Annotated in this window: 53 protein-coding genes, 2 tRNA genes and 1 riboswitch (1 of these 56 only partly in view); of the genes, 30 read left to right on the forward strand and 25 right to left on the reverse strand. The window is 70.0% G+C overall.

The features are described 5' to 3' along the window. The 3 genes from AOK03_RS03675 to AOK03_RS03685 all read left to right on the forward strand — a co-directional run. Window positions 1-789, forward strand: a 789-nt coding sequence (locus AOK03_RS03675; protein WP_208609492.1) for an AIM24 family protein, incomplete at its 5' end; no start/stop codon positions are given. 11 nt (window positions 790-800) lie between these two features. Then, window positions 801-1481: an AIM24 family protein gene (locus AOK03_RS03680; protein WP_055563679.1), complete on the forward strand. Its 681-nt coding sequence runs from the start codon at window positions 801-803 to the stop codon at window positions 1479-1481. A 16-nt stretch (window positions 1482-1497) separates the two neighbouring features. After that, window positions 1498-2253: an AIM24 family protein gene (locus AOK03_RS03685; protein ID WP_055563680.1), complete on the forward strand. Its 756-nt coding sequence runs from the start codon at window positions 1498-1500 to the stop codon at window positions 2251-2253. A 106-nt stretch (window positions 2254-2359) separates the two neighbouring features. Here AOK03_RS03685 and AOK03_RS03690 read toward each other — a convergent pair whose 3' ends face one another. After that, window positions 2360-2884 (reverse strand): NUDIX hydrolase, encoded by a 525-nt coding sequence (locus tag AOK03_RS03690; RefSeq protein WP_055563681.1) that lies wholly within the window; start codon window positions 2882-2884, stop codon window positions 2360-2362. Then, a complete protein-coding gene (locus AOK03_RS03695) occupies window positions 2881-4338 on the reverse strand; it encodes a zinc-dependent metalloprotease (protein ID WP_055563682.1) in 1458 nt (485 codons plus the stop codon). The genes AOK03_RS03690 and AOK03_RS03695 overlap by 4 nt, the downstream gene beginning before the upstream one ends. 191 nt (window positions 4339-4529) lie before the next feature. Between AOK03_RS03695 and AOK03_RS03700 the strand changes: the two genes are divergently transcribed. The 4 genes from AOK03_RS03700 (at window position 4530) to AOK03_RS03710 (ending at window position 7733) form a co-directional block, all read left to right on the forward strand. Continuing rightward, complete coding sequence (locus AOK03_RS03700) at window positions 4530-5642, forward strand: SDR family oxidoreductase (protein WP_055563683.1); 1113 nt, start codon at window positions 4530-4532, stop codon at window positions 5640-5642. 142 nt (window positions 5643-5784) lie between these two features. Then, window positions 5785-6249, forward strand: coding sequence for a molybdenum cofactor biosynthesis protein MoaE (locus tag AOK03_RS03705; RefSeq protein WP_208609493.1), 465 nt, complete (start codon window positions 5785-5787; stop codon window positions 6247-6249). A 140-nt stretch (window positions 6250-6389) separates the two neighbouring features. Continuing rightward, window positions 6390-6560 carry a hypothetical protein gene (locus tag AOK03_RS43050; RefSeq protein WP_167355570.1) on the forward strand — a complete coding sequence of 57 codons (171 nt, stop codon included), beginning with the start codon at window positions 6390-6392 and terminating at the stop codon, window positions 6558-6560. 81 nt (window positions 6561-6641) lie between these two features. Then, window positions 6642-7733 (forward strand): YlbL family protein, encoded by a 1092-nt coding sequence (locus AOK03_RS03710; protein WP_055563684.1) that lies wholly within the window; start codon window positions 6642-6644, stop codon window positions 7731-7733. A 102-nt stretch (window positions 7734-7835) separates the two neighbouring features. Here the strand turns inward: AOK03_RS03710 and AOK03_RS03715 are convergent, their stop codons facing one another. Next, window positions 7836-8375 (reverse strand): PPA1309 family protein, encoded by a 540-nt coding sequence (locus tag AOK03_RS03715; protein ID WP_055563685.1) that lies wholly within the window; start codon window positions 8373-8375, stop codon window positions 7836-7838. 149 nt (window positions 8376-8524) lie between these two features. Between AOK03_RS03715 and AOK03_RS03720 the strand changes: the two genes are divergently transcribed. The 4 genes from AOK03_RS03720 (at window position 8525) to AOK03_RS03735 (ending at window position 13854) form a co-directional block, all read left to right on the forward strand. Then, window positions 8525-11500 (forward strand): UPF0182 family membrane protein, encoded by a 2976-nt coding sequence (locus tag AOK03_RS03720; protein WP_079074452.1) that lies wholly within the window; start codon window positions 8525-8527, stop codon window positions 11498-11500. Between the two features lie 50 nt (window positions 11501-11550). After that, window positions 11551-11624: transfer RNA gene (locus AOK03_RS03725), tRNA-Met, on the forward strand. A 226-nt stretch (window positions 11625-11850) separates the two neighbouring features. Further along, window positions 11851-13689 (forward strand): tetratricopeptide repeat protein, encoded by a 1839-nt coding sequence (locus tag AOK03_RS03730; RefSeq protein ID WP_055563687.1) that lies wholly within the window; start codon window positions 11851-11853, stop codon window positions 13687-13689. A 91-nt stretch (window positions 13690-13780) separates the two neighbouring features. Further along, window positions 13781-13854, forward strand: a tRNA-Met gene (locus tag AOK03_RS03735). A 44-nt stretch (window positions 13855-13898) separates the two neighbouring features. On the opposite strand, the gene AOK03_RS03740 is transcribed toward AOK03_RS03735, so the two are convergent. The 4 genes from AOK03_RS03740 to AOK03_RS03755 all read right to left on the reverse strand — a co-directional run bounded on the left by AOK03_RS03740 (window position 13899) and on the right by AOK03_RS03755 (window position 17383). After that, window positions 13899-15068 (reverse strand): ABC transporter substrate-binding protein, encoded by a 1170-nt coding sequence (locus tag AOK03_RS03740; RefSeq protein ID WP_055563688.1) that lies wholly within the window; start codon window positions 15066-15068, stop codon window positions 13899-13901. A 23-nt stretch (window positions 15069-15091) separates the two neighbouring features. After that, window positions 15092-16006, reverse strand: a complete 915-nt coding sequence (locus AOK03_RS03745; RefSeq protein WP_079074453.1) for an ABC transporter permease — start codon at window positions 16004-16006, stop codon at window positions 15092-15094. After that, window positions 16003-16797, reverse strand: a complete 795-nt coding sequence (locus tag AOK03_RS03750; RefSeq protein WP_055563689.1) for an ABC transporter ATP-binding protein — start codon at window positions 16795-16797, stop codon at window positions 16003-16005. Before AOK03_RS03750 ends, AOK03_RS03745 begins: the two co-directional genes overlap by 4 nt. Before the next feature lie 169 nt (window positions 16798-16966). Next, on the reverse strand, window positions 16967-17383 hold the full coding sequence (locus AOK03_RS03755) for a Fur family transcriptional regulator (protein ID WP_079074454.1): 417 nt from the start codon (window positions 17381-17383) through the stop codon (window positions 16967-16969). Between the two features lie 125 nt (window positions 17384-17508). On the opposite strand from AOK03_RS03755, the gene AOK03_RS03760 reads away from it, so the two are divergent. Next, window positions 17509-18978 carry a catalase gene (locus AOK03_RS03760; RefSeq protein WP_055563691.1) on the forward strand — a complete coding sequence of 490 codons (1470 nt, stop codon included), beginning with the start codon at window positions 17509-17511 and terminating at the stop codon, window positions 18976-18978. A 65-nt stretch (window positions 18979-19043) separates the two neighbouring features. Here the strand turns inward: AOK03_RS03760 and AOK03_RS03765 are convergent, their stop codons facing one another. Together AOK03_RS03765 and hisN are read right to left on the reverse strand one after the other, a co-directional pair. Continuing rightward, window positions 19044-19448 (reverse strand): CBS domain-containing protein, encoded by a 405-nt coding sequence (locus AOK03_RS03765; RefSeq protein ID WP_055563692.1) that lies wholly within the window; start codon window positions 19446-19448, stop codon window positions 19044-19046. Window positions 19449-19669: 221 nt separating this feature from the next. Then, window positions 19670-20470, reverse strand: coding sequence for a histidinol-phosphatase (hisN, locus tag AOK03_RS03770; protein WP_055563693.1), 801 nt, complete (start codon window positions 20468-20470; stop codon window positions 19670-19672). Between the two features lie 149 nt (window positions 20471-20619). Here hisN and AOK03_RS03775 point away from each other — a divergent pair, with 149 nt between their 5' ends. After that, on the forward strand, window positions 20620-21225 hold the full coding sequence (locus tag AOK03_RS03775) for a TetR/AcrR family transcriptional regulator (protein WP_055563694.1): 606 nt from the start codon (window positions 20620-20622) through the stop codon (window positions 21223-21225). Window positions 21226-21256: 31 nt separating this feature from the next. Here AOK03_RS03775 and AOK03_RS03780 read toward each other — a convergent pair whose 3' ends face one another. From AOK03_RS03780 to AOK03_RS03795, 4 genes are all read right to left on the reverse strand, one after another. Next, a complete protein-coding gene (locus tag AOK03_RS03780; RefSeq protein WP_055563695.1) occupies window positions 21257-21580 on the reverse strand; it encodes a DMT family transporter in 324 nt (107 codons plus the stop codon). Between the two features lie 111 nt (window positions 21581-21691). Then, complete coding sequence (gene rsgA / locus AOK03_RS03785) at window positions 21692-22702, reverse strand: ribosome small subunit-dependent GTPase A (protein WP_055563696.1); 1011 nt, start codon at window positions 22700-22702, stop codon at window positions 21692-21694. 17 nt (window positions 22703-22719) lie between these two features. Then, a complete protein-coding gene (gene aroA, locus AOK03_RS03790; protein WP_055563697.1) occupies window positions 22720-24066 on the reverse strand; it encodes a 3-phosphoshikimate 1-carboxyvinyltransferase in 1347 nt (448 codons plus the stop codon). A gap of 32 nt (window positions 24067-24098) precedes the next feature. Beyond that, window positions 24099-24821, reverse strand: coding sequence for a M50 family metallopeptidase (locus AOK03_RS03795; RefSeq protein WP_055563698.1), 723 nt, complete (start codon window positions 24819-24821; stop codon window positions 24099-24101). Window positions 24822-24882: 61 nt separating this feature from the next. On the opposite strand from AOK03_RS03795, the gene AOK03_RS03800 reads away from it, so the two are divergent. From AOK03_RS03800 to AOK03_RS03845, 10 genes are all read left to right on the forward strand, one after another. Beyond that, entirely contained in the window at window positions 24883-25698 is an 816-nt protein-coding gene (locus AOK03_RS03800) for an SOS response-associated peptidase (RefSeq protein ID WP_055563699.1), read from the forward strand. Between the two features lie 12 nt (window positions 25699-25710). After that, window positions 25711-26367, forward strand: coding sequence for an alpha/beta hydrolase family protein (locus AOK03_RS03805; RefSeq protein ID WP_055563700.1), 657 nt, complete (start codon window positions 25711-25713; stop codon window positions 26365-26367). Window positions 26368-26598: 231 nt separating this feature from the next. Then, on the forward strand, window positions 26599-27282 hold the full coding sequence (locus tag AOK03_RS03810) for a sigma-70 family RNA polymerase sigma factor (protein WP_055563701.1): 684 nt from the start codon (window positions 26599-26601) through the stop codon (window positions 27280-27282). Then, window positions 27279-27590, forward strand: a complete 312-nt coding sequence (rsrA, locus tag AOK03_RS03815) for a mycothiol system anti-sigma-R factor (RefSeq protein WP_055563702.1) — start codon at window positions 27279-27281, stop codon at window positions 27588-27590. Before AOK03_RS03810 ends, rsrA begins: the two co-directional genes overlap by 4 nt. Before the next feature lie 129 nt (window positions 27591-27719). Then, the gene (locus AOK03_RS03820; RefSeq protein WP_055563703.1) at window positions 27720-29063 is read left to right on the forward strand and encodes an HD-GYP domain-containing protein; all 1344 of its coding nucleotides are present in this window, start codon (window positions 27720-27722) and stop codon (window positions 29061-29063) included. Then, the gene (locus tag AOK03_RS03825; RefSeq protein ID WP_079074456.1) at window positions 28964-30331 is read left to right on the forward strand and encodes an HD-GYP domain-containing protein; all 1368 of its coding nucleotides are present in this window, start codon (window positions 28964-28966) and stop codon (window positions 30329-30331) included. Before AOK03_RS03820 ends, AOK03_RS03825 begins: the two co-directional genes overlap by 100 nt. 148 nt (window positions 30332-30479) lie before the next feature. Then, a complete protein-coding gene (locus AOK03_RS03830; protein ID WP_055563704.1) occupies window positions 30480-31460 on the forward strand; it encodes a tetratricopeptide repeat protein in 981 nt (326 codons plus the stop codon). Window positions 31461-31523: 63 nt separating this feature from the next. Continuing rightward, window positions 31524-32174 carry a peptide deformylase gene (def, locus tag AOK03_RS03835; protein WP_055563705.1) on the forward strand — a complete coding sequence of 217 codons (651 nt, stop codon included), beginning with the start codon at window positions 31524-31526 and terminating at the stop codon, window positions 32172-32174. 302 nt (window positions 32175-32476) lie between these two features. Continuing rightward, window positions 32477-33601 (forward strand): epi-isozizaene synthase, encoded by a 1125-nt coding sequence (gene cyc1 / locus AOK03_RS03840; protein ID WP_425264351.1) that lies wholly within the window; start codon window positions 32477-32479, stop codon window positions 33599-33601. Then, on the forward strand, window positions 33598-34974 hold the full coding sequence (locus AOK03_RS03845) for a bifunctional albaflavenone monooxygenase/terpene synthase (protein ID WP_055563707.1): 1377 nt from the start codon (window positions 33598-33600) through the stop codon (window positions 34972-34974). The genes cyc1 and AOK03_RS03845 overlap by 4 nt, the downstream gene beginning before the upstream one ends. Window positions 34975-35041: 67 nt before the next feature. On the opposite strand, the gene AOK03_RS03850 is transcribed toward AOK03_RS03845, so the two are convergent. The 7 genes from AOK03_RS03850 to AOK03_RS03880 all read right to left on the reverse strand — a co-directional run bounded on the left by AOK03_RS03850 (window position 35042) and on the right by AOK03_RS03880 (window position 44083). Beyond that, the gene (locus AOK03_RS03850; RefSeq protein WP_055563708.1) at window positions 35042-36064 is read right to left on the reverse strand and encodes a ribonucleotide-diphosphate reductase subunit beta; all 1023 of its coding nucleotides are present in this window, start codon (window positions 36062-36064) and stop codon (window positions 35042-35044) included. Then, a complete protein-coding gene (locus AOK03_RS03855) occupies window positions 36064-38490 on the reverse strand; it encodes a ribonucleoside-diphosphate reductase subunit alpha (RefSeq protein ID WP_055563709.1) in 2427 nt (808 codons plus the stop codon). The genes AOK03_RS03850 and AOK03_RS03855 overlap by 1 nt, the downstream gene beginning before the upstream one ends. Before the next feature lie 131 nt (window positions 38491-38621). Then, a riboswitch (cobalamin riboswitch) is annotated at window positions 38622-38744 on the reverse strand. Window positions 38745-38881: 137 nt separating this feature from the next. After that, the gene (gene mctP, locus AOK03_RS03860; RefSeq protein WP_055563710.1) at window positions 38882-40510 is read right to left on the reverse strand and encodes a monocarboxylate uptake permease MctP; all 1629 of its coding nucleotides are present in this window, start codon (window positions 40508-40510) and stop codon (window positions 38882-38884) included. Beyond that, window positions 40507-40758 (reverse strand): DUF3311 domain-containing protein, encoded by a 252-nt coding sequence (locus AOK03_RS03865; RefSeq protein ID WP_079074457.1) that lies wholly within the window; start codon window positions 40756-40758, stop codon window positions 40507-40509. Before AOK03_RS03865 ends, mctP begins: the two co-directional genes overlap by 4 nt. Before the next feature lie 110 nt (window positions 40759-40868). After that, on the reverse strand, window positions 40869-41066 hold the full coding sequence (locus AOK03_RS03870; protein WP_055563712.1) for a CstA-like transporter-associated (seleno)protein: 198 nt from the start codon (window positions 41064-41066) through the stop codon (window positions 40869-40871). After that, the gene (locus AOK03_RS03875) at window positions 41063-43201 is read right to left on the reverse strand and encodes a carbon starvation CstA family protein (protein WP_055563713.1); all 2139 of its coding nucleotides are present in this window, start codon (window positions 43199-43201) and stop codon (window positions 41063-41065) included. Before AOK03_RS03875 ends, AOK03_RS03870 begins: the two co-directional genes overlap by 4 nt. 99 nt (window positions 43202-43300) lie before the next feature. Further along, entirely contained in the window at window positions 43301-44083 is a 783-nt protein-coding gene (locus AOK03_RS03880; RefSeq protein ID WP_055563714.1) for a GntR family transcriptional regulator, read from the reverse strand. A 286-nt stretch (window positions 44084-44369) separates the two neighbouring features. Here AOK03_RS03880 and AOK03_RS03885 point away from each other — a divergent pair, with 286 nt between their 5' ends. From AOK03_RS03885 to AOK03_RS03900, 4 genes are all read left to right on the forward strand, one after another. Next, window positions 44370-45644 (forward strand): extracellular solute-binding protein, encoded by a 1275-nt coding sequence (locus AOK03_RS03885; protein ID WP_055563715.1) that lies wholly within the window; start codon window positions 44370-44372, stop codon window positions 45642-45644. A gap of 186 nt (window positions 45645-45830) precedes the next feature. Next, window positions 45831-46820 carry a carbohydrate ABC transporter permease gene (locus AOK03_RS03890; RefSeq protein WP_055563746.1) on the forward strand — a complete coding sequence of 330 codons (990 nt, stop codon included), beginning with the start codon at window positions 45831-45833 and terminating at the stop codon, window positions 46818-46820. After that, the gene (locus AOK03_RS03895) at window positions 46817-47647 is read left to right on the forward strand and encodes a carbohydrate ABC transporter permease (protein ID WP_055563716.1); all 831 of its coding nucleotides are present in this window, start codon (window positions 46817-46819) and stop codon (window positions 47645-47647) included. Before AOK03_RS03890 ends, AOK03_RS03895 begins: the two co-directional genes overlap by 4 nt. An 8-nt stretch (window positions 47648-47655) precedes the next feature. Beyond that, window positions 47656-49161, forward strand: coding sequence for a glycoside hydrolase family 3 protein (locus AOK03_RS03900; protein WP_055563717.1), 1506 nt, complete (start codon window positions 47656-47658; stop codon window positions 49159-49161). A gap of 148 nt (window positions 49162-49309) precedes the next feature. Here AOK03_RS03900 and nagB read toward each other — a convergent pair whose 3' ends face one another. Then, a complete protein-coding gene (gene nagB, locus AOK03_RS03905; protein ID WP_055563718.1) occupies window positions 49310-50095 on the reverse strand; it encodes a glucosamine-6-phosphate deaminase in 786 nt (261 codons plus the stop codon). Between the two features lie 188 nt (window positions 50096-50283). Next, a complete protein-coding gene (locus tag AOK03_RS03910; RefSeq protein ID WP_055563719.1) occupies window positions 50284-51078 on the reverse strand; it encodes an SDR family oxidoreductase in 795 nt (264 codons plus the stop codon). Window positions 51079-51172: 94 nt separating this feature from the next. On the opposite strand from AOK03_RS03910, the gene AOK03_RS03915 reads away from it, so the two are divergent. Together AOK03_RS03915 and AOK03_RS03920 are read left to right on the forward strand one after the other, a co-directional pair. Beyond that, window positions 51173-51790, forward strand: a complete 618-nt coding sequence (locus tag AOK03_RS03915) for a TetR/AcrR family transcriptional regulator (protein ID WP_055563720.1) — start codon at window positions 51173-51175, stop codon at window positions 51788-51790. A gap of 346 nt (window positions 51791-52136) precedes the next feature. After that, window positions 52137-53603 carry a sensor histidine kinase gene (locus tag AOK03_RS03920; RefSeq protein ID WP_055563747.1) on the forward strand — a complete coding sequence of 489 codons (1467 nt, stop codon included), beginning with the start codon at window positions 52137-52139 and terminating at the stop codon, window positions 53601-53603. 191 nt (window positions 53604-53794) lie between these two features. Here AOK03_RS03920 and AOK03_RS03925 read toward each other — a convergent pair whose 3' ends face one another. Both AOK03_RS03925 and AOK03_RS03930 read right to left on the reverse strand, forming a co-directional pair. Then, complete coding sequence (locus AOK03_RS03925; RefSeq protein ID WP_016639615.1) at window positions 53795-54052, reverse strand: WhiB family transcriptional regulator; 258 nt, start codon at window positions 54050-54052, stop codon at window positions 53795-53797. A gap of 316 nt (window positions 54053-54368) precedes the next feature. After that, on the reverse strand, window positions 54369-55337 hold the full coding sequence (locus AOK03_RS03930; RefSeq protein WP_055563721.1) for a diacylglycerol/lipid kinase family protein: 969 nt from the start codon (window positions 55335-55337) through the stop codon (window positions 54369-54371). Window positions 55338-55417: 80 nt separating this feature from the next. On the opposite strand from AOK03_RS03930, the gene AOK03_RS03935 reads away from it, so the two are divergent. After that, window positions 55418-55876, forward strand: coding sequence for a hypothetical protein (locus tag AOK03_RS03935; protein ID WP_055563722.1), 459 nt, complete (start codon window positions 55418-55420; stop codon window positions 55874-55876). 61 nt (window positions 55877-55937) lie between these two features. Here the strand turns inward: AOK03_RS03935 and AOK03_RS03940 are convergent, their stop codons facing one another. Then, window position 55938, reverse strand: partial view of an RNA polymerase sigma factor SigF gene (locus AOK03_RS03940; RefSeq protein WP_079074458.1) — a 1-nt sliver only. The gene runs 1025 nt beyond the window's last position; a 1-nt sliver of its 1026-nt coding sequence is all that appears in the window; its start codon lies off the right edge, out of view; the stop codon is cut by the window's right edge — 1 of its three bases falls inside, at window position 55938.

Raw genomic sequence — 55938 nt, forward strand, 5'->3', positions numbered from 1 at the left:
CAGGCCCCGATGCCTCCCGGCTATGGTCAGCAGCCGCAGGCCCCGATGCCTCCCGGCTATGGTCAGCAGCCTCCGGGTGGTCAGTTCCCCGGACAGCCCGCCGCCCCCCAGGGCGCGGCACCCCAGGGCGCCGGTGTGGCCGCGGCCCTCCAGAAGTACCGCGAGGCCCCCACGGGCCAGCGCTGGACGCAGCAGAACGAGAAGCTCGTCCGCGTCGACCTGAGCGTCGCCGAGCAGCCGATCCTCGCCCGCCAGGGCAGCATGGTGCTCTACCAGGGCAAGGTGGAGTTCAGCTACAAGGGCGCGGGCTTCGCGGGCCGCATCGTGGGCAACGCCACCGGCCAGGAGATGCAGCTGATGCGCTGCTCCGGCCGCGGTCAGGTCTTCCTCGCCGAGGAGGCCACCCACCTGCACCCCATCGAACTCCAGGGTGACGCGATCTGTGTCTCCGCGGAGAACGTGCTCGCCTTCGACGAGTCCCTCCAGCACGAGGTGCGCAGGATCGAGGGTCACGGGATCCCCGGCGGCGCGCTGTTCGTCATGCAGTTCCAGGGCACCGGCACGGTCGTCGTGAAGACCCACGGTGTGCCCGTCGTGCTGCCCGTCACGCCGACGACGTTCGCGGACTGCCACGCCGTCGTCGCCTGGTCGGCCGCCGCTCAGGCGATCGTCTCCAGCCAGGTCCGGCTGCGCAGCAACGCGTACGCGGGCTCCACGGGGGAGAGCGTGAACCTCCAGTTCCGTGGCGCGCCCGGCAATTTCATCGTCGTCCAGCCGTACGAGGTCTGAGGGAGCCCGTCATGAATCAGCAGCTCGCGGGCTTTGCCCCCGCACCGGTCGCCGCCCGCATGGAGAACCACGGCCATCACATGGTCAAGGTGGCCATGCAGACCGGCAACGACCTCCTCGCGCGCGTGGGCTCGATGGTCGCCTACGAAGGGTTCGTGCAGTACGAGCCGAATCCGCCCGCCGTCCGTCAGGTCGCGCGCGAGTGGATGACCGGTGAGGGCGCACCCCTGATGAAGTGCTCCGGAGACGGCCTCCTCTACCTCGCCGACTACGGAGCGGACGTCGTCCTGATCAACCTGGCGGGCGACTCCCTCTCGGTGAACGGCACCAATCTGCTCGCCTTCGACGCGTCCCTCCAGTGGGGCGTGGAGCGGGTGAAGGGCATGGCCAAGTTCGCCGGACAGGGCCTGTGGAACATCAAGATCTCCGGCCAGGGCTGGGTCGCGCTGACGTCCCGCGGCACGCCGATCGTCGTCGACTGCGGCCGCGGCGACGACGAGACGTACGTCGACCCGGACGCCCTGATCGCCTGGTCCCCGAACCTCAAGGTGAAGGGCAAGCGCAGCTTCAAGGCCGGCTCCCTCATCGGGCGCGGCAGCGGCGAGGCCTACCAGATGGGCTTCTCCGGAGAGGGCATCGTCGTCGTACAGCCCAGCGAGGACAGCACCGACCGCCTCCGAGCACGGGGCTGAGGGGGAGCAACACACCATGCAGAGCCCACTTTTCGCGCACGCCGAACAGCAGACCCAGGAGCGCTACTCCGTCCAGAACCCGCAGCTGCTGCGGGTCGCCCTGGAGGGGCACGACGACGTCCTGGCCCGCAAGGGCGCGATGGTCGCCTACCAGGGTCTGATCGAGTTCGACGCCGAGTACCAGAGCCGGGGCAACCAGCGGGCCCGCGCGCACACCGGCGAGGGCCTGGACCTGATGCGCTGCCACGGCCAGGGCACGGTCTACCTCGCCAACCTCGCCCAGTACATCCACGTGGTGGATGTGGAACAGGACGGGCTGACCGTGGACAGCAGCTACGTCCTCGCGATGGACTCGTCGCTGACCCACCAGGTCATCGCCGTCGACAGCCAGTACGGCATCTCCGGCTCCGGCAAGTACCAGCTCAACATCAGCGGCCGCGGCAAGGTCGCCCTGATGACGTCGGGCCAGCCGCTGATGCTGCAGGTCACGCCGGAGCAGTACGTCAACGCGGACGCCGACGCGATCGTCGCGTGGTCCAACGGGCTGCGCGTCCAGATGCAGGCCCAGACCCACTCCTCGGGCGTCTGGCGGCGCCGCGGCAACACCGGTGAGGGCTGGGAGCTCAGCTTCATGGGCCAGGGCTACGCGCTCGTCCAGCCGAGCGAGATGCTGCCGCCGCAGAACGTGAACATCGGGCAGGGGGCCCGGGCGCAGTTCGGAATGGGCCAGCAAGGTGCCCGGGGGCAGAACCAGGGCAACGTCTGGAGCTAGGCCCTGCCCGGGCAGGAGTGACCGAGGGGCGCGGAGATTCACTGCGGGCCGTATGTGGCTGGTCGCGCAGTTCCCCGCGCCCCTTCGGGGCGCCTCGAAGCGGTCTCTACAGGCGTGACTTCGTTGCCTCGACCAGTCGTACGACCGACTCGTCGGCCACCCCCGCCACCTCGTCGTACGCGAACCAGCGCAGGTCCAGCGACTCGTCGCTGATCGCCTCGACCGCGTCGGAGGGGGCGAGCGCCGCGTACTGGACGTCGAGGTGCTGGGTGCACGGGCCCGGGATCGGGTGCCTGTCCAGGCGGACGGGGCCGCCCGCGAGGAGCGTGAGGCCCGGTACGCCGGACTCCTCGGTGGCCTCACGCAGCGCGGCCGCGGCCAGCGTCGCGTCGCCCGGCTCGCAGTGGCCGCCCATCTGGAGCCACATCCGCAGCTTCTTGTGCAGGGTCAGCAGGACGCGCCCGCGGGACGGGTCGACCACCAGGGCGCTGGCCGTCACATGGCCGTCCGTGCAGGACTTCCACATGCCGTCCTGAGGGTGGGCGGCGAGATGGTCCAGGTAGTACTGGCGCAGCTCTTCCTGGTCCTCGTAGCCCTTAAGGACGAGGACGGTGTCGTCGTACAGGCTCACTTGCCGTCGGTGTCCTTGCCCTCTTCGCCCTCGTCCTTGGTGAGGTCCGGCTTCGCGGAGCCGGAGCCCGCCGCCTCGCCGAGCATCTTGTCCAACTCGGAGAAGTCCAGCTGCTCGTGGTGCACGAAGCCGTCCGGGTCGTCCAGGTCGGAGGCCGTCGGCAGCATGTCCGGGTGCTCCCACAGGCCGTCGCGGCCGTCGACACCGCGCGCGTCCGTGAGCGAGGCCCACAGGCGCGAGGCGTCCCGCAGACGGCGCGGACGCAGCTCCAGGCCGATCAGCGTGGCGAACGTCTGCTCCGCGGGGCCACCCGTCGCACGGCGGCGGCGCAGCGTCTCACGAAGGGCGTCGGCGGACGTCAGACGCGGCTTGGCGGCGGCGTGGACCACCGCGTCCACCCAGCCCTCGACGAGCGCCAGAGCCGTCTCCAGACGGGCCAGAGCGGCCTTCTGGGCCGGGGTGTCCTCCGGCTGGAACATGCCCTGCTGGAGTGCTTCCTGCAGCTGCTCCGGGTTCTGCGGGTCGAGCTGGCCGACCACGTCCTCCAGCTTGGCCGTGTCGACCTTGATCCCGCGCGCGTACCCCTCGACGGCGCCGAACAGGTGCGAGCGCAGCCACGGGACGTGGGAGAAGAGCCGCTGGTGGGCGGCCTCGCGCAGCGCCAGATAGAGCCGCACCTCGTTCTTGTCGACGCCCAGGTCCTTGCCGAAGGCCTCGATGTTCACCGGGAGCAGCGCGGCCTTGCCGGAGGGGCCGAGCGGCAGACCGATGTCGGTGGAGCCCACGACCTCGCCCGCGAGCACGCCCACGGCGTGGCCGATCTGCTGGCCGAACATGGCACCGCCCATGGAGCGCATCATGCCGATCAGCGGGCCCGCCATGGCCTGCATCTCCTCGGGCAGCACATCGCCCATGGCGAGGCCGACGCGCTCGGCGACCGGGTCGACGAGCTCCTTCCAGACCGGCAGGGTCGCCTCGACCCACTCGGCCCGGCTCCAGGCCACGGCCGTGCCGGACCCGGACGGCAGCGACGTCGCGTCGTCCAGCCACAGGTCCGCCAGGCGCACGGCCTCCTCGACGGCGGAGCGCTCGGCCGGACCGACGCTGGCGTCCTTGGTGCCGTCCGCCGTGCCCTGGGACACGGTCTGGCGCGCGATGTCCTTGGCCATGTCCCAGTTCACCGGGCCGCCCTCGTACGAGAGCATCTGGCCCAGCTGCTGGAACGCGGCACCCAGGTCGTTCGGGTTCATCGAACCGAACATCGCGGCGAACGGGTTGTCACCGCCTCCGGGGCCGCCGGCCCCGGGGAAGCCCCCGAAACCGAACGGGTTCGCGGGCCCACCTGCGCCCTGGCCCCCGCGCTGTCCCTCTCCAGGGGATTCCTTCTTCTTGCCCTCGTCGCCGTCGTCCGGCTCCTCCGGCGGAAGGCCGAATCCGAATGGGGTGTCACTCACGGGATTCCTCGGCTCGTCAGGCCGCCGGTTTCGTTCCGACGGCGGCTGCCCTACAACACCACCCAGCGTAGACACCGTGACGGGATCGGGCCTCGGTGCTTCGCCGACTCATGGCCTGCGGCAGGATGGATGCCACCTGGTACGTACGCGTCATTCGCGTACGTACTGAAGACAACCGCTGGAGACGCCCGGTGAGTTCCCCAGATCCACAGGTTCGCGCAGCGCGAAACCCGTCAACCCCGGCGCCCGTCCGGGGGCCCGTAGTCGCCGTCACCGGCGCCGCCTCCGGTGTGGGCGCGCTGCTGACCGAGCGCCTTGCCACGTCGGAGGCGATCAAGCAGGTCATTGCCATCGACGAGCGCAGGGGCGACTGCTCGCAGGCCCAGTGGCACATCCTGGACGTGCGGGACCCGGCCATCGCGGAGAAGCTGCGCGGTGCCGACGTCGTGGTGCACCTGGCGCTCGATCTCGACCTGGAGACCGACGCCGCGGCCCGCACCGCGTACAACGTGCGCGGCACCCAGACCGTCCTGACCGCTGCCGCTGCCGCGGGCGTCCACCGCGTCGTCCTGTGCACCTCGGCGATGGTCTACGGAGCGCTGCCCGACAACGAGCTGCCCCTCTCCGAAGACGCCGAGCTGCGCGCCACGGCCGAGGCCACCGGCGTCGGCGACCTCCTGGAGGTGGAGCGGCTCGCCCGCCGGGCGCCCCGCGCGCACCCCGGACTCAACGTCACCGTCGTACGGCCCGCGACGCTGGTCGGCGGCACGGACACGGCCCTCACGCGTTACTTCGAGTCGCCCCGGCTCCTGGTCGTCGCGGGCTCGCGGCCGGCCTGGCAGTTCTGCCACGTCGACGACCTGTGCAGCGCGCTGGAGCACGCAGTCCTTGAGAAGGTCGACGGCGAGCTGGCCGTCGGCTGCGAGGGCTGGCTGGAGCAGGAGGAGGTCGAGGAGCTCAGCGGGATCCGGCGCATGGAGCTGCCCTCGGCGGTCGCGCTCGGCGCCGCCGCCCGGCTGCACCGCATCGGCCTCACCCCGTCACCGGCCGGTGACCTGGCGTACACGATGTACCCCTGGGTGGTCAGCGTCAGCAGGCTGCACGACGCCGGGTGGCGGCCGCAGTGGACCAACGAGGAAGTCCTCACGGAACTGCTGGAGGAGGTCTCCGGGCGGCGCACCGTGGCCGGTCGGCGGCTCGGCCGCAAGGACGCCACGGCCGCGGGCGCGGCGGGCGCGACGGTCGCCCTGCTGGGCGCGGCGGCGGTGGTGCGCAGGGCGCGGAAGGCCCGGCGGAGGATCTGAGGCGTGCGGCGCCCCGACCCCACCGGCGGCGGGTCCCGGCTGCGGCGTGCGGCCCGCCTGTAGGGAGCTCCAAGGGGGGACACGCGCGGGCCGGGGGAAAGGTCTATTCCGTGATGCGCGTGCCGTGCGGCACCATGGCCGCATGGCACGCACCACGATGGACCACCCCGGCGAGCAGGCCGCGCAGGACCCGATCCGCCTGCTCGCGATCCGTGACACCCCGCTCTCCCTGGACGAGGTCTTCCGGGCCGTCGGCGACGACGCCGCGGGTGGCACGGCGCTCTTCGTGGGGACCGTGCGCAACCACGACGGCGGCGCGGACGTCGACGAGCTGGGGTACTCGACCCACCCCACCGCCGAGGCCGAGATGCGCCGGGTGGCCGAGAAGGTCGTCGCCGAGTATCCGGTGCGCGCCCTGGCCGCCGTGCACCGTATCGGGGACCTCGCCGTCGGGGACCTCGCGGTGGTCGTAGCCGTCTCCTGCCCGCACCGCGCGGAGGCCTTCGAAGCCTGCCGCAAGCTGATCGACGACCTCAAGCACGAGGTGCCGATCTGGAAGCACCAGCGCTTCTCCGACGGCAAGGAGGAGTGGGTCGGGGCCTGTTGAGACGAGGCCCGCCTCCTGGGGTGCGATTGACCCGTGCGGCTCCGGTTGCGTAACCGGACCCCTGCCGTGAGCGTTGACCATGCGGATGGTTAATCTGCTGATCTGTCAGTTGAGATGGCTCATGGGGTCGGGAGGTCGACATGGCATCACTCGCGTGGTTGCTGATTCCGCTCATGGCTGCCGTCGGTGCGGGGCTGTGGGGCAGCTGGGCCGCCCGCAACCGCAAGTCCGGACGGACCGGTGACGTCACCGAACTCAACGGCTACACCGCCTTCCGCGAGGCGATGGAGAAGTCCCACACAGGGACGTGACGAGCCCGCGCGGGGACGTGACCTCCCCGTACGGCCCGGCCCCGGGGGTGCTCTCACAGGCAGGTCCCGTACTGTCGTTCCATGCCACGCCGCACCGCGACGATGCTCGCCTCCACCTTGATGCTGATCGCGCTGCTCTGCGCCGGCGTCCTCATCAAAGTGCCGTACTCGGAGATGTCTCCCGGACCCACGGTGAACACCCTCGGCGACCACGACGGTGAGCCGGTGCTGCAGATCTCCGGACGCAAGACCTATCCCACGACCGGCCACCTCAACATGACGACGGTCAGGGTCACCAGCGCCGACTACAACATGAACCTGGCGGAGGCCGTCTACGGATGGCTGGCCCACGACAACATCGTGGTGCCGCACGACACGCTCTACCCGAACGGCAAGACCGAGCAGCAGTCCTCCCAGGAGAACGCCGAGGAGTTCAGCCAGTCCCAGGAGAGCGCCAAGGTCGCGGCGCTCAGGCAGCTGGGCATCGAGGTGAAGTCCCAGGTCATCGTCTCCACCGTCTTCAAGGGGGATCCGGCGGAGGGCAAGCTGCACGCGGGCGACGTCATCAAGAAGGTGGACGGCAAGCCCGTCAAGGAGATGACGGACGTCTCGAAGCTCGTCACCCAGCGCAAGCCCGGCGAGCCCGTCACGTTCACGGTCGTCCCGGTGAAGGTCGCGGCAGCCGCCGAGAAGGCGGGCAAGGAGCCGACCGAGACCGAGGACATCAAGATCACGACGAAGGCCGCGGAGAACGACGCCGACCACGCGGTCGTCGGCATCAAGGCGGGCACCGACCACACGTTCCCGTTCACGATCGACATCAAGCTCGCCGACGTGGGCGGCCCCAGTGCCGGACTGATGTTCGCACTCGGAATCGTCGACAAGCTGACCCCGGACGACCTCACCGGCGGCAATTTCGTGGCTGGTACCGGCACCATCGAGGACGACGGCAAGGTCGGCCCGATCGGCGGCATCGAGATGAAGACCGTCGGCGCGCGCGAGAAGGGCGCCGAGTACTTCCTCACGCCGAAGGACAACTGCGCGGCAGCCTCGCGCGACGTTCCCGACGGCCTGCAGCTCGTCAAGGTGGACACCATCTCCGACGCCGTGAAGTCCCTGAAGAAGATCCGCAAGGGCGACACCGACGCCCTGCCGAAGTGCACCACGAGCTAGGACCGCTACCGGCGGACGGCCCCGAAGCGGCGGACGGCCCCGAAACAGCGGTACGCGGGTGGGGAAGCCCCACCCGCGTACTGAACGGAAGAAGACGTACCGCTAGGCGAACGTGGCCGCGAGCGCCTCGGCCAGGCCGGGCACCAGGTCGGAGCCGGTGAGGACCTCGGTCGGCGAGTCCTTCTCGCGCAGCCGCAGCGCGGACTCACGCGCACCGTCACGGAGCACCGCGACCGTCATGCGGACCTCCTGACGGTCCGGGTGCTCGGCCACCCACTTCGCGAGCTGCGCCTCCTTGAGGCCGTCCGGCACGGACGCCTCGGCGGACGGCGGCAGCATCAGGCGCTCCACGGTGAGGGCGCAGCCCGTCACCGCGTCCGGCCAGGCGATGGTGCCGAGGAATTCGTCCAGCGGCTTGTCCGCGGGAATCTCCTCCTGCTCGATGGGGGTGAAGCCGGCGTGCTCCACGCCGTCGTCGAGGCCGAGCTGGGAGGCGAGGCCGGGTTCCTGGGTGCGCAGTCGCGCCGTGTCGACCAGCGCGAAGAGGCGGGCGGGCCGGTCCCAGCCGAGGCCGGATACGTACTCGTCGATCTCGAGGACCGCCCGAGTGAGGGGGCTCGCTGCCATGGGAGTGTTGGACATGGTCACAATCCTGCCTCGTTAGTCCCGAGAAACGGGAACCGAGTAAAGCGTAGGTAAGTTGCATAGGTGTGGGTCCGCGATCTCCGGGGGCCTGACGGACCAACAGCGAATCAACAGCGAACTTCGAGGTGCGCACCTTGGCTTTCCAGATGCCGGACCGCGGCGGAGGCCCGACGGGGCCACGGATCAGAGTGGGCCGACCCTCCCGGCGGGTCCGGACCCTGCTCATGACACTGGGGGTGCTGGCCGTACTGGCCATGGCCTTCGTCATGTTCTCCGGGTTCTGGACGGACTGGCTCTGGTACCGGTCGGTCAATTACTCGTCGGTCTTCACGACGACCCTGTGGACCAAGATCGGCCTGTTCTTCGTCTTCGGCCTCCTCATGGCGGCCGCAGTCGGCGTGAACATCTGGCTGGCGCACCGGCTGCGCCCGCCGCTGAGCGCCATGTCGATGGAGCAGCAGAGCCTCGACCGGTACCGCATGGGCATCGCCCCGTACAAGAAGTGGCTGCTCATCGGGGTCACCGCCCTGGTGGGGCTGATCGCGGGCGCATCCGCCGCGGGACAGTGGCGCACCTGGCTCCTGTGGGTCAACGGCGTGTCCTTCGGCCAGAAGGACCCGCAGTTCCACATGGACGTGTCGTTCTTCGCGTTCGACCTGCCCTGGTACCGCTTCCTGCTCGGCTTCGGCTTCGCGGCCACGGTGCTCTCCCTGGTCGCCGCCGCCCTGACGCACTACCTGTACGGCGGGCTGCGGATCACCAGCCCCGGCGCGCGCGCGACCGCCGCGGCCACCGGCCACCTCTCGGTGCTGCTCGGTGTCTTCGTGTCGCTCAAGGCCGTCGCGTACTGGCTCGACCGGTACGGCCTCGCGGTGAAGTCCAGCGACTTCAAGGCGACCGGTAACTGGACGGGCCTGCGGTACGTCGACGCGAACGCGTACCTGCCGGCGAAGACGATCCTGTTCTGCATCGCCGTCATCTGCGCGATCCTCTTCTTCGCGACGCTCTGGCGGCGCACCTGGCAGCTGCCGGTGATCGGCTTCGGCCTGATGGTGCTCTCGGCGATCCTCATCGGCGGGCTCTACCCCGCGATCGTCCAGAAGTTCCAGGTCCAGCCGAACGAGCAGGCCAAGGAAGCCCCGTACATCGAGAAGAACATCGAGGCCACCCGCGACGCCTACGGCATCAACGGTGTGAAGCCCGAGGAGTACAAGGGCGCGGGCAAGGTCGACGAGGATCCGAAGAAGAAGCGCGAGAACGCGGACACGGCGGCCAACTACCGGCTGAACGACCCGAACATCGTCTCGCCGACCTTCCAGCAGCTGGAGCAGGAGCGCAGCTACTACCAGTTCCCGAAGACGCTGGACGTCGACCGCTACAACGGCCAGGACACCATCGTCGGCCTGCGCGAGATCGACGTGAACAAGCTCGACAAGCGGAACTGGATCAACGACCACTTCGCCTACACGCACGGCTATGGAATGGTCGCCGCCAAGGGCACGGAGACGAAGAAGGGCTCCAAGGGAGCCCCGGCGTTCACCGAGTCCGGCCTGCCCACCAACGGCGAACTGGGTGAGTACGAGCAGCGGATCTACTACGGCGAGAAGACCAGCCAGTACTCGATCGTGGGCGGGCCCCAGAAGGAGCTCGACTACGAGGAGAACGGCGGCGGTCAGAAGACGTACAGCTACAAGGGCGACAGCGGCGTCAACCTCTCCAACCCGATCAACCGCGCCGCGTACGCGGTGTCCTTCGGAGAGCCGCAGATCCTCTACTCCGGAGCCATCGGCGACGGGTCGCGGATCCTCTACAACCGCACCCCCAAGGAGCGCGTCGAGGCGGTCGCCCCCTGGCTGACCATCGACGGCGACGTCTATCCGACGGTGGTCGACGGCCGCATCCAGTGGGTGGTCGACGCCTACACGACGAGCAACGGCTATCCGTACGCCTCGCGGACGACGCTCGGCGACACCACGGCGGACTCCCTGTCGCAGGCCGACAGTCAGCGCACGGTGATCGCCCAGCAGAACCAGGTCAACTACATCCGGAACTCGGTGAAGGCGACCGTCGACGCGTACACCGGTGACGTCAAGCTCTACACCTGGGACGACAAGGACCCGGTCCTGAAGACCTGGAAGAAGGCGTTCCCGGGCACCGTGAAGGACAAGAGCGAGATCCCGCCGAAGCTGATGGACCACCTGCGCTATCCGCAGGACATGTTCAAGGTGCAGCGCGAACTGCTGACGAAGTACCACGTCACGGACCCCGGCCAGTTCTACAACGCGAGTGACGCCTGGCAGGTGCCGAACGACCCGACGAAGAAGGACGACAGTGCGGTCCCGCCGTACTACCTGTCCTTGAAGTCGCCGGGCCAGACGCAGCAACAGTTCTCGCTGACGACGACGTTCACCCCGAGCGAGCGGCCCAACCTACGGGCGTTCATGACGGTCGACGCCGATGCCAGAAGCAAGAACTACGGCAAGATGCAGCTGCTCAGAGTCCAGGGCGACGTCGACGGACCGGAGCAGGTGCAGAACAAGCTGAACTCCATGACGGAAGTCGGCAACTTCGTCCGTGACATGAAGGGCGCCGACTCCGACGTCCTCTACGGCAATCTGCTGACCGTGCCACTGGACGACGGCTTCCTTTACGTCGAACCCGTCTACGTACAGGGACGCAAGTCGGCGTATCCCCTTCTGAAGAAGGTCGCTGTGTCGTACGGCACGGAGACCGCCTTCGCGGACACCCTCGGGGAGGGCCTCAACCAGGTCTTCAGTACGGAGGGGACCACCAAGCCACCGGGCGACCAGGACGGCGACGAGCCGACCAAGCCGCCGAAGTCGAACGACCCGACGGTGCAGGCCGCGCTCGACGACGCCCAGAAGGCGTTCGAGGACGGCGAGAAGGCCATGAAGGAAGGCGACTGGAAGAAGTACGGCGAGGCGCAGGACCGCCTTCAGGAGGCCCTTGAGCGGGCCGAGGAGGCCTCGCAGAAGGCCGCCGCGAAGAGCGACAAGGGCGCCGACAAGAACGCCGACAAGGCCGCGGACAAGAGCGGAGACAAGGCCGCCGACAAGGACGCGGACAAGGAAGCAGGTCAGGAGGGGGACCAGACCGGCTAGCGGGCGGTCAGGCAGCCACCTCGCGCCGTGGTACGGTTTGGACACAACGGCGCGGGGTGGAGCAGCTCGGTAGCTCGCTGGGCTCATAACCCAGAGGTCGCAGGTTCAAATCCTGTCCCCGCTACTGCAAGGTGAAGGCCCGGATCCTTACGGATCCGGGCCTTCGTCGTGTGTATCGGTGCCTGTCGTGTGCAGGTGTCCTATGCCAAGAAATGCGAACGGTGTTCAAGCGGGGGAGAGTTGAGGGATCTGTGTTTGACTTATCTCTCTGTGGGCATGTCGACAAAACGCTGAAGTGACCTCACTGGCTGCGGTATACCAGATGTACCCAGGTTGCAGGTGGTGCGACGATGGACGTTATGGGGGACAAGGCAACTCTGTTGGAGACAGGGCGGTTTGTGCAGCCGGCCGACCGGGAGGATCCCGGTACGGCCGCCGAGGAGATGCGCCACCGGCTGGCCGCCGAGGCCGGCGACGTGGACGCGATGAGCGTTCTCGGGAGCCTTCTGCTGCGCCGCGGTGATCTCGACGGTGCCGAATCTCTGCTGCGCGCGGCGACCGCCGAGGGCGACCGCGCCGCCGCCAACAACCTCGGAGTCCTCCTGCACCAGCGCGGGTACGCCGACGAGGCGGCAGGCTGGTGGCGGGTCGCCGCCGTCGCCGGGTCCGCCGCCGCCGCGCACGCGCTCGGACGGCACCACCGCGAGCGCGGCGACGAGCCCGCCGCCGAGTACTGGCTGCGCCAGTCCGCCGAGCAGGGCCACACCCTCGGGGCGTACGCGCTCGCCGACCTCCTGGAGCACCGCGGCGACGTCGGCGCGGAGCGCTGGCTGCGGGCCGCCGCCGAGCGCGGCCACCGCGAGGCCGCCTACCGCCTGGCACGCGCGCTGGACCGGCGCGCCACCGCGGAGCGCACCGAACGGGCCGAGCGAGCCGGGGGCCCCGTGCGCCCGGACCGCGCCGACGACGCCGTGCGGTCGCCCGCCGACGAGGCCGAGCAGTGGTACCGCCAGGCGGCCGCCCGCGGTCACCGCAGGGCCGCGCTGCACCTCGGCGCGATCCTGGAGCGGCGCGGCGAGCTGAAGGAGGCCGGTCGCTGGTACCTCAACTCCGCCAAGGACGGGGAGTCCAGGGCGGCCTGCGCCCTCGGCTTCCTGCTCCGGGACGCGGGTGACGAGGAGAGCGCCGCCGTGTGGTGGCTCAAGGCCGCCCAGGATGGCGACGGGAACGCCGCGAACGCGCTGGGCGCGCTGCACGCCGAGCGCGGCGAGACGCAGACCGCCGAGCGCTGGTACCGCGCCGCCATGGACGCGGGCGACGTGAACGGCGCGTACAACCTCGGGCTGCTCTGCGCCGAGCAGGGCCGCACCGCGCACGCCGACCAGTGGTACCGCCGCGCCGCGTACGCCGGACACCGCGAGGCGGCCAACGCGCTCGCCGTGCTGCTGCTCCAGGGCGGCGACGCGGCCGGGGCCGAGCCGTGGTTCTCCAAGGCCGCGGAGGCGGGCAGCGTCGACGCCGCGTTCAACCTGGGAATCCTCTACGCGAGCCGGGGCGACGGGGCCGCGGCCCTGCGGTGGTACGAGCGGGCGGCGGCCGCCGGGCACACCGACGCCGCGCTCCAGGTCGGCACCGCGCGGCTGCGCGAGGGCGACGACCAGGAGGCCGAGCGGCACCTGCGGTGCGCGGCGGGCGGCGGCAGCGCCGAGGCGGCGTACCGCCTCGGGACGGTGCTCGACGCGCGGCGCCCCCCGGCGGGCCCGCCGGTCCTCGGCGAGCCCGCGGCGGAGAAGACGGAGTGCGAGGAGTGGTACGAGCGGGCGGCCGAGATGGGGCACCGCCGGGCGCAGGTCCGGGTCGGCATGCTCGCCTCGGCCCGCGGCGACGTCGTCGAGGCCGCGCGGTGGTACCGCAAGGCCGCTGAGGCGGGCAGCCGCAACGGCGCGTTCAACCTCGGGCTGCTGCTTGCCCGCGAGGGCAGCGAGCCGGAGGCCGCGCTCTGGTGGACCCGGGCCGCCGACGCTGGGCACGGGCGGGCCGCGCTCCGTCTCGCCCTGCTCTACGCCCGGCGCGGGCAGCTGGCGCAGGGGCAGCGGTGGGCGTCGCGGGCGGTCGACCTCGGTCCCGCGGAGGTCGCCGAGCGGGCGGGGCGGCTGCGCGAGGCCCTGCAGCAGGAGCTCACCGCGTAGGCGCGGGCGGACGCCTGCCGCGCGCTGTCCGGAGCCGGTGGGGAACGGATTTGCGCTGGTCGTAGCGCTGACGTAGAGTTGTGTTCACCGACGCGGGGTGGAGCAGCTCGGTAGCTCGCTGGGCTCATAACCCAGAGGTCGCAGGTTCAAATCCTGTCCCCGCTACTGACGGTCGAGAGCCGGAAGCCGATTGGCTTCCGGCCCTCGACTCATTTCCGGCCCTTCGCCGTTCCGTGGCCCCCCGCTGTTCTGTGGCCCACCGCTTCCTCGTACAGCGTGCGGTTCACGGCCTTGGACTCCGGCACCTCGTCGCCCTTCGAGACGCCCGCCGCGCGGTATGCCTCCTGCAGCCGGTCCGTCGTGCCCGCGCGTATCTCCCAGTCCATGCGGAGCGACGGCGTGGACAGCAGGACCTGTTTGTCCGTGCTGATCAGCTTGGCGAGCTCCGTCGCGAAGCCCTCGTCGGCCTTGTAGTCGCCCGCGAAGTACGTGTTCACCGTCCTGATGTACGCGCGCAGCAGTGCGACGCCCGCGTCCGGGTCCTTCTTGAGGAGGTTGGGCCCGAAGAGGAGGCCGCCGAGCGGTTCGGCCTGCGGCTGGCCGCCCAGGAACGCGAACCGCTTGTCGCCGTCGACCTTGCGCCACACCGGATCGAGCAGCCAGGCAGAGTCGGTGCCGCCGTTCTCGAGCGCGGTGAGGACGTCCGCCGAGCCGAGCTGCTGGAACTGGATCTCGTCGAGCCCGCCGCCGTGCTTCTTCAGCGCCTTGCCCATGGGGTACGCGATGACGGACCCCTTGCCGATCATCGTGCCGAGTTTGCGGCCCGCCATGGGGACGTGGTCCGCACTCTCGCCCTTCTTCAGCCGCACCCACAGGCCGCTCTTGGAACGGGGGTCGGGGGAGAAGTTGCCGGCCGTCCACTTGATGTCGAACCCGCTGGTGATGCCGTTCATCACGGCGGCCTCCGGGGCGGCCCACTGGGCGTCGATGTCGCCCTTGGCGAGGAGGGGGAGCGCATCGGGGGTGGGCAGCACCTTCAGGGCGACGTTCAGACCCTCCTTCTTGAACTCGCCCTTCTCCACGGCCATCTGGAGGGGCGCCGCGTATTCGGCGCTCAGGGTGCCGGTCGCGATCGTGAGGTCGCGCTTCTCGGGCAGCGGCCGGGGCGCCGGGGTGTCCGGGGCGCAGCGGGCCGGTGCGCGGTCGGGGTCGAGATCGGCGGGGTCGGTCCAGCTTCCCTTGCCGCAGCCCGCCACCGGGCTGACGGCGCGGGGCTTCGCGGGTTCGGCGGGCGGTGCGTCGTCCTCCTTCGCACAGCCCGCCGTCGCGAGCAGCGAGCCCGCCACGAGCAGCGCGAGGGTGGTGGTGCGGATACGCATGGGGCCTCCCGGGGGCAGGTGGGTCACGACTGGCTCCTGCCCCGGTCGCGCGGGGCCCATGGCGTGAGGAACCGGCCCGCGATCCGCACCAGTTCGGAGAAGACGACGCCGAGCACCGCGACGCACACGATGCCGACGAACATCACGTCGTTCTGGAAGAGCGCGCGCGAGTCGAAGATGAGGTGCCCGAGGCCGTCGGCCGCCGCGATCTGCTCCGAGGCGACGATCACGAGGACCGCGACCCCCGCCGCGATCCGCGCGCCGACCAGGACGGCGGGCAGGGACGCGGGCAGCAGTACGTGGCGGAACATCTGCCAGGGCGAGGCGCCGAAGACCTGGCCTGCGTCGCGGTGCCCGGAGGGTACTGCGAGGACCGCCGCCATCGTCGAGATCCAGACGAAGAAGAAGACCGTGGCGGCGACGAGCGCGATCTGCGGGCCCTCGCCGAGGCCGAACATGTTGAGGAAGACGGGGAGGAGCGCCAGCTTCGGGACGACGTACAGGGCGTCGAGCGTGGGCTCCAGGGCGGCTCGTACGACGGAGAGCGAGCCCATCAGGAGGCCGAGCGCGTAACCGGCGACCGTGCCGATCGCGTATCCGGCGAGCACGCGCTTCAGCGTGGCCCACACGTCCGGCCAGAGCTCGCCGTCGGCGGCCCGGTGCCAGCCGTCCTCCAGGATCGTCTGCGGCGCGGGATAGACGCGGTCGTCGATCCAGCCCTGGACGGCGGCCAGTTGCCACAGCAGGATCAGGGCGACGGGCACGCCCACGGCGAGCGAAAGCTCCAGGGCGCGGCGGCGGCGATGGGTGCGGACGGGGTGCAGTTCCTGCGGGCCCGGTCTTCTGACCAGCAGGTCCTCCCGGGAGGCGTCCCCCGAGGCGTCGCGATCTCCCGAGGCGCCCCGCGGGGCGGGGCTCTTGCCGGTGGTGGTGGTCATGCCGCCGCCTCCGTGCCGACCTCGGCCCGCAGCAGCTCCCACAGTTCGCTCTTCAGCGCGGTGAACTCGGGGGCCGTCCGGACCTGCCCGCTGCGGGGCCGCGGGAACGGCGGGCGGCGCTCGGCTATGAAGCGGCCGGGCCTGGCGGACATCACCAGGACGCGGTCGCCCAGGACGATCGCCTCTTCGAGGCTGTGCGTGATGAACAGGGTGGTGGTCCGGGTGGTCTGGGTGAGGGTGAGGAGCTCATCCTGGAGGATGGTGCGGAGCTGGGCGTCGAGGGCCGCGAAGGGCTCATCCATCAGGAGGATCTCGGGCTCCACCGCCAAGGCGCGGGCGATCGCGACGCGCTGGCGCATGCCGCCGGAGAGGGCGGCGGGGTAGGCCCCGGCGAACTCCGCGAGGCCCATGCGGGTCAGCCAGTCCTTGGCCCGGGCGTCGGCCTCCTTGCGGGGGACGCGCTGGATGTCCAGGCCGAACCGCACGTTGGCCTGCACGGTCTTCCAGTCGTAGATGCCGTAGTCCTGGAAGATCATCGCGACCGGCCGCCGGGCGGCCGTGCGGATGCTCAGCTCGCCGGAGCTGGGGCGCAGCAGGCCCGCGGCGATGCGCAGCAGGGTCGACTTTCCGCAGCCCGAGGGGCCGACGACGCAGGTGAACTCGCCGGGGGCGATGTCCAGGTCGACGGGGCCGAGGGCGTGCACGGCTGCCGAGGCCCGGCCGAAGGTTCTGGTCACTGCGCGGGCACGGAGTTTGGGGTGGGGCGGGTTCGGCGGGTGCGGATCTTCCACGGCTTCTCCTTGCGGAGGGCAGGCGGATGTCGGGCGCAGCAGAGAATATGACGGGCCGTCAGATCATGGAAGAGGTGTGCCGCCGCTCGCGGCATGAAGGGGCCCGGCACCGTTCTCGGTGCCGGGCCCCTTCATGCCGTACGGAAGTGATCGCGGTACGGAAAAGCGCTTACGCGGCCGCGCAGTTCGGGCATACGCCCCGGTACGTGACCTCGACGCCCTCGACCGTGAAGCCGAAGCGCTCCGAGTCGGGGAGGCTCGCCAGCGGGTTGCCGGTCGGGTGCACGTCGCGGATCGCGCCGCAGCGGGCGCAGACCAGGTGCTGGTGGGGGCGGTGCGCGTTCGGGTCGTACCGCTTGGCGCGGCGGTCGGTCGAGACTTCGAGGATCTCGCCGAGGGTCACCAGCTCGCCCAGGGTGTTGTAGACGGTCGCCCGGGAGATCTCGGGCAGCTTGTCCGCGGCGCGGGCGTGCACCTCGTCCGCCGTGAGGTGGACGTGGTCCCCGTCGAGGACCTCGGCCACGACTCGCCGCTGCGCCGTCATGCGCCAGCCACGTCCGCGCAGTCGTTCCAACAGGTCACTCATATAAGCCAGCCTAACAGGCGGGGGACCTAAGTCCCGAACGGGTGTGACTTTGGATGCTCACTTGACTTAGACAAAGTCCATCGTAGGATCGAGTACGGCAAACGCCAAGGACAGGACTTGCAGGTATGACGCAGGAGGCGCACGTGACGCAGGGACCGCTCACCACGGAGGCCGGCGCGCCGGTCGCCGACAACCAGAACAGCGAGACCGCTGGTGCCGGCGGTCCGGTCCTGGTGCAGGACCAGGCGCTGCTGGAGAAGCTCGCCCACTTCAACCGCGAGCGGATCCCGGAGCGGATCGTCCACGCGCGCGGCGCCGGTGCGTACGGTACCTTCACCCTCACCCGGGACGTCTCGCAGTGGACGCGGGCCAAGTTCCTCTCCGAGGTCGGCAAGCAGACCGAGACGTTCCTGCGCTTCTCCACCGTGGCCGGCAACCTCGGCTCGGCCGACGCCGTGCGCGACCCGCGCGGCTTCGCGCTGAAGTTCTACACGGAGGAGGGGAACTACGACCTGGTCGGGAACAACACCCCCGTCTTCTTCATCAAGGACGCCATCAAGTTCCCCGACTTCATCCACACGCAGAAGCGCGACCCGTACACCGGCTCGCAGGAAGCCGACAACGTGTGGGACTTCTGGGGTCTGAGCCCCGAGTCCACGCACCAGGTGACCTGGCTCTTCGGTGACCGCGGCATCCCGGCGACGCTGCGGCACATGAACGGGTACGGCTCGCACACGTACCAGTGGAACAACGAGGCCGGCGAGGTCTTCTGGGTCAAGTACCACTTCAAGACCGACCAGGGCATCAAGAACCTCACCCAGGCCGAGGCCGACAAGCTCGCCGGTGAGGACCCCGACTCCCACCAGCGCGACCTGCGCGAGGCCATCGAGCGCGGCGAGTTCCCGTCCTGGACCGTGCAGGTGCAGATCATGCCGGCGGCCGAGGCGGCCGAGTACCGCTTCAACCCGTTCGACCTCACCAAGGTGTGGCCGCACGAGGACTACCCGCCGATCGAGATCGGCAAGCTGGAGCTCAACCGCAACCCGGAGAACATCTTCGCCGAGGTCGAGCAGAGCATCTTCTCGCCCGCGCACTTCGTGCCCGGCATCGGCCCGTCCCCGGACAAGATGCTCCAGGGCCGCCTCTTCGCCTACGGAGACGCCCACCGCTACCGCGTCGGCATCAACGCCGACCACCTGCCGGTGAACCGCCCGCACGCCACCGAGGCGCGCACCAACTCCCGCGACGGCTACCTGTACGACGGCCGCCACAAGGGCGCGAAGAACTACGAGCCGAACAGCTTCGGCGGCCCGTTCCAGACGGACCGGCCGCTGTGGCAGTCCGTCCCGGTCACGGGCGGCACCGGCAACCATGAGGCGCCCTCGCACGCCGAGGACAGCGACTTCGTGCAGGCGGGCACCCTCTACCGCCTGATGTCGGAGGACGAGAAGGGCCGCCTGGTCGAGAACCTGGCGGGCTTCATCTCCAAGGTCTCGCGCGACGACATCGCGGAGCGCGCGATCAACAACTTCCGTCAGGCCGACGGTGACTTCGGCAAGCGGCTGGAGGCCGCGGTCCAGGCCCTGCGCGGCTGACCAGCACCACTTGTCGTAGGAGAGCGGCGGGCCGGTTCCCTCTGGGGCCGGCCCGCCGCCGCGTCTCACCCCGCCATCGTGGTGACCGCCGCGCGCCGTGCCGGAGCCCAGCAGCGGATGATGTCGCGGACGGAGACGATGCCTGCCGGTTCGTCGCGGTCCATGACGACCAGGTGCCGGAAGCCGCCGTGCGCCATGGCGTCGGCGGCGTCCTCCAGCGTCCAGGCCGGGGTGGCGAAGACGACCTCGGTCGTCGTGTGGGTGCCCGCCGTCTCCAGGTCCGGGTTCTGCCCGAGGCCCAGGGAGTTGAGGATGTCGCGCTCGGTGAGGATGCCGAGGCCGCAGGTGTCGGGGTCCAGGACGACGGCGGCGCCGACGCGGCGGGCCGCCATCAGCCGGGCCGCCTGCCGAAGGGTGTGGGTGGGGCCGATGGTGAGGACCACCGAGCTCATGGCGTCGCGGACGAGCATGGGCGTGAGCCACCTCCTTGGTGAAACCGAGGCCTCCCGGTGGGCGAAGGATTGCCTCCGCTACCTTGCTGGAGAACGGATTCACAAGTTCACAAGTGGGGGGACTCATAGAGTCGCAGCCCTGCAGGGGGCCAGCAAGGGGGCGCGTGCGGTCAGTTCGGGTCCGGCGCCTTTTTGACGGATCTCCGACGGATCTCCGCGGGGAGACCGCCGGAAGTGTCCTAGTAGCGCTGGTTCAGATAGCCCAGCAGTTCGTCGTGGAGCAGTCCGTTCGACGCTGCCGCGTTGCCGCTGTGGGGGCCGGGCCTGCCGTCGAGGCCGGTGAAGGAGCCGCCCGCCTCCGCCACCACGATCGCCGTCGCCGCCATGTCCCAGAGCGAGAGCTCTGGCTCCGCGCAGATGTCGACCGAGCCCTCGGCGACCATCATGTACGGCCAGAAGTCTCCGTAGCCCCGCGTGCGCCAGACCGCCCGCGTGAGGTCCAGGAAGCCGTCGAGGCGGCCCTGCTCCTCCCAGCCGGAGAGCGAGGAGTACGCCAGCGAGGCGTCCGAGAGCCGCGAGACCTTGGAGACCTGCAGCCGCGTCGCCGAGGTGAGGGAACGGCCCGTGTAGGCACCGGCGCCCTTCGCCGCCCACCAGCGGCGGCCGAGCGCGGGCGCCGAGACGACGCCCACCACCGGCTGGTAGCCGCCCTCGCCCGCCTCGGTCAGGGAGATGAGGGTGGCCCACACCGGGACCCCGCGGACGTAGTTCTTGGTGCCGTCGATCGGGTCGATCACCCAGCGGCGCGGTCCGGTGCCCTCGACGCCGTACTCCTCGCCGAGGATCGCGTCGCGCGGCCTGGCCCGCTGAAGGTTGCCACGGATCAGCTCCTCGGCGGCCTTGTCGGCCTCGCTCACCGGCGTCATGTCCGGCTTGGTCTCGACCTTCAGGTCGAGGGCCTTGAACCGGTCCATGGTCGCGGCGTCGGCGGCGTCCGCGAGGACGTGGGCGAGACGCAGATCATCGTGGTAGTCGGGCATGGAAGAACAGTATCGATCTCGATCGACGCGATCCACAGCGCCGTGTCGCCCACCCCTCGTTGACATGCTCGACATGCTGCCGGAGCTATTGACAGTGCTGCCGAGCGCGTCAACTCTGGCACGGGAGCCGCTCTGACCCGGAGGCGACGATGCCTGCAGCACGGGAATCCTTATTGGACGCGGCGTACACGGCGCTCGCACGACGGCCGTGGCCCGGCGTCCGCATGGTCGATGTGGCGGCCGCCGCCGGGGTGTCCCGGCAGACCCTCTACAACGAGTTCGGCAGCAAGGACGGCCTCGCCCGCGCCCTGCTGCGGCGCGAGACCGACGGCTATCTGCACGGCGTCGAACGCGCCCTGGCCGAGGAGCGCGAGCCCGCCGACCGGCTGGCCGCCGTGGCCGCGTGGACGGTGGGCTCCGCCCGCACCAACGTGCTCGTGCGCGCCGCCCTCACCGGCTGCTGGAGCGAGCGGCTGCCCGCGCCGAGCCGGGCCGCCGGATCCACCTCCTCGGTGCCCGCACAGCGCCGCGCGGACGCGGGGGTGCCCTCGGCGGGGGAGCTCCTCGCCCTCGTACGGGACCGGACGGTGCTCGCCCTCGGCGGCCGGGGCCGGGTCAGGGACCCCGACCTCGCCCGCGCCTGCGAGAGCGCCGTCCGCCTAGCCCTGTCCTACGTCGTCGCGCCCGCCGGGAACGGCGACGACCCCGCGGAACTGGTCCGCGGGGCCATCGGGCGCTGGGTGGCCGCCAAGTAGGCGTACGCCCGGAGGCGCACGTCCGGGTGGCTCAGTGCGCGGAGCCGGACAGCTGCAGTCCGATCACTCCGACGATGACCAAGGAGATCGAGACGAGCTTGAGCGTGGAGACCAGGTCACCGAGGAAGATCATGCCGTAGATGGCGGTGCCCGCCGCTCCGATGCCCGTCCAGACCGCGTACGCGGGCCCCACGTCCAGCTTCCGCAGCGCGAGCGTCAGCAGGCCGAAGCTGCCGAGGGCGAAGCAGGCGAACGCGATCGTGGGCCAGAGCCTGGTGAAGCCGTGCGACAGCTTCAGACAGACCGCGAAGCCGGTCTCGAGGATCCCCGCGACGATGACCAGCAGCCACGCCATGTCCTTGCCTCCCGTACTCGCCCACGTCCCGAGGCCGCTTCGTCTGGCTTGAATCCGGCTTGGTGCGATTATGCATTTACCTTTGCCGTCGCGGCGCAAACAACGAAGAGGTCAGTCGCCCTCGCGTCGCTCCCGCGTTGCCAGCAGCCTGCGCAGCGAGTACAGGCGGGACGGATCCGCGTGCCCGTCGGCCACCCAGGCGTCCAGCGCACAGTCCTTCTCGTCGTGGCTGCAGCCGCGCGGGCACTCGACCGTCCCCGGCTCCAGGTCGGGGAAGGCGAGGATGACGCGGGACGGATCCACGTGGTTGAGGCCGAACGAACGAACGCCGGGAGTGTCGATCACCCAGCCCTCGGAGCCCTCCAGGGGGAGCGCGAGGGCGGAGGTGGTGGTGTGCCTGCCGCGTCCCGTGACCGCGTTGACGTGCCCGGTCGTACGCCGCCGCTCCTCCGGGACCAGCGCGTTGACCAGCGTCGTCTTGCCGACCCCGGAGTGCCCGACGAAGGCGGTGACCTTGCCGTCGAGCAGTTCGTGGACGCGCGCGAGCTCGGCGCCGTCGGTGAATTCCTCGCGGCTGGTGACGACATAGGGGATGTCGAGTGAGGCGTACGTCTCCAGGAGCTTGTCGGCGGAGGCCAGGTCCGACTTGGTGAGTACGAGGATCGGCTCCAGACCGCCGTCGTACGCCGCCACGACGCACCGGTCGATCAGCCGCGGGCGCGGCTCGGGGTCGGCGAGGGCGGTGACGATGGCCAGCTGGTCGGCGTTGGCGACGACCACCCGCTCGTACGGGTCGTCGTCGTCGGCGGTGCGCCGCAGGACGGAGGTGCGCTCCGAGATCCGCACGATGCGCGCGAGTGTGTCCTTCTTGCCGGACAGATCCCCGACGACCGCGACCCTGTCGCCCACCACGGCGGCCTTGCGGCCCAGCTCGCGGGCCTTCATCGCCATCACGATCCGGTCGTCGACCAGGACCGTGAGCCGGCCCCGGTCGACGGTGAGGACCATGCCCTCGGCCGCGTCCTCGTGCTTGGGCCTGATGTGGGTGCGGGGGCGGTTGCCCTTGCGGTTGGGGCGGACGCGGATGTCGTCCTCGTCGGGGTTCTTGCCGTAGCGGCGCATGGTTCTCGATCCGCCCGTCAGTTCCCGAGCATTCCGGTCCAGAGCTCGGGGAAGTCCGGGAGCGTCTTCGCCGTCGTCGCGACGTTCTCGATCTGCACGCCGTCCACCGCGAGGCCGATGATCGCGCCCGCGGTCGCCATGCGGTGGTCGTCGTACGTGTGGAAGATGCCGCCGTGCAGCCTGCGGGGCCGGATGTGCAGGCCGTCCGCGGTCTCGGTGACGTCACCGCCCAGCTCGTTGATCTCCTTGGTGAGCGCGGCGAGCCGGTCCGTCTCGTGCAGGCGCAGATGGGCCACGCCGCGCAGCGTCGAGGGGGAGTCGGCGAGGGCCGCGACCGCCGCGATGCCGGGGGTGAGCTCGCCGACCTCGCTCAGGTCCACGTCGATGCCGTGGACCGAGCCCGAGCCGGTGAACACCAGGCCCTGCTCGGTCAGCTCGCAGGAGCCGCCCATCTCGGTGAAGATCTCGCGCAGCGCGTCGCCGGGCTGCGTGGTGTGCGCGGGCCAGTCGGGGATCGTGACCGTGCCGCCCGTGATCAGGGCGGCGGCGAGGAACGGCTGGGCGTTCGACAGGTCGGGCTCGACGGTCAGATCACGGCCGAGCAGGGCGCCGGGGGCGACCCGCCACACGTTCGGCTCGCCGCCCGCCTCGGGGGTGTCCACCTGGGCGCCGACCGAGCGCAGCATGTCGACGGTCATCCGGATGTGCGGCATGGACGGCAGGGGGCCGCCCACGTGCCGGACCTCCACGCCCTGGTTGAAGCCCGGACCCGAGAGCAGCAGGGCGCTCACGAACTGGGAGGACGACGAGGCGTCGATCTCGACCCGGCCGCCCTCCAGGGCGCCGCAGCCGTGCACGGTCAGCGGCAGCGCGCCGGGGCTGCCGTGGGTGTCGTCGATGCGGGCGCCGAGCACGCGCAGCGCGTCGATGACGCCGTGCAGGGGGCGCTCGTACGAACGGGGGTCGCCGTCGAAGTGGATGGGGCCGTCGGCGAGGGCGGCGACCGGCGGCAGGAAGCGCATGACCGTGCCGGCGTTGCCGACGTCGACCGTGGCCGGGCCGTGCAGGCCCGAGGGGATCACGCGCCACGCCTCGCCGGTGCCGTTCCCACCGCCAGCGACGGAGGAGCTGGACGACACGGTCTCCTCGATGCCGACGCCCATCGCGCGCAGGGCGCCCGCCATCAGCAGCGTGTCACGGGAGCGCAGCGGGCGGCGCAGCCAGCCGGGCTCGGCGGCCAGCGCGGCCAGGACCAGCGCCCGGTTGGTGACCGATTTCGAACCGGGGACGTGGACCGTCGCGGTGACGGCTCCGCTTGCGTGCGGGGCGGGCCAGAGGGCGGTGTGCGCCGGGGTTTCGGTCATGCCCTCACTTTAGTGGCTGGCAGGGACGCCGCTCAGACGTCGAGGAGCCAGCGGGCCCCTCCCATCAGGGAACAGAGCGAGACGGCGTGAAAGAGGAAGAGCCACATGCCCGCCGGGACGTGCGTGAGCCGCGAGAGCTGGTCCGCGTCCGAGTCGCCCGCGCCCCCGCGCCTGCGCTTGGACTGCAGCTCGAAGGCGGGACGTACGCCTCCCAGGAGCAGGAACCACACCACCGCGTACGCGAACGCCGCCTGCACATCGGTGTCGGCGAGCCAGGAGACGACCAGGAACGTGCCGCCGGTGAGGATCACCGTCAGGGCGCCGTACGCGTTGCGGATCATCACCAGCATCACTACGAGCAGGGCGGTCGCGATCCACAGGAACGCCGTGATGCGCCCCGAGGCGAGCAGCGCCGCGCCGCCGAGGCCCAGGAGCGGGGGCGCGGTGTAGCCCGCGGCCGCGGTGAGGATCATGCCGAGCCCGGTGGGCTTGCCGCGCGAGACGGTCAGGCCCGAGGTGTCCGAGTGCAGCCGGATGCCGTCGAGGCGGCGCCCGGTGAGCAGGGCGACCAGGCCGTGGCCGCCCTCGTGCGCGATGGTGATGGCGTTGCGGGCGAGGCGCCATATGTTGTGCGGGACGACGACCGCCAGCGCGACGACGCCCGCCGCGATCACCAGCCACTGCTCGGGCGCGGCCTGCGTGCCGAAGACGCGGTCCCAGAGGTCGGTCAGGCTGGCGTTGGCGGTGCTTTCCATTCCGTGGGCCATTGTCTGGACCGGCTCCTCTGGTTGTACGGGGTCTGGCAGTCTGGCACGTATGTGCGGACGGTATGCATCCAGTCGTGGGCCCGAGGACCTTGCGGGAGTCTTCGAGATCGAGAAGTGGGATTCCGCGGAGGCCTTGGCTCCCGATTTCAACGTGGCGCCGACGAAAGAGGTCTACGCGGTCCTCGACCGTCCCCTGAAAGACGCCGAGGACCGGTCTCCGGTTCGCCAGCTGCGCACGCTGAAGTGGGGACTCGTGCCCTCCTGGGCCAAGACGCCCGAGGGCGGCGCGCGGATGATCAACGCCCGCGCGGAGACCGTCCACGAGAAGCCCGCCTACCGCCGCGCCTTCACCTCCCGCCGCTGTGTCATCCCGGCCGACGGCTATTACGAGTGGGTGACCGCCCCCGAGGAGCGGCAGCTGGAGGTCGAGGGCAAGAAGAAGCGGCCGCGCAAGCAGCCCTACTTCGTGACGCCCGCCGACGGCTCGGTCTTCGCCATGGCGGGGCTCTACGAATTCTGGCGGGACAAGACCCTGCCCGACGAGCACCCCCTCGCCTGGTGGGTGACGTGCACGGTGATCACCACGGAGGCGGAGACCACGCCCCTCGCGGTCGCCCCCGACGAGGGCCCCGGCACGCTCGCGGAGATCCACCCGCGCATGCCGCTCATGCTGACGCAGGACCGCTGGGACGCCTGGCTCGACCCGTCCCGCACCGACGTCGAGGACCTGCGCGGCCTCCTGGAGCCGCCGCCGCACGGACTGATGCGGGCCTACCCGGTGTCCACCGCCGTCAGCAACGTGCGCAACAACGGCCCGGAGCTCCTGAAGGAGCTGGAGGGTCCCGAAGAAGGCACGCTCTTCTGACACCCTGCTCGGATGACCAAGAGCGCCGTGACCAAGAGCGAGATCGTCGAGACGGACGCCGGTGAGGCGCGGATCACCTGGCACCCGGCCCCCGGCGGCAGCGCCCGCCTGCTGCTCGCCGTCAGCCACGGCGCCGGTGGCGGCATCGAGGCCCGCGACCTCCGGGCCATCGCCGCCGAGCTGCCCGCGCACGGCGTGAGCGTCGCCCTCGTGGAGCAGCCCTGGCGCGTCGCGGGCAAGAAGCTCGCGCCCGCGCCGAAGACGCTGGACACCGGGTGGCGCGGCATCTGGCCCGCGCTGGAGAAGAAGGGGCTCCCGGTGATCTCGGGCGGCCGCAGCGCGGGCGCCCGCGTCGCCTGCCGCACGGCCACCGAGCTGGGCGCCGCCGCCGTGCTCGCCCTCAGCTTTCCGCTGCACCCGCCCGGCAAGCCCGAGAAGTCCCGCGCCGACGAGCTGCTCGGGGCGGGCGTGCCCACCCTCGTCGTGCAGGGCGGCAACGACCCCTTCGGGAAGCCCGCCGAGTTCCCCGAGGGGGCGTACGACCTGGTGGAGATCCCGTTCGGCGACCACGGGTTCGCCGTGCCCAAGCGCGCGGACATCGGGCAGGACGAGGCAGTGAAGCGCATCACGGACGGGGTCGCCCGGTGGACGGGAATGTTGGGCGGGTGACGTCTGTTGTGGCGGACAGACGGTAAACGCCGTCGGTAGCTGTTCGTACGAGAGGGAGTCCGCCGCATGGGTTCGACCATCTGCCCGAACCGCTCCAGCGCCTCTGACCTGGAGTGGACGGTGCTGAGCGCACCCAAAACCGCATCTATTCGGGCGGCGCGGGGTACGGGTCGTCGTCTATCCTCCGATTCGAGTGGGGCTGCTTTCGGCCTCACCACGTCGTTGGAGGAGGTGGGTCCGGTCACTGGGACCGACGCAGGGACCGAGCACGGTCAGGCGGAGCAGCCCCGAGAGAGTTCGGAGAAGTCCGAGACGGCCGCGGAGCGCACGGCCCGCTTCGAGCGGGACGCGCTGACGTTCCTCGACCAGATGTACTCGGCGGCGCTGCGCATGACGCGCAACCCGGCGGACGCGGAGGACCTGGTGCAGGAGACCTACGCGAAGGCGTACGCGTCGTTCCACCAGTTCCGCGAGGGCACCAACCTCAAGGCCTGGCTGTACCGCATCCTCACGAACACGTTCATCAACTCGTACCGCAAGAAGCAGCGCGAGCCCCAGCGCAGTGCCGCCGAGGAGATCGAGGACTGGCAGCTGGCGCGTGCCGAGTCGCACATGTCCACCGGTCTGCGCTCGGCCGAGTCGCAGGCGCTGGACCACCTGCCCGACACGGATGTGAAGCGGGCGCTGCAGGCGATCCCCGAGGAATTCCGCATCGCCGTCTATTTGGCGGACGTAGAGGGCTTTGCGTACAAGGAGATCGCGGACATTATGGGGACACCCATCGGTACGGTGATGTCCCGACTGCACCGGGGCCGTCGCCAACTGCGCGGCATGCTGGAGGACTACGCCCGTGAGCGCGGGCTCGTCCCGGCGGGTGCCGGGGAGTCGAACGGAACGAAAGGCTCGGGCTCATGAGCTGCGAGGAGCCGCACGAGACTGACTGCAGTGAAGTCCTGGACCATCTCTATGAGTTCCTTGACCACGAGATGCCGGACAGCGACTGCACCAAGTTCGAGACGCACTTCGAGGAGTGCTCTCCGTGCCTGGAGAAGTACGGCCTCGAGCAGGCGGTCAAGAAGCTGGTGAAGCGGTGCTGCGGTCAGGACGACGTCCCCGTCGACCTGCGGGCCAAGGTGATGGGCCGCATCGACCTCATCCGCTCCGGGCAGGCCGTGCCCGAGCAGGACATCACGCAGGACACCACGGCCGCCTCGGACGCCTGAGCACCTCACTCGGGCTCCGCGCGGCCCGTTCTCCCCTCTCGTCACTCGAACGTGCTAATTAACGGCAGCCGGGCGCTGGCAGGGAGTGTCCCGTTCTAGTCTCCGGACCGGAACGGGGAGGAGAACTCCATGCGGTCGGTGCCGGTACGGGCCCGCGTCTACATCCTGTGCGTCGCCCTGGCCGGCGTGGCCTGCGCCGCGCCCGCCCCCGGCGCGCACCCCTCGTGGCCGGCCGTCGCGTTCCTCGCCGTCCTCTACGCGGGGTGCGAGCAGATCACCCGCTGCCGCCTGGTCGGCCGCCGCATCCCGCGCGGCTTCGGCACCTTCTTTCCCGTCCTGCTCGCCGGAGTGTTCCTGCTGCCGCCCTCGGCCGCCGCGCTCGTCGCGGTGCCCGGCGCGCTGCTCGCCCGCGTCGACCGGCACCCCCGGTGGGTGCGCCGCATCTGGCGCGCCGCCCAACTCGCCCTGGCCGCCTGGGCGTCGGCGCGCGTGTTCGTCGCGCTCGGCGGCCCGGCGGCCACCTCGGGGCCCGATTTCCCGTACGTGCTCGGGCCCGCCGGAGCCGCCGTGCTCGCCTTCTCCGCCGTGCTCACCGTGCTGGACGGCGGCGTCCTCGTGACCGCCGAACGCGTCCCCGTACGGACCGCCTGGCGGGGGCTCTTCGCGCGCTCGCTCGCGCCCGTCACCGTGCACGGACTCGCCGGTCTGATGATGGCGGTGCTCTGGACCAGTCCGTACGGCCCCACCTCCGCCCTGCTCGTGCTCCTGCCGATGGGCGTCTCCTGCTGGGCCTTCGCGCAGTACCACCGCGAGCGGGCCGCCCACCAGGCCACCATCCGGGCGCTCGTCCAGGCCGTCGACATCAAGGACAAGTACACCCGCGGCCACAGCGAGCGCGTCGGCCGCGCCTCCGTGCTGATCGCGCGCGAGCTGGGCATGGACGACGAGCGCGTCGAGGTGCTCCGGTTCGCCGGGATCCTGCACGACGTCGGCAAACTCGGGGTGCCCACCCGGCTGTTGCAGAAGGACGGGCCGCTGACGCCCGAGGAGCGGCGCATCATCGAGCTGCACCCCGAGTACGGCCACGAGATGGTGCGCGGCATCGGGTTCCTGGGCGAGGCGCGAGCGGCGATCCTGCACCACCACGAGCGGATCGACGGCAGCGGATACCCCTACGGACTCACGGGGCCGCAGATCCCGGAGTGCGCGCGGGTGGTGGCGGTCGCCGACGCCTTCGACGCCATGACGTCCACGCGGTCCTACCGGCGGGCCCGGCCCGTCGAGGTGGCCGTGGCCGAGCTCAACCGGTGCGCGGGCGCGCAGTTCGACCCCGAGATGGTCGGGGCACTGGCCCGCGCCCTCGACCGGTACGGATGGCACCCCGAGGTCACCGCGGACGTGCCGGACCAGGGCACGGCCGTGCCGTCCTCAGCCCTGCCCGCACCCGCGGCGGCCCGTCCGGCGGCCCGGTGAGGGCCCCGTCGCGCCTGCCCGCCGCGTTCGCCTGCCTGGCCGGACTGCTCGCCCTCGCCTCCCTCGTCTGGACCCTCTGGCACGGCATCACCGAAGGCCGGGCCGCCCTCGCCTTCGGCGTCCTGATCACTCTCGGTGAGCTGGCCCGGTGGGGGAGCGGAGGGGACAGGGAGCCCGCGCCGCTCGGTGCCGCGGGAGCCCTCGCGTACGCCCTGCTGGGCGAGAACTCGGGGCAGGCCACGCACCACGGGGTGCTGCAGGTGCTCGCCGTGGTCGTCGCGGCGGCCCTCGTCGGAGCGGTGCCGAACGTGGCACTCGGCCGGGGCCCCACGCTCGACCACATGGCGCGGCGCGTACTGACCGTCGGGTTCGCCGCCGCCTGCTTCCAACCCCTGTACAACTCCGGGAAGTTCGGCGAGTGGGTGGGGCACGGGCCGTACTTCGCGCTCGTCATCGTCGCCCTGCTCGTCCTCACCGCGCTCTGCGACGCCGTCCTCGCCGCCGTGACGGCGCACGCCCGCACCCGGTGGCCGTTCGGGCCGCTGCTGCGGGAGGAGCTGCGGGCGATGCTCGGCATCGGCTCCGCCGTCTGCGCGAGCGGCGCCGTGATGGCGCTCGCGGTGGCCGTGGCGGGGCTGTGGGCACTGCCCGTGTTCAGCCTCCCGCTGCTGCTCACCCAGCTGTCCTTCCGGCGGTACGCGGCGGTCCGGGCGACCTACCGGCAGACCATCGCCTCGCTGGCCAGGGCCACCGAGATCGCCGGATACACCCCGCAGGGCCACGCGCACCGCGTGGCCGGGCTGAGCCGGGCCGTGGGGCGTGACCTCGGTCTCGGTGAGTCGGACCTCACCGTCCTGGAGCACGCGGCGCTCATGCACGACATCGGCCAGCTCTCCCTGGTCGACCCCGTCCCCGCGGGCGCCACCGCCGCGCTTTCCGAGGCGGAACAGCGCCGAATAGCCCTGCTCGGCGGCGCCGTCGTCCGCCAGACCGGGGTGGACGCCGCCGTCGCCGTGGTCGTGGAGCGGCAGGCCGACCCGTACCGCGAACAGCCGCTCATCGCACGTATTGTGCGGACGGCGAACGCGTACGACGAGATGGCGCGGGGAGAAGGACCCTCAGGGGCGCTGGGCGGCCCGCTCAAGGCCCTGGAGAGGCTCCGCCTGGCGACGGGCCACGACTACCAGCCGGAAGTCGTGGAGTCCCTGGCGAGGGTCCTGTCGAGGGACGGCCTCACCCATGGCCTTACCTCGCGTCCCGCTGGGTAACCCATGGGTAATGAGCGGCCGTCCGACCGTCCGTGGTTGGATGCGAAGAAGACAGGAAAAGGGGCGCACGGGGGTACGGCCCCCGGCGCTGCGCCCCGACGAGAAGCGACCTACGGAAATCGTGGCAGGCGGGAATCAGGCGGGAATCGTGAGGATCTTCGGCAAGGGACGGCACCGGCCCTCCGCCTCATGGCGGCAGGCGACCGACCGCGCGTTCACGCTGATCGGCGACGGCCGGTACGAGGACGCGGGGGCCCTGCTCACGCGCGCGGCGGATCTCGAACCCTGGCTGTCCGAGTCCTGGTTCAACCTGGCCCTGCTGCACAAGTTCCGGCACGACTGGGAGCAGGCGCGCGCCGCCGGGCTGCGCGCCGTCGCGCTCCTGGACCGCTCCGCCGGCGCCCCCGACTGGTGGAACGTCGGCATCGCGGCGACCGCCCTGCAGGACTGGCCCCTGGCCCGCCGCGCCTGGCAGGCGTACGGCCTGCGGGTGCCCGGCGGTGTGGCCGCCTCCGGCGAGCCCACGGGCATGGAGCTCGGCAGCGCGGCCGTGCGGCTCTCCCCGGAGGGCGAGGCCGAGGTCGTCTGGGGCCGCAGGCTGGACCCGGCCCGCATGGAGGTCCTGTCCATTCCGCTGCCCTCCTCCGGGCGCCGCTGGGGCGAGGTCGTGCTGCACGACGGCGTCCCGCACGGCGAGCGGACGACGGGGGACGGGCACTCGTACCCCGTCTTCGACGAGATCGAGCTGTGGGCGCCCTCACCCGTGCCGACCTGGGTGGTCCTCCTGGAGGCCGCCACCGAGGACGACAGGGACGCCCTGGAGCGGCTCGCGGCCGACGCGGGCTTCGCCGCCGAGGACTGGTCGTCCTCCGTGCGGCTGCTGTGCCGGATGTGCTCGGAGTCCCGCATGCCGAGCGACGAGGGCGACGGGGAACACCTCGATCCGCACGACCACAGCGAGCCCGGTCACCCCGGCCCGCTCGGCCACCGCAGCCCGGGAGCGCTCTGGGTGCCGGAGCGCGAGTGCGGTCTCGCGGCGCCCGCGGCCCTGGTCCGCGGCCTCCTGGACGGCTGGGTGGCGGACAGCCCGGATTCCCGGGACTGGCGGGATCTCGAAGAGGTCTGCTGACACTTCGCCGTAGGCTGTACCGGCACAAACTCTTGAGGGTTCCAAGGAAGGCGTACGGCGGACATGGCGCAGGACACTGAGCAGCAGTACTCGAACGGGGTGCTCCCCGTCGACGACGAGGGCTTCGTCATCGACACCGAGAACTGCGAGGAGCGGGAGACGGCCTACCGCGAGCGCGGCACGTCCCGGCCGATCACGGTCGTCGGCAACCCCGTGCTGCACAAGGAGTGCAAGGACGTCACGGCCTTCGACGACGAGCTGGCCAAGCTGGTCGACGACATGTTCGCGACCCAGCGCGTCGCGCAGGGCGTGGGCGTGGCCGCCAACCAGGTCGGCGTCGACCTCAAGGTCTTCGTCTACGACTGCATGGACGACGACGGCGTGCGCCACGTCGGAGTGATCTGCAACCCGGTGCTCCAGGACCTGCCCGCCGACAAGCGCCGCCTGGACGACTCGGGCGAGGGCTGCCTCTCGGTCCCGACCGCGTACGCCCCGCTGGCCCGCCCGGACTACGCCGAGGTGACCGGCCAGGACACCGAGGGCAACCCCATCAAGGTGCGCGGCTCCGGCTACTTCGCGCGCTGCCTGCAGCACGAGACGGACCACCTGCACGGGTACCTGTACATCGACCGCCTCTCCAAGAGGGAGCGCAAGGACGCACTGCGGCAGATGGAAGAGGGCACCCCGCGCTACCCCGTGGTGGCCAACGACTGACCTCCGCGGCGCCTGAGCGGCGCGGGAACCGCGTGACGCGAGCGGCCCCTGGTACAGGAACTCTCTCCTGACCAGGGGCCGTTCGCATGACCGCTCGCCTGTGCGAGCAAATCAAGCTGTCAGTGATCCATATTCAGTCACGTACGGGGATGTTCTCGGCACTGGGGGGTAGTGAATGGCGCAAATCTGTTCCCTGAACGGTCAGTTGTGGTGCTGAATGGAAAGCGCGGGGATACGCAACGGCGCGCGCCCGGCACGGCGGGAGGGGCGCGTGTCCTCAGGCGGCTGAAAGGGGTTTGTTCGTGCGTGCATATTCCGGGAGCACTTCACAGACACATCCGCACACGCGGCCACGTTCACCGGCGGTATCCGTACCGCCGGCACTGGCCGTTCCCATGATCGAAGCAGCGTTCCCTCGCCGACTGCATCCGTATTGGCCAAAGCTTCAGGAGAAGTCCAGGACCTGGCTGCGCGAAATGCGGCTGATGCCCCCGGACAAGGTCGAGCGGTACGCGGACAGCCTCTGCTACACGGATCTGGTGGCGGGCTACTACATTGGCGCGCCGGACGCGTTGCTGACCGCGATAGCGGACCTCAGCAGCTGGTTCTTCGCGTGGGACGACCGGCACGACCGGGACTCGGTGCACGACAGGGCGGCACAGTGGCGGCGGCTGTGCCGGGGCCTGCACGGCACCCTCAACGAGCCCCGGCAGTACCTGCACCACAAGGACCCGTTGGTGGCGGGCTTCGCGGACTGCGTGCTGCGCCTGTACTCCTTCCTCGGTCCCAGCTGGAACGCCAGGTTCGCCCGGCACTTCCACCCGGTGATCGACGCGTACGACCAGGAGTTCCGAAACCGGCGCTGCGGCACCGTGCCGACGGTCGAGGCGTACATAGAGCTGCGCCGGCTCACGTTCGCGCACTGGGCGTGGATCGACCTCCTGGAGCCCACCGCGCGGTACGAGCTGCCGGACCCGGTGCGCAAGCACCCCGCGTACCGTCGTGCGGCACGGGCGACCCAGGACTTCTCGGCCTGGTACAACGACCTGTGCTCGCTCCCGAAAGAACTCGCGGGAGACGAACTGCACAATCTCGGAATCAGTCTCATCCAGCACGAGGGAATGACGCTCGAAGAGGCCGTACGGGAAGTGCACAGGCGCGTCACTGATTGCGTCATGGAATTCATGCAGGCGGAACGGGAAGTCCTGCAATTCGCCGATGAATTGGCGGACGCGAGTGAGCGGGACGGGGAACTCGCGGACGCGGTGAAATCGTGCGTCTTCAACATGCGGAACTGGTTCTCTTCCGTTTACTGGTTCCATCACGAATCCGGACGCTATCGGGTGGACAGCTGGGACGACAGGTCCATGCCCCCCTATGTGACGGAAGAAGCCCTGGCGGAAAACGAACTGGTAGGTGAGGAATGAGCGTCGAATCCGCAATACCCGCTCCCCCCGCGTCGGGCCCCGATCCGTTGCGTACCCCGCCTGTCGTCCGCGGTGGCGCCCCGTTGCTCGGCCACGCATGGAACCTGGTGCGTGATCCGCTCGGATTCCTCTCCGCGCTGCGCGACCATGGGGATCTCGTCCGGATCAGGCTGGGACCCAGGACGGCGTACGTGGTGTGCGACCCGGAGCTGGTCGGCGCCCTCCTGAAGAACCCCGAGTACGTCGTCGGCGGGCCGCTCTGGGACACCCTGGAGGTGCTCCTCGGCAAGGGCGTGGCGACCAGCAACGGCAAGCTGCACCGGCGCCAGCGCCGCATGATGCAGCCCGCGTTCAGGCCGGAGCGGATCGCCGACTACGCCAAGGTGATGGAGGAGGAGGCCCGCGCCACGGCGGGCCGCTGGCGGCCGGGCGCCACGGTCGACGTGAGCGCCGAGATGTTCCGCACGGCCGTGCGCATCGTCTCGCGCTCGCTCCTGGAGGTCGACTCGATAGGGGACAAGGCGGACCGGATCGCCGACTCGCTGCACACCGTCTTCGACGGCCTCTACCGCCGGATGGTGCTCTCGGTCGGCCCGCTCCACCGCGTGCCGACCCCCGCCAACCGGCGGTTCGAGAGCGCGCTGGCCGATCTGCACGCGCTCGTCGACGAGATCGTCGCCGAGCGCCGGGCGGCCGGCCCCGGCGGGCCCGATGATCTCCTCGCCGAATTGCTGCGGGCCAGGGACGAATCAGGGGAGCCGATAGCCGACCAGGAGATCCACGACAACGTGGTTTCGCTCGTCGTGGCGGGTGCGGAGAATGTGGCGTCGACGCTGGCCTGGACGTTCCATCTGATGACCGAACACCCGGACCAGGAAAGGCGGTTGGTTGAAGAGGTAAATTCCGTCGCCCCGGGTCGCGCGATCACATTCGCCGATCTCAAGGACCTGCCGCACCTCCGCAATGTCGTCACGGAGGCGATGCGCATACGGCCGGCCGCTTGGATATTCACGCGCCGGTCCGTGGCCGAAACCGATCTGGGCGGCTATCGCATTCCGGCGGGCGCCGACATCGTCTACAGCGTGTACGCGATGCAGCGCGACCCGCGTTCCTTCGAGCGGAACCTGGAGTTCGACCCCGACCGGTGGAATCCGGAACGGGCAGCTGACGTACCGGAGTTCGCGATGATGCCGTTCAGCGTGGGCAACAGGAAGTGCCCCGGCGACCACTTCAGCCTGGCCGAACTCGCCCTGATCCTCGGGACGGTGGCCCCGAAGTGGCGCCTGGAGCGCGTCGCGGAGACCGACGCCAGCACCCAGGTCGGCATCACCCTGCACCCCAAGCGGCTCGTCCTGCGGGCCACGCCGCGCTGACCCGCCAAGGTGCCCGCCCCCGTCCGGCAGAACGGGAGCGGGCACCTGGGGCGCGTCCGGAACGCGTCTAGAACTCGTCGTCGAACGAGACCGAGCCCTCCACCGCGACCTGGTACGCCGAGGGCCGCCGCTCGAAGAAGTTGGTCAGCTCCTGGACGCCCTGCAGCTCCATGAAGGAGAACGGGTTCTCCGAGCCGTAGACCGGCGCGAAGCCGAGGCGCTGCAGACGCTGGTCGGCGACGCACTGCAGGTACTCGCGCATCGAGTCGGTGTTCATGCCGGGCAGGCCGTCACCGCACAGGTCGCGGGCGAACTGCAGCTCGGCCTCGACGGCCTCCTTCAGCATGTCGGTGACCTGTTGCTGGAGCGCGTCGTCGAAGAGCTCGGGCTCCTCCTTGCGGACCGTGTCCACCACGTCGAAGGCGAAGCTCATGTGCATCGTCTCGTCGCGGAACACCCAGTTGGTGCCGGTGGCCAGGCCGTGCAGCAGGCCGCGGCTGCGGAACCAGTACACGTACGCGAAGGCACCGTAGAAGAAGAGCCCCTCGATGCACGCGGCGAAGCAGATGAGGTTGAGCAGGAAGCGACGGCGGTCGGCCTGCGTCTCCAGACGCTCCAGCTTCTCGACCGAGTCCATCCACTTGAAGCAGAACTCGGCCTTCTCGCGGATGGAGGGGATCTCCTCGACCGCGTCGAAGGCCGCCGCGCGGTCCTCCGGGTCGGGCAGATAGGTGTCGAGCAGCGTCAGATAGAACTGGACGTGCACGGCCTCCTCGAAGAGCTGACGGCTCAGGTACAGCCGCGCCTCGGGGGAGTTGATGTGCTTGTAGAGCGTCAGCACCAGGTTGTTGGAGACGATCGAGTCGCCGGTCGCGAAGAACGCGACGAGCCGCCCGATCATGTGCTGCTCACCGGGGCTGAGCTTGGCGAGGTCGGCGACGTCCGAGTGGAGGTCGACCTCCTCGACGGTCCAGGTGTTCTTGATCGCGTCCCGGTAGCGCTCGTAGAAGTCGGGGTAGCGCATGGGGCGCAGGGTCAGCTCGAAGCCCGGGTCGAGGAGGTTCTTCTCGCTGTTCGTGGTGGAGCTCATTACTGGCAGGCCTCGCAGGACTCGGGGTTTTCCAGGGAGCAGGCGACGGCGTCGGGGTCGGCGACCTGCTGGGGGACGGGGGCCGCGGCGGTGGTGTTCGAGCCGCCGGCCGCGCGGGCGATGCGCGTCGCGGGGCGCGAGCGCAGGTAGTACGTGGTCTTCAGGCCGCGCTGCCAGGCGTACGCGTACATCGAGGAGAGCTTGCCGATGGTCGGCGTCTCCAGGAAGAGGTTGAGCGACTGCGCCTGGTCGAGGAAGGGGGTGCGGTCGGCGGCCATGTCGATCAGGCCGCGCTGCGGGATCTCCCACGCCGTGCGGTACAGCGCACGGACCTCCGCGGGCACCCAGTCGAAGCCCTGCACCGAGCCGTTGGACTCGCGCAGCGCCTCACGGGTCTTCGCGTCCCACAGGCCGTGCCGCTTCAACTCCTCCACCAGGTAGGAGTTGACCTGGAGGAACTCGCCGGACAGCGTCTCGCGCTTGAAGAGGTTGGAGACCTGCGGCTCGATGCACTCGTAGACACCCGCGATGGACGCGATGGTCGCGGTCGGCGCGATGGCCAGCAGCAGGGAGTTGCGCATGCCGGTGGCGGCGATACGTTCCCGCAGCGCCGCCCAGCGCTCGGGCCAGGTCAGCTCCACGCCGTAGTGGTCGGGGTGCAGCACGCCGCGCGCGGTGCGGGTCTTCTCCCAGGCGGGCAGGGGCCCGTTGCGCTCGGCGAGGTCGGCGGACGCCTCGTACGACGCGAGCATGATGCGCTCGGCGATGCGCGTCGAAAGGGCGCGCGCCTCCGGGGAGTCGAAGGCCAGCTTGAGCTGGAAGAAGACGTCCTGGAGGCCCATCGCGCCGAGGCCCACGGGGCGCCACTTGGCGTTGGAGCGCCCGGCCTGCTCGGTCGGGTAGAAGTTGATGTCGACGACGCGGTCGAGGAAGGTGACCGCGGTGCGGACGGTGTCGTCGAGCCGCTCCCAGTCGATGTCCTGGGCGGCCGGGTCGACGAAGGCACCGAGGTTCACCGAGCCGAGGTTGCAGACGGCCGTCTCCCCGTCGTCCGTCACCTCCAGGATCTCCGTGCAGAGGTTGGAGGAGTGCACGGTGTGGCCGGGCTCCGCCGTCTGGTTGGCGGTGCGGTTGGCGGCGTCCTTGAAGGTCATCCAGCCGTTGCCGGTCTGCGCCAGGGTGCGCATCATGCGGCCGTACAGGTCCCGGGCCGACATGGTCTTCTTGGCGAGCCCGGCGGCCTCGGCCTTGCGGTAGGCGGCGTCGAACTCCTCGCCCCACAGGTCGACGAGGTCGGGCACGTCGGCCGGCGAGAACAGCGACCAGTCCTGGTCGGCGGCGACGCGGCGCATGAACTCGTCGGGGATCCAGTGCGCGAGGTTGAGGTTGTGCGTGCGGCGCGCGTCCTCACCGGTGTTGTCGCGCAGCTCCAGGAACTCCTCGATGTCGGAGTGCCAGGTCTCCAGATAGACCGCGGCCGCGCCCTTGCGGCGCCCGCCCTGGTTCACGGCGGCGACGGAGGCGTCCAGGGTCTTCAGGAACGGCACGATGCCGTTGGAGTGCCCGTTCGTGCCGCGGATCAGGGAGCCGCGGGAGCGGATGCGGGAGTAGGAGAGCCCGATGCCGCCCGCGTGCTTGGAGAGCCGCGCGACCTGGTGGTAGCGGTCGTAGATGGAGTCGAGCTCGTCCAGCGGGGAGTCGAGGAGGTAGCAGGACGACATCTGCGGGTGCCGGGTGCCGGAGTTGAAGAGGGTCGGCGAGGACGGCAGGTAGTCCAGGCGGCTCATCAGGCCGTACAGCGCGGCGACTTCGTCGACGGCGCGGGCGCTCACCGTCTCTGCATCAGGCACAGTCTCGGCGAGACCGCTCGCCACGCGCAGCATGAAGTGCTGCGGGGTCTCGATGACCTGGCGGGTGATCGGGTGGCGCAGCAGGTAGCGGCTGTGCAGGGTGCGCAGGCCGAAGTAGCCGAAGCGGAAGTCGGCGCCGTCGGCGAGCGCGGTGTCCACGAGCGCGTCGAGCCGGGCCGCGTGGGCGCTCACGAAGTCGGCGGTGCGGTCGGCGATCAGGCCCTCGCGGTGGCCGACGACGATCGACTCGGTGAAGGAGCGCACGCCCTGGGAGGCGGCCTCGGCGGCGATGGAGAGGGTGAGCAGCCTGGCCGCGAGCTTCGAGTACGCGGGGTCCTCGGAGATGAGCCCCGCGGCCGCCTCGGTCGCGAGGGTCCGCAGCTCCGCCTCGTCGGCCCTGGCCGAACGGCCGCGCAGCGCGGCGGCGGCGACCCGGCCGGGGTCGGCGTCGGGGAGGTCGGCGGTGAGGTCGGTCAGGGTGCGCAGCAGTGCGGTCCCTGGCCCGTCGGTACCCGCAGTGCTGTCGGTGGGCTGCGGTGCCCGCGCTGACGCAGGTTCGGCAGGCGCGATGGTCACGTGGAGCTCTCCCTCGCTCGGCTCTGGGCCTGGGGGAGGGGATGGCACACACGGGCGCACCCGGGCAGGGCGGCGTACCGCGTCCACCGGCCCATTCCACGAGGCCCGGACGGTCGGCACCCGGATCGGACGACACGGGTGCACTGCCGGCAGGTCTTCGGACTCCGCGTACGACAAATGCGTACACGTCTACCGTTGCGGGACAGTTCCGGACTTGCACCGGATTCCCCTGCGGCGACAGCGAGCACGAGCATACATCTTGTGTCGGCTCACTGAAGCAGGCCCACATCTTGTGTCGGATCGCAGGGGTGTACGACGAAGGGCCGCCGGGAAGCCGGCGGCCCTTCGTCGTACACGGCCTCGTGCGCCGCGTCGTGCGGCAGGGGTCGGCTCAGTGGCCGGAGCCCGCCGTCGCCTTCGGCAGTTCCTCCATGACGCCGGGGTCGCCGGCGTCCGCGGTGTAGTCCTCCGGGGACGTCTCGTCGATGCCCTCAGGGGCCTTCAGCGCCTTCAGGACGAAGGTGAGGACCACGGTCACGACCACGTTCAGGACGAACGCGGTGAGGCCGATGTAGCCGATCTCACCGATGCCGGGGATATCGTCGGACGAGCCGCCGAAGTGCTTCTGCGTCGGCGACGCGACGCCGTACGCGGCGACCGTGCCGTAGACCATGCCGACCGCCCAGCCCGCGAGCAGCGCCCAGCGGTGGAACCACCGCGTGAACAGGCCGCCGACCAGGGCGGGCATCGTCTGCAGGATCCAGATGCCGCCGAGCAGCTGGAAGTTGATCGCGACCGTCTTGTCCATGGTGAGGACGAAGGCGAGCGCGCCCACCTTCACCAGGAGCGAGACCAGCTTGGAGACCTTGAACTCCTGTGCGGGTGTCGCGTCCGGCTTGAGGAAGTCCTTGTAGATGTTCCTCGTGAAGAGGTTCGCGGCCGCGATCGACATGATGGCCGCGGGCACGAGCGCGCCGATGCCGATGGCGGCGAAGGCGACGCCGGTGAACCAGTCGGGGAACATGTTCTCGAACAGCTGCGGGATCGCCAGCTGGCCGTTCTCGACCTTGACCCCGGCCGCGATCGCCATGAAACCGAGCAGCGCGAGCAGGCCCAGCATCAACGAGTAGAGCGGCAGGATCGTGGTGTTGCGGCGGATCACGTCACGGCTCTTGGAGGAGAGCGTCGCCGTGATGGAGTGCGGATACATGAAGAGCGCGAGCGCGGAGCCGAGCGCGAGCGTGGCGTAGGTCCACTGCCCGGCCTCGCCCGGCGCGAGGCCCGCGACGGGCTTGCCCGCCGCGTCGTTCGCCGCCGAGAACTTCTCGTTCGCCGCCTGGAAGATCTCGTCGAAGCCGCCGAGCTTGATCGGGATGTAGATGATCGCGACGGCGATGACGAGGTAGATCAGACCGTCCTTCACGAACGCGATCAGCGCGGGCGCGCGCAGCCCCGACGAGTAGGTGTACGCGGCGAGCACCGCGAACGCGATCAGCAGCGGCAGGTCCTTGATGAACCAGTTGGTGTCGGGCCCGCCGCCGATCCCCATGACGTCGAGGACGGCCTGGATGCCGACGAGCTGGAGCGCGATGTACGGCATCGTGGCGAGGATGCCGGTGACGGCGACCGCCAGCGAGAGGCTCTTGGAGCCGAAGCGCCCGCGCACGAAGTCGGAGGTGGTCACATAGCCGTGTTTGTGCGAGACCGACCACAGGCGGGGCAGGAAGGTGAAGATCAGGGGATAGACGAGGATCGTGTACGGCACGGCGAAGAAGCCGGCCGCGCCCGCCGCGTAGATCGCCGCGGGGACGGCCACGAACGTGTAAGCGGTGTAGAGGTCGCCGCCGAGCAGGAACCAGGTGACCCAGGTGCCGAACGAACGGCCGCCGAGGCCCCATTCGTCCAGGCTCTCCTCGTTCTCCGCCTTGCGCCAGCGGGCGGCCAGGAAGCCCATGACCGTGACGGCGACGAAGAAGAAGACGAAGACCGCGAGGGCGACGCCGTTGACTCCGTCGTTCATGACCGCGCCCCTTCCTTGCGGGCGCGCTGGTCACGCTGCCACAGCTTGTACGCGATCATCGTGAGCGCCGTCGAGATGAGCACCCAGAGCATCTGGTACCAGTAGAAGAACGGGATGCCGATGAAGGTCGGATCCACCTTCGCGTACGAGCTCACCCAGAGCATTGCCACGAAGGGCGCGACAAGGCAGGCTGCGATGACCACACGGACCGGTGTGACCACCGGTCTCACTTCAGGCGCATCTGACATATCGCGGCTCCGTTCCCTCACTTATCCCATGCTTAACGTGCGGGAAATCTAAGCCACAGTCTCGCTGTATGGAACCCCTGTCCGGATAACGGACGTGACGAGTTGCCTGTTCAGCAGCAGCGGAACCCCTGGCGGGGGTCTGACTCCTCCCGCTCTGTCCGCATGCGTTCAAATGCGCGGCGGCTGGGAACAGTTGCCGCCGGATGTTCCTTCCGTACGTGCGCCACGTACCGCTCGTACGCCGACTCGTCGGTCAGCTCGCGGACGTACCAGCGCATCCAGCGCATCCCGCGCAGCACCCAGGTCATGGCGCCACCTCCCGCCGTTCTTCCCGCCTCTCCTCCTCCTTCTCCTCCCGGGTCGCGAAGAGCCCGGCCGGAGCGGTCAACTTCGACTCCACGTACGGCGCTTCGCTCAGCCGCGAGGCACCGGGGTCGCGGACGTGCCGGACGCACACCCGTGCCGCGTCCGCGATCACGACGACGATGAGCAGGGCGAGCGCCGCCGAAAGGACGCCGTCCACCGTGGAGTTGGTGACGACGGTGTGCATGTCGTCCATGGTCTTGGCGGGCGGCAGGATCTTGCCCTCGTCGATCGCGTCCCGGTAGTTCGCGCGCTGCTGGAAGAAGCCGACGCGCGGGTCGTCGGAGAACACCTTCTGCCAGCTCGCGGTGAGCGTCACCGTCGCGTCCCAGACGAGCGGAATGCCCGTGATCCAGGCCCACTTGAGCCGTCCGGACTTGACGAGCAGCGTGGTGCAGACGGCGAGGGCGACGGCGGCGAGGAGCTGGTTGGCGATGCCGAAGATCGGGAAGAGCTGGTTGATCCCGCCGAGCGGCTCGTGCACGCCCACCCACAGGAAGTAGCCCCACAGGCCCGTGACGACGGCGCTGGTGAACACGAGCCCCGGCTTCCAGCTCATCTTCTTGAAGGGCTTGTAGACGTTCCCCAGCATGTCCTGCAGCATGAAGCGGCCCACGCGCGTGCCCGCGTCGAGCGCGGTCAGGATGAACAGCGCCTCGAACATGATCGCGAAGTGGTACCAGAAGGCCCGCAGCGAGCCGCCGGTGACCTTCGAGAAGATCTCCGAGACGCCGACCGCGAGCGTGGGCGCGCCGCCGGTGCGCGAGAGCAGCGAGGACTCCTCGACGCGCTCGGCGGCCTGCGCCAGGTCGGCCGGGGAGATGGAGTACCCGAACCCGGCGACGGCCTTCGACGCCTCCTGAACGGTGTCGCCGATGACTCCGGCGGGCGCGTTCATCGCGAAGTACAGCCCGGGGTCGATGATCGATGCCGCGACGAGCGCCATCACCGCGACGGACGACTCCATCAGCATGGAGCCGTAGCCGATCATCCGGACCTGTGTCTCCTTCTGGATCATCTTCGGCGTCGTGCCCGAGGAGATCAGCGCGTGGAAGCCGGACAGGGCGCCGCAGGCGATGGTGATGAAGACGAAGGGGAAGAGCGAGCCCGCGAAGACCGGCCCGTCGCCGCGCGAGGCGAAGTCGGTCACCGGGTCCATCTTCAGCGTCGGCAGGGTGACGACGACGCCGACCGCGAGCAGCACGATGGTGCCGATCTTCATGAACGTGGAGAGGTAGTCGCGGGGCGCGAGGAGCATCCACACCGGCAGGATCGAGGCGATGAATCCGTACGCCACCAGCCAGATGACCAGCGTCGAGGGCGCGAGCGTGAAGGTGTCCGCGAGGGAGGACTCGGCGACCCAGCGCCCGCCGACGAGCGCGAGCAGCAGCAGCGCGATGCCGATCAGCGAGACCTCGCTGACCCGGCCGGGCCGCAGCACCCGCAGGTAGAAGCCCATCAGCAGCGCGATCGGGATGGTCATCGCGATGGAGAAGGTGCCCCACGGGGACTCGGCGAGCGCGTTGACGACGACCAGCGCCAGCACCCCGAGCAGGATGATCATGATGGCGAAGGTGGCGAGCAGCGCGGCCGCCCCGCCGAACGGGCCGATCTCCTCGCGCGCCATCTGCCCGAGCGACTTGCCGTCGCGCCGCGTCGAGAAGAACAGCACGACCATGTCCTGCACGGCGCCCGCGAAGATCACGCCCGCGATGATCCAGATCGTGCCGGGCAGATAGCCCATCTGGGCCGCGAGGACCGGCCCCACCAGCGGTCCCGCGCCCGCGATCGCCGCGAAGTGGTGACCGAGCAGCACCCGGCGGTCGGTCGGGTGGAAGTCGATCCCGTTGTCGAGCCGCTCGGCCGGGGTGGCCCGTTTCCTGTCGACCTTCAGGACCTTGTACGCGATGAACTTGGAGTAGAAGCGGTACGCGACGGCGTACGAGCCGAGGGCCGCCGCCACCATCCAGGCGGCCGAGACCTCCTCGTCGCGCGCGAGGGCCAGGACGGTCCAGCCCGCGGCGCCGACCAGCGCGACGAGGGACCAGATGACGATGGATCGGGGATTCGCTCTGCGCACCGGGTCGTCCTCCCGTTCACCATGCGATGAGATTCATCGTGCGATGACGGGAGGACCGTAGAGCAGCGCGGTTGGCCCGCGCCAGACCTCGGACGGTTGTCAGTCCGTGGGCCGCTTGAGACGGGCGACGAACTTGTACCGGTCGCCGCGGTAGACCGAGCGCACCCACTCCACCGGCTGGCCGTTCCCGTCCAGCGAGTGGCGGGACAGGAGCAGCATCGGCAGACCGACGTCGGTGCCGAGCAGGCCCGCCTCGCGCGGGGTCGCCAGGGAGGTCTCGATGGTCTCCTCGGCCTCCGCGAGATGCACGTCGTACACCTCGGCGAGCGCCGTGTAGAGCGAGGTGTACTTGACCAGGGAGCGGCGCAGGGCGGGGAAGCGCTTGGCCGACAGGTGCGTGGTCTCGATGGCCATCGCCTCGCCGTTGGCCAGCCGGAGCCGCTCGATGCGGAGCACCCGGCCGCCGGCCGTGATGTCGAGCAGGTCGGCGAGGCGGTCGTCGGCGGTGATGTAGCCGATGTCCAGGAGCTGCGAGGTGGGCTCCAGGCCCTGGGCCCGCATGTCTTCCGTGTACGAGGTGAGTTGCAGCGCCTGCGACACCTTCGGCTTCGCGACGAACGTGCCCTTGCCCTGGATGCGCTCCAGACGGCCCTCGACGACCAGCTCCTGGAGGGCCTGGCGCACCGTGGTGCGGGAGGTGTCGAACTCGGCCGCGAGCGTGCGCTCCGGGGGGACGGGCGTGCCCGGCGGCAGCGTCTCGGTGATGTCCAGCAAGTGCCGCTTCAGGCGGTAGTACTTGGGCACGCGTGCGGTGCGGCCGACGCTCGGGCCCTCCGAGGGCGCGCCCACATCGGTCCCCGTGCTCCCCGCTTCGGTGCCCATAGATCGCCTTCCCGGCTCCTGTGCTGCTGCCGTCACCGGCTCCTCCGTCTGTCGCGGCTCACATCGTGGCACGGTACGGGCCGAGCAGACTCTGCCTGCTCAGGTGTCGGTCCGATAACGGAGGCGACAGCCCTTCTTATACACCCTTGACACCCCTAAAGGTCTAGGCCAAGCTCCCCGTACTGGTCTACACCATTAAAGACCAGGTTCCAGTCCCACGGGCAGATCTCGGTCCATTTGGTCGCTGCGGGTGGGGGGTTGACTGGCATCCCTTGAGGAGGGTGACGTGAAGCGCAAGCTCATTGCGGCCATCGGTGTCGCGGGCATGTTGGTCTCGGTCGCGGCCTGCGGCAGTGACGACGACGACAAGAAGGCCGGGGGAGCCGACAGCTTCAAGGGTGAGACCCTGACGCTCTGGGCGATGGACGGTTCGACGCCCGACAAGTGGCAGAAGGACGTCACGGCCGCCTTCGAGAAGAAGACCGGCGCGAAGCTGAAGTTCGAAGTCCAGCAGTGGAACGGTATCCAGCAGAAGCTGACCACCGCCCTCTCCGAGGAGAACCCGCCGGACGTCTTCGAGATCGGCAACACCCAGACCGCCGCGTACGCCAAGACCGGCGGCCTCGCCGAGCTCGGCGACCTCAAGGAGTCGATCGGCGCCGACTGGACCGAGTCGATGAACAAGGCCTCGGTCATCGACGGCAAGCAGTACGCCGCCCCGTGGTTCGTCCTCAACCGCGTCGTGATCTACAACAAGAAGATCTGGGCCGAAGCCGGCATCAAGGACACCCCCAAGACCCGCGAAGAGTTCCTCAAGGACCTCAAGCAGATCGGCGCGAAGACCGACGCCGAGCCGCTCTACATGCCGGGCCAGTTCTGGTACCACTTCGTCGGCCTGACCATCGGTGAGGGCGCCGAGCTGGTCAAGAAGGACGGCGACAAGTACGTCTCCAACCTGGGCGACCCGAAGGTCTCCAAGGCCATGAAGACGTACCAGGAGTTCCAGAAGCTCTCCAAGGCCCCCAAGAACAAGGACGAGGCCACGCCGCAGCAGGGCGAGGTCTTCGGCAAGGGCAAGACCGGCGCGATGATCGCCATGCCGTGGGAGGCCGCGCTGGCCATCAAGACCGACAAGAAGATCGAGAAGGACATCGGCTACTTCACGATCCCGGGCGCCACGGCGGACAAGCCCGAGGGCGTCTTCCTCGGCGGCTCCAACCTCGCCATCGCCGCGACCAGCAAGAAGCAGGAGCTCGCCAAGGAGTTCCTGAAGATCGCGCTGTCCGACAAGTTCGAGGGTCAGTTCGCCAAGGAAGGCGGCGTGATCCCGAACAAGGAGTCCCTCAGCTCCTCCCTCGCGGGCAACCCGGCCGCCAAGGCCATGACGCCGGCCACCCCCGGCGGCGGCATCACCCCGCTGATCCCGGAGTGGGGCGCGGTCGAGAACCCGCCGAACCCGATCAAGAACTACATGACCGCGGTGCTCAACGGTAAGTCGCCCGCCGACGCCGCCAAGCAGGTCGAGGGCGAGCTCAACAAGCGCCTGTCGCAGAAGCAGTAAAGACGCGTCCTCTTGCCGGGGGCGGCGGGTGACGTGACCCCGCTGCCCCCGGCGTACCCATGAGATCTCCGCGTTCTCCGCGCCTCGGCGCCCCTCCGCGCCGGCCTCGGCGTTCTCGGCGCTGACCCCGGCGTTCTACCGCGCTGGACACAGCGCTTCGCGTTGCCCACGAAAGAGATGGCGAGCATGACCGTGCAGAAGACCGAACGGCCGCCCTCCGGCCCGACGGAGGTGCAGACACCGGACGGCGGGCCACTACCGGACGGCCCGCACGACCGCTCAGGACGTCTCGCCGGCCTGACGCCCTATCTGCTCCTGACCCCCGCGATCATCGCCACCCTGCTGCTGCTCGGCTGGCCACTGGTCAACAACGGGATCCTGTCGTTCCAGAACCTCAACATGAGGCAGTTCATTCTGCACCTCACGGAGTGGAACGGAATCGACAACTACAAGGAGGTCCTCACCGGCGAGGACTTCTGGCGGGTCACCGGCCGCTCGGTCGCCTTCACCGCCGTCAACGTCGTGCTGATCATGGTCCTCGGCACGATGGTGGGACTCCTGCTGGCACGCCTCGGCCGGAAGATGCGCACCTTCCTCCTGCTCGGCCTCGTGCTCGCCTGGGCGATGCCCGTCGTCGCGGCGAGCACGGTCTACCAGTGGCTGTTCGCGCAGCGCTTCGGCGTCATCAACTGGGTGCTCGCGAAGATCGGCTTCGACTCGATGGCCGAGCACGACTGGCTCGCCACGCAGTACTCGACCTTCTTCGTCGTCCTGCTGCTGATCGTCTGGATGTCCATCCCGTTCGTGGCGATCAACCTGTACGCCGCCACGACCACCATTCCCAAGGAGCTGTACGAGGCCGCGGCCCTGGACGGCGCCGGTGCCTGGAAGCAGTTCACCCAGGTGACGCTGCCGTATCTGCGGCCCTTCCTCTACGCCACGACGTTCCTGGAGATCATCTGGGTCTTCAAGGCGTTCGTGCAGGTCTTCACGATCAACGAGGGCGGCCCGGACCGGCTCACCGAGATCCTGCCCGTCTACGCCTACATCGAGGGCATGGGCAACCAGCACTTCGGCATGGGGGCCGCGATCGCGCTGCTCACCATCGTCATCCTGCTCGCCATCACCTCGTTCTATCTGCGGATCGTGCTCAAGCAAGAGGAGGACGAGCTGTGAAGCGCTCGCTGATGGGCCGTCTGTGGCCCAACCTGGTCGCTGTCGTCATCTTCGTGTTCTGCGTCTTCCCCGTGTACTGGATGTTCGCGACGGCCTTCAAGCCGACCGGCGACATCATCGCCGAGGACCCGGTCTGGTTCCCGACCGACGCCACCCTGGAGCACTTCAAGAAGGCGATCGACGCCGACCACTTCTGGACCATGGTCGGCAACTCGATCACCGTCACGATCCTTGCGGTGCTCTTCTCGCTCATCATCGGCGTGACCGCCGCGTTCGCCCTCGCGCGCATGCGCTTCAAGGGCCGCCGCGGCTTCATCATCGGCTTCATGCTCGCCCAGATGGCGCCCTGGGAAGTCATGGTCATCGCGATCTACATCATCGTGCGCGACGCGGACATGCTGAACAGCCTGATCCCGCTGACCCTCTTCTACATGGTGATGATCCTGCCCTTCACCCTCCTCACGCTGCGCGGCTTCGTCGCCGCCGTGCCCAGGGAGCTGGAGGAGTCCGCCATGGTCGACGGCTGCACCCGCATGCAGGCCTTCCGCCGGGTGATCCTGCCGCTGCTCGCGCCGGGCCTGATGTCGACCTCGCTCTTCGGCTTCATCACCGCCTGGAACGAGTTCCCGCTGGCCCTCGTGCTCAACAAGGAAGCGGACGCCAAGACCCTGCCGATCTGGCTCTCCAGCTTCCAGACCGCCTTCGGCGACGACTGGGGTGCCACCATGGCGGCCGCCTCCCTCTTCGCCATCCCGATCCTGATCCTCTTCGTCTTCCTGCAGCGCAGGGCCGTCAGCGGCCTGACCGACGGCGCAGTGAAGGGATAACTCCGCACATGACGACTCTCACGCACGCCGGTGACACGCTCACCCGCAACGCCCTCGCCGTCCTGCAGCCCGGCTTCGACGGCACCACCACCGCACCGGACTGGCTGCGCCGCCGGATCGGCGAAGGCCTCGCCTCCGTCAGCCTGTTCGGCCGCAACGTGCAGACCGCGGAGCAGGTCGCCGCGCTCACCGCACAGCTGCGCGCCGAACGCGACGACCTGCTGATCGCCATCGACGAGGAGAGCGGCGACGTCACCCGCCTCGAGGTGCGCACCGGCTCCTCCTACCCGGGCAACCACGCGCTCGGCGCCGTCGACGACCCCGCACTGACCCGCGAGGTCGCCGCCGACCTGGGCCGCCGCCTGGCCGCCTGCGGCATCAACTTCAACTGGGCGCCGTCGGCCGACGTCAACGCCAACCCGGACAACCCGGTCATCGGCGTACGCTCCTTCGGCTCGGACCCCGACCTGGTGGCCCGGCACACCGCCGCCTACGTCGAGGGCATGCAGTCGTCGGGCGTCGCCACCTCCGCCAAGCACTTCCCGGGGCACGGCGACACGGCGATCGACTCGCACCACTCCGTGCCGGTCATCGACGTCGACCGGGACATCCTCAACTCCCGTGACCTGGCGCCGTTCCGCGCGGCGCTCGGCGCGGGCACACGGGCCGTGATGAGCGCCCACGTCCTGGCCCCGGCCCTGGACCCGGACAACCCCGGAACGCTCTCGCGCCGCATCCTGACCGGCCTGCTCCGCGAGGAGTTCGGCTACGAGGGACTCATCGTCACCGACGGCATGGACATGCAGGCCATCGCCGGTACGTACGGCTTCGAGCGCGGCTGCGTCCTCGCCATCGCCGCCGGCGCAGACGCGATCTGCACGGGTGGCGGCCCCTCGGACGAGGGGACCGTGCTGCGCCTCCGGGACGCCTTCGTCGCTGCGGTGCGCTCGGGCGAGCTGCCCGAGGAGCGGCTCGCCGACGCGGCCGACCGCGTGCGGTCGCTCGCGGGCTGGGCCGTGGCGTCGCGGGGGCCGGGCGCGGCCGAGCACGCGGGGGGCGCGCCCGACACCGGGATCGGTCTGGTCGCGGCCCGCCGCGCGCTGACGGTCACCCGTGGCGAGACGTACGCGGCGCCGCTGACCTCGGCGCCCTACGTGGCCACCTTCAGCCCGCTCCCGAACATCGCCGTCGGCAACGAGACCCCCTGGGGTGTCACCGCCGAACTGGAGCGCCGCTTCCCCGGCACCGAGTCGGCCACGTACTCCGGCGAGGGCTCGGGCAGCCAGGCCCTCGCGGCGGCGGGCACCCGCCGCATCGTGGCCGTGGTCCGCGACGCGCACCGCCACGCATGGATGGCCGAGGCCGTGCAGACCCTCGTGGCGGCCCGTCCCGACACGGTCGTGGTGGAGATGGGCGTCCCCCAGTCCGCCCCGACCGGCGCCCTCCACATCGCGACGCGCGGTGCAGCGCGGGTGTGCGGCGAGGCGGCGGCAGAGGTCATCGTCGCGGGCTGACCCGCCCACCACGCACAGAGCCCGGACCAGCGAAAGGGGCGCCCCGACCGGGGGCGCCCCTTCTCACTTGTTCGAACTCGCCGACGCGAGCTCGTCGGCGCGGACTCGCTTGCGCGGGCTTGCCTGTGCAGGCCCGCGCAGGCCGCTTCTACAGACCCTGCCAGTCCGGCTTGTTCGCGTACGTGTGCCGGAAGTAGTCCGCGAGCTTCAGCTTCGACGCGGCGGCCTCGTCCACGACGACCGTGGCGTGCGGGTGCAGCTGCAGCGCGGAGGCGGGCACGACCGAGGCGACCGGCCCCTCCACCGTCGCGGCCACCGCATCCGCCTTGCCCTCACCCGTGGCGAGCAGCACCAGGTGCCGCGCCTCCAGGATCGTCCCGATGCCCTGGGTGATGACGTGGTGGGGGACCTGCTCGATGTCCCCGTCGAAGAAGCGCGCGTTGTCCACCCGCGTCTGCTCGGTCAGCGTCTTGATGCGCGTACGGGAAGCGATCGACGAGCACGGTTCGTTGAACCCGATGTGCCCGTCCGTGCCGATCCCGAGCAGCTGGAGGTCGACACCCCCGGCCTCGGCGAGCGCCTTGTCGTACGCCACGCACGCCGCCTGCACGTCCTCGGCGCTGCCGTCCGGACCCATGAAGGAGGCCTCGCTCAGCCCGAGCGGCTCCACGACCTCACGGAGGACCACGGAGCGGTACGACTCGGGGTGCCCGGCGGGCAGCCCCACGTACTCGTCGAGCTGGCAGATGCGCGCCCGCGAGGCATCCACGGAACCGGCCGCGACCTTGGCCGCCAGCGCTTCGTAGATGGGCAGCGGGGTGGAGCCGGTGGCGACACCGAGCAGGGCGTCAGGCTTACGGCGCACCAGGGCGGCCATGGCCTCCGCGATGAGCTCGCCGCCTGCCGTGGCGTCCGGGACGATGACAACTTCCACGCTGGGCCTGCCGATCTGGAGAGGGGCTCAAGAGTGTTGGTGGTATAGACCAATCTAGCAGAGCTGCGCCGCCGGAACAGCAGTGCTGCGTCGCCAGAACGGCCGATTCCTCCGCTCTCCGATCCATGCTCGGCTCTCGCCCCCGCCTCCGCCCGTCGAACCGTGCCCGGCGGCCTCGAAGCGCCCGGTCACACGCCCAACAGCGACCCTCCCGTCGCGTCGATGTACTGCCCGGTGATCCATCGCGCGTCCTCCGAGGCCACGAAGGAGACGATGTCCGCCACGTCGGCGGGCTCGCCTATCCGGTCGAAGGTCGAATACCCCGCCATCTGTGAGCGCTGGGCCTCGGGGATCCCGTCCATCATCTCGGTCCGGATGATGCCCGGCGCGACGGCGTTGACCGTGATCCCGCGGGGGCCGAGCTCCTGCGCCAGTGTGTGCGTCAGCACGTTCACCGCGCCCTTCGTCATCGAATACGCCACGGTGACCGGGAAGGCGATGCGCGTGACGCCCGACGAGATGTTGATGATCCGGCCGCCGTCGCGCAGTCGGCCGAGTCCCTTCTGGACGACGAAGAACAGGGCCTTCGCATTGACCGCGAACACGCGGTCGTAATCCGCCTCCTCGACCTCTCCCACGTGGCTGTACAGGCCGATGCCGGCGTTGTTCACCAGGATGTCCAGGCCGTCCGCGTGCCGGTCGAACTCCGTCCAGAACGCCTCGGCGTCTCCGGGCGCCCCCAGCTCCGCCCCGAACGCGAAGGCGGAGCCGCCCGCCGCCTCGATCGCCGCCACCGTCTCCTTCGCGGCGACCTCATTGCTGCCGTAGTGCACGGCGACGCGGGCTCCGTCCCGCCCCAGCCGCTCGGCGATGCCCCGCCCGATACCCCGGCTCCCGCCCGTGACCAGTGCCGTCTTCCCCGCGAGCCGGCCCGTGCCTGCACTCGTGTCCGTGCCGATGCCCGCGCTCGTGACTGCATCCATGTCGGACGCCCCCTCTTTCTCTAGTGGTCGCTACAGAAAGAACGCTACCCCACCCCCGCGCTCTTTTTCTAGTGCCCGCTATACAATTCACTCCATGGCGACGAAACAGCGCGGGCGCCCCCGCTCCTTCGACCGCGAGACGGCCCTCGAACAGGCGATCCGCACGTTCTGGGAGAACGGGTACGAGGGGACGTCCGTCTCCGACCTCACCCGCGTCATGGGCATCGGGGCCCCGAGCCTGTATGCCGCCTTCGGTGACAAGCGCACCCTCTTCGACGAGGTCGTCGTGCGGTACGGAGCGACCCACGGAGTCTTCAGCGCCCGCGCCTTCGACGAGGAGCCGACCGCCCGCGCCGCCGTGTCGCGGATGCTGCACGAGGCCGCGGCCGAGTTCACCGACCCCACCCACCCCCGCGGCTGCCTCGTCATCACCGCGGCCACCAACTGCACGACGCCGGAGGTGGAAAAGGCCCTGCGGGACCGTCGGAACGCGAACGTGGCGCTCATCGAGTCCCGCATCCGCGCATCCGTCGCGGCGGGGGAGCTGCCCGACCGCACCGACCCCGCCGCCCTCGCCCGTTACACGGGAGCGGTCTTCCAGGGGATGTCGCAACAGGCCAGGGACGGCGCCACCAGGGAGGATCTGGAGGCGGTGGCCGATCTCGCCATGACGGCCTGGCCGCAGGGCCGGCCGACCGGGAGCGAGGTCTGACCTCCGGCGTCGCAGGCCTGGCCGCAGGTCGGAAGATGTCGGCTCCGAATGTCGGAGAAAGAGACAACAACAAACATCTGCAGACGCATAGACATGGGAGAATGGTCTAGTCCACAATGCGTGGGTAAAGCCTCCGCTCTTCCCGCACAGGAGAGCGGATCGAGGAACCGGCGCTCTCTGCCCTGACCGCGTCGGATCCTCAAGATCGGCTGTCCAGTACCGCACATTCTGGCGGCCGATGCACCTGAAGGGCTGCGGTGCCGTGGGCGGGCTGAGGGTCCCGCCCTGGCGCCGCGGCTCGACGGGAGCCGCCGGACGCGAAAGGTACGCTCCACACGTGCCCTCCATGAACGACCTCGTCCGCCAGCACACCGCTCTCGGTGACTCCGATCTCGAGTGGCTGCATCTGCTGGTCTCGGAGTGGCAGCTGCTCTCCGACCTCTCCTTCGCCGACCTGGTGCTCTGGGTGCCCACGCTCGACGGCACCCGCTATGTCTCCGTGGCGCAGATGCGGCCCAACACCGGCCCCACCTCCTACCAGGACGACATGGTCGGCCACCTCGTCCCGCGCGGCCGCCGCCCTCTCCTCGACGCGGCCCTGGACGAGGGGCGCATCGTGCGCGAGGGCGACCCGGAGTGGCGCGAAGAGGTTCCGGTGCGCGTCGAGTCCATCCCCGTACGCAGGGAAGGACGGGTCCTCGGCGTCATCGCCCGCAACACGAACCTGCTGACGGTCCGCACTCCTTCGCGGCTTGAGCTGACCTACCTCCAGTCGGCGTCCGACCTGGCGCAGATGATCGCCGCCGGGTCGTTCCCGTTCCCGGGGCAGCAGGTCGACATGGACGCCTCCCCGCGCGTGGGTGACGGTCTGCTGCGGCTCGACGCGGACGGCGTCGTGCAGTACGCGTCGCCGAACGCGCTCTCCGCGTACCACCGCCTCGGTCTCGCCTCCGACCTCGTGGGGCACCATCTGGGCCGGGCGACGGCCGAACTCGCCCCGTCCCGCGGCCCGGTGGACGAGGCGCTGGCCAAGGTCGCCAGCGGCTGGGCGCCGCGCGAGTTCGAGATCGAGGGCGGCGACGGAGTGATCCAGCTGCGCGCGATCCCGCTCAAGCCCAAGGGGCCGCGCATCGGTTCGCTCGTGCTCCTGCGGGACGTGACCGAACTGCGCCGCCGCGAGCGGGAGTTGATCACCAAGGACGCGACCATCCGGGAGATCCACCACCGGGTGAAGAACAACCTCCAGACGGTCGCCGCGCTGTTGCGGCTGCAGGCCCGGCGCATCGACTCCGCCAAGGGCCGCGAGGCGCTGGAAGAGGCCGTGCGGCGCGTGGGCTCCATCGCCATCGTCCACGAGACGCTCTCCCAGAACCTGGACGAGCGCGTGGAGTTCGACGAGATCGCCGACCGGGTGCTCGCGATGGTCGCCGAGATCTCGCCCGGCAAGGTGACGGGCCGGCGCACCGGCCGCTTCGGGATCCTGGACGCCGAGGTCGCGACGCCGCTGTCGATGGTGCTCACGGAGATCCTGCAGAACGCCCTGGAGCACGGTTTCCGCGAGGGGGACACCGGCACGGTCGAGGTGTCGGCGGTGCGCGGCGGCACCACCAAGGAGGCACGGCTGCTGATCACCGTCCAGGACGACGGGATCGGGCTGCCCGATGACTTCGACCCGCACCGCTCCGGCAACCTCGGCCTGCAGATCGTCCGCACCCTCGTCGAGGGCGAGCTGAGCGGCACCTTCGACATGGTCCGGGCACCGGAGCGCGGCACGCAGGTCCTCCTGGACATCCCGGTCCGCGGCGACAAGTAGCGGTCGGCAGGCAGCGGTAGCGGGGGCAAACAGGCGAAAGCGGAAAGCAGTGAGCCCCGGACCGATTGGTCCGGGGCTCACTGCTCACGTTGCGTTGCGCATCGGGGGTACTGCGCGGCTGCGGCTCGGGGGCGGGAGTTGCGTACGCGCTGTACGCGCCGCCAAGCTCAGGCTCGTGGGGGGTGTGGGCGTCAGGCGCTGGCCTGGCGTGCACGGTTGCGAGCGGCGCGGCGCTTCATTGCGCGGCGCTCGTCCTCACTGAGGCCACCCCAGACGCCGGAGTCCTGGCCGGACTCGAGCGCCCACTGCAGGCACTGCTCCATGACGGGGCAGCGGCGGCAGACGGCCTTGGCTTCCTCGATCTGCAGCAGCGCAGGACCGGTGTTGCCGATGGGGAAGAAGAGCTCGGGGTCTTCCTCGCGGCAAACGGCGTTGTGACGCCAGTCCATGGCTGCTACCTCTCCTTGGTATTACATGCAGGTTGCTTGTGAATGTGAACGCTTTCACGAATCCCCCCGCACGGGAAGGGCCGACGCCCAGTTGCCTGGTGTGGACCTGTGGTGGAGGAGGGGTTCTGGCTCTCTGTGGGGCCGATGTTGCGGGCCGTCCCGATCGCCATGTAGAGATTCGCAAACCTCGGCGGCGGATACAACCCCTTCAGGAAAGTTTTTTTTGATTCCTCAGTGTCGGCTGGGTCACAGCCGTACTTCTATGGGGTGGACCCTGGCCTAAACGTTCGAGTGAAAGGACTTTAGGCCCTTCCACTCACACAATCACACGCAGTGCACGGCGTACGCCTGTGAACGTCACGCTCGTCCGTAGCCCCAAGTGGTCACCGTCCATCTGGAGGGGCAGCGGAACCTTTGAATGCAAGGTGAAGTCTGTGAGGTCGTGGAGCGTAACTGCGTGCTTACCGTGCGGTCCTCGCTCCGGCGTGGACGTCAGGAGCTGGGTGCCGTAACGGGCCACCGCGGCCGTGGAGAGCTTCTTCAGTCCCAGCACGTCCAGAGCCGTGTCGAAAGAGGCCTGCGGAGATGCGTACAGCGGGCGATTGCCCAGGTAGGAGTACGGAGAGGTGTTGCAGACTATCGACATCACCAGGTCGGTCACCGGGTCCTCGCCGGGCCGCTCCAGGGTGATCATTCCGTGCCTGCGGTGGGGCTCGTCGATGAACTGACGCAGCACCTGGCGCACATACAGGGCGTGCGTCGAGCGCCGACCGAGCTCGCGCTGCTGTTCGACCCTGCCCACCACGCCGCCGTCGAAGCCCAGACCCGCGCAGAACGTGAACCAGCGCGATGGCACGGCCTCGTCCTCCGTGCCCGGCGTACCGCCCGCGATGCCCAGCCCCACCGTGCGCTCACTGCCCTCGCGCAGGGCGTCCAGCAGGGCGCCGGTGGCCTCCACGGCGTCGTTGGGCAGCCCCAGGGCGCGCGCGAAGACGTTGGTGGAGCCGCCGGGGACGACGGCGAGGCGGGGGAGGCGGTCCGGGTCGGGGCCGTGGTGCAGCAGGCCGTTGACGACCTCGTTGACGGTGCCGTCGCCGCCGAGGGCGACGACCAGCTCGATGTCCTTGCTCTCCGCGGCCTGCCGGCCGAGGTCCCTGGCGTGCCCGCGGTACTCGGTGGTGACCGCGTCGAGCTTCATCTCGCTCGCCAGTGCGTGGACCAGCACATCACGCGTACGCGCACTGGTGGTGGTTGCCGCCGGGTTGACCACGAGAAGTGCACGCATGCGAAGCAGACTACCTAGCGCTCTTTACACGGCCTAGACCGAGGTGCCGGGGCGGACGCGCCCGGAGCTACCCTGCTGGGGTGAGTACTGAGCGGAAAACCACCCCCGAAGCCCCGGAGTCGCCCGAGTCGGGCCCGCGACCCGCGCGGGTGACCGCCGCCGCGGCCCTGGTCGCGCTGGAGGGCCTCGCCCTCCTCGCCGGGGGCGTGTACATGCTCGCGCTGGGCATCTCGGGATCGCCCGACGACGCCAAGCAGGCCTGGACGGGTGGCATCACGCTGATGGTCCTCGCCCTGCTCCCGCTGCTCGCCGCCCGCGGACTGCTGAAGCTGCGCCGGTGGAGCCGCGGTCCCGCGATCATCACGCAGATCATGGCGCTTCCGGTGGCCTGGCAGATGCTGCAGGCCAACAGTGCGGCGATCCCGGCCGGCATCGTCCTCGCGATCTGCGCGGTCGTCTCGCTCGTCCTCCTGATCAATCCGGCGACGACCGAGGCCCTCGGCATCCAGGGCCCCGGCAACGTCCAGGATCAGAAGTAGCGGGATCAGGAGTGGCGCGATCGAAGTAGTGCGACTCGGGAAAAGTCGCTACGGAGAGTGAT

Origin of the sequence: Streptomyces atriruber (assembly GCF_001418325.1) — a bacterium.
Taxonomy (GTDB): Bacteria; Actinomycetota; Actinomycetes; order Streptomycetales; family Streptomycetaceae; genus Streptomyces; species Streptomyces atriruber.

What these genes read in the sequence shown, in the direction of transcription:
- AOK03_RS03925 (WP_016639615.1), bottom strand. Translation starts at nt 54,052, where the DNA reads ATGGACTGGCGTCACAACGCCGTTTGCCGCGAGGAAGACCCCGAGCTC.
- AOK03_RS03765 (WP_055563692.1), bottom strand. Translation starts at nt 19,448, where the DNA reads ATGCTCGTCCGCGACGCCATGAGCTCGGTGGTCCTCACCATCGGCCCC.
- AOK03_RS03780 (WP_055563695.1), bottom strand. Translation starts at nt 21,580, where the DNA reads ATGGCGTGGCTGCTGGTCATCGTCGCGGGGATCCTCGAGACCGGCTTC.
- AOK03_RS03805 (WP_055563700.1), top strand. Translation starts at nt 25,711, where the DNA reads ATGACCAAGAGCGCCGTGACCAAGAGCGAGATCGTCGAGACGGACGCC.
- AOK03_RS03880 (WP_055563714.1), bottom strand. Translation starts at nt 44,083, where the DNA reads ATGGGCACCGAAGCGGGGAGCACGGGGACCGATGTGGGCGCGCCCTCG.
- AOK03_RS03685 (WP_055563680.1), top strand. Translation starts at nt 1,498, where the DNA reads ATGCAGAGCCCACTTTTCGCGCACGCCGAACAGCAGACCCAGGAGCGC.
- rsrA (WP_055563702.1), top strand. Translation starts at nt 27,279, where the DNA reads ATGAGCTGCGAGGAGCCGCACGAGACTGACTGCAGTGAAGTCCTGGAC.
- rsgA (WP_055563696.1), bottom strand. Translation starts at nt 22,702, where the DNA reads ATGCGCCGCTACGGCAAGAACCCCGACGAGGACGACATCCGCGTCCGC.
- AOK03_RS03730 (WP_055563687.1), top strand. Translation starts at nt 11,851, where the DNA reads ATGGACGTTATGGGGGACAAGGCAACTCTGTTGGAGACAGGGCGGTTT.
- AOK03_RS03800 (WP_055563699.1), top strand. Translation starts at nt 24,883, where the DNA reads ATGTGCGGACGGTATGCATCCAGTCGTGGGCCCGAGGACCTTGCGGGA.
- AOK03_RS03870 (WP_055563712.1), bottom strand. Translation starts at nt 41,066, where the DNA reads ATGACCTGGGTGCTGCGCGGGATGCGCTGGATGCGCTGGTACGTCCGC.
- def (WP_055563705.1), top strand. Translation starts at nt 31,524, where the DNA reads ATGGCGCAGGACACTGAGCAGCAGTACTCGAACGGGGTGCTCCCCGTC.
- AOK03_RS03930 (WP_055563721.1), bottom strand. Translation starts at nt 55,337, where the DNA reads ATGCGTGCACTTCTCGTGGTCAACCCGGCGGCAACCACCACCAGTGCG.
- AOK03_RS03915 (WP_055563720.1), top strand. Translation starts at nt 51,173, where the DNA reads ATGGCGACGAAACAGCGCGGGCGCCCCCGCTCCTTCGACCGCGAGACG.
- AOK03_RS03890 (WP_055563746.1), top strand. Translation starts at nt 45,831, where the DNA reads ATGACCGTGCAGAAGACCGAACGGCCGCCCTCCGGCCCGACGGAGGTG.
- AOK03_RS03775 (WP_055563694.1), top strand. Translation starts at nt 20,620, where the DNA reads ATGCCTGCAGCACGGGAATCCTTATTGGACGCGGCGTACACGGCGCTC.
- AOK03_RS03910 (WP_055563719.1), bottom strand. Translation starts at nt 51,078, where the DNA reads ATGGATGCAGTCACGAGCGCGGGCATCGGCACGGACACGAGTGCAGGC.
- AOK03_RS03680 (WP_055563679.1), top strand. Translation starts at nt 801, where the DNA reads ATGAATCAGCAGCTCGCGGGCTTTGCCCCCGCACCGGTCGCCGCCCGC.
- AOK03_RS03760 (WP_055563691.1), top strand. Translation starts at nt 17,509, where the DNA reads ATGACGCAGGAGGCGCACGTGACGCAGGGACCGCTCACCACGGAGGCC.
- AOK03_RS03795 (WP_055563698.1), bottom strand. Translation starts at nt 24,821, where the DNA reads ATGGAAAGCACCGCCAACGCCAGCCTGACCGACCTCTGGGACCGCGTC.
- AOK03_RS03740 (WP_055563688.1), bottom strand. Translation starts at nt 15,068, where the DNA reads ATGCGTATCCGCACCACCACCCTCGCGCTGCTCGTGGCGGGCTCGCTG.
- AOK03_RS03710 (WP_055563684.1), top strand. Translation starts at nt 6,642, where the DNA reads ATGCCACGCCGCACCGCGACGATGCTCGCCTCCACCTTGATGCTGATC.
- AOK03_RS43050 (WP_167355570.1), top strand. Translation starts at nt 6,390, where the DNA reads ATGGCATCACTCGCGTGGTTGCTGATTCCGCTCATGGCTGCCGTCGGT.
- AOK03_RS03825 (WP_079074456.1), top strand. Translation starts at nt 28,964, where the DNA reads ATGGCACCCCGAGGTCACCGCGGACGTGCCGGACCAGGGCACGGCCGT.
- AOK03_RS03705 (WP_208609493.1), top strand. Translation starts at nt 5,785, where the DNA reads ATGGCACGCACCACGATGGACCACCCCGGCGAGCAGGCCGCGCAGGAC.
- AOK03_RS03820 (WP_055563703.1), top strand. Translation starts at nt 27,720, where the DNA reads ATGCGGTCGGTGCCGGTACGGGCCCGCGTCTACATCCTGTGCGTCGCC.
- AOK03_RS03720 (WP_079074452.1), top strand. Translation starts at nt 8,525, where the DNA reads ATGCCGGACCGCGGCGGAGGCCCGACGGGGCCACGGATCAGAGTGGGC.
- AOK03_RS03715 (WP_055563685.1), bottom strand. Translation starts at nt 8,375, where the DNA reads ATGTCCAACACTCCCATGGCAGCGAGCCCCCTCACTCGGGCGGTCCTC.
- AOK03_RS03850 (WP_055563708.1), bottom strand. Translation starts at nt 36,064, where the DNA reads ATGAGCTCCACCACGAACAGCGAGAAGAACCTCCTCGACCCGGGCTTC.
- AOK03_RS03755 (WP_079074454.1), bottom strand. Translation starts at nt 17,383, where the DNA reads ATGAGTGACCTGTTGGAACGACTGCGCGGACGTGGCTGGCGCATGACG.
- AOK03_RS03845 (WP_055563707.1), top strand. Translation starts at nt 33,598, where the DNA reads ATGAGCGTCGAATCCGCAATACCCGCTCCCCCCGCGTCGGGCCCCGAT.
- hisN (WP_055563693.1), bottom strand. Translation starts at nt 20,470, where the DNA reads ATGCCCGACTACCACGATGATCTGCGTCTCGCCCACGTCCTCGCGGAC.
- AOK03_RS03900 (WP_055563717.1), top strand. Translation starts at nt 47,656, where the DNA reads ATGACGACTCTCACGCACGCCGGTGACACGCTCACCCGCAACGCCCTC.
- AOK03_RS03865 (WP_079074457.1), bottom strand. Translation starts at nt 40,758, where the DNA reads ATGTCAGATGCGCCTGAAGTGAGACCGGTGGTCACACCGGTCCGTGTG.
- AOK03_RS03745 (WP_079074453.1), bottom strand. Translation starts at nt 16,006, where the DNA reads ATGACCACCACCACCGGCAAGAGCCCCGCCCCGCGGGGCGCCTCGGGA.
- AOK03_RS03920 (WP_055563747.1), top strand. Translation starts at nt 52,137, where the DNA reads ATGAACGACCTCGTCCGCCAGCACACCGCTCTCGGTGACTCCGATCTC.
- mctP (WP_055563710.1), bottom strand. Translation starts at nt 40,510, where the DNA reads ATGAACGACGGAGTCAACGGCGTCGCCCTCGCGGTCTTCGTCTTCTTC.
- aroA (WP_055563697.1), bottom strand. Translation starts at nt 24,066, where the DNA reads ATGACCGAAACCCCGGCGCACACCGCCCTCTGGCCCGCCCCGCACGCA.